General features: G+C 76.6%; 6 protein-coding genes (2 of these 6 cut by a window edge). All 6 read left to right on the top strand.

Features of this window, described 5'->3' with window-relative positions:
- Positions 1-678: part of a type I polyketide synthase coding region (locus ACSNN9_RS00780; protein ID WP_436670688.1), annotated on the top strand (this coding region is incomplete at its 5' end). The annotated region extends 21,913 nt beyond the left edge of the window; the window shows 678 of its 22,591 annotated nt.
- A gap of 348 nt (positions 679-1,026) precedes the next feature.
- Positions 1,027-11,073 carry a type I polyketide synthase gene (locus tag ACSNN9_RS00775; RefSeq protein ID WP_436670687.1) on the top strand — a complete coding sequence of 3,349 codons (10,047 nt, stop codon included), beginning with the start codon at positions 1,027-1,029 and terminating at the stop codon, positions 11,071-11,073.
- Between the two features lie 43 nt (positions 11,074-11,116).
- Positions 11,117-25,684: a type I polyketide synthase gene (locus ACSNN9_RS00770; RefSeq protein ID WP_436670686.1), complete on the top strand. Its 14,568-nt coding sequence runs from the start codon at positions 11,117-11,119 to the stop codon at positions 25,682-25,684.
- A gap of 41 nt (positions 25,685-25,725) precedes the next feature.
- Complete coding sequence (locus ACSNN9_RS00765; RefSeq protein WP_436670685.1) at positions 25,726-36,903, top strand: type I polyketide synthase; 11,178 nt, start codon at positions 25,726-25,728, stop codon at positions 36,901-36,903.
- 46 nt (positions 36,904-36,949) lie between these two features.
- The gene (locus ACSNN9_RS00760; protein WP_436670684.1) at positions 36,950-51,085 is read left to right on the top strand and encodes a type I polyketide synthase; all 14,136 of its coding nucleotides are present in this window, start codon (positions 36,950-36,952) and stop codon (positions 51,083-51,085) included.
- A 47-nt stretch (positions 51,086-51,132) separates the two neighbouring features.
- Positions 51,133-57,671: the 5' portion of an SDR family NAD(P)-dependent oxidoreductase gene (locus tag ACSNN9_RS00755; RefSeq protein ID WP_436670682.1), read on the top strand. It continues 4,417 nt past the right edge of the window; 6,539 of the gene's 10,956 nt are visible here — the first part of the coding sequence; it begins with the start codon at positions 51,133-51,135; the stop codon falls past the right edge of the window.

Raw genomic sequence — 57,671 nt, 5'->3', positions numbered from 1 at the left:
GCCGACGTGCGCTGGGACCGGTTCGTGCCGACGTTCGCGTCGATGCGGCCGTGCCCGCTGCTGACCGGGGTCCCCGAGGCGGGCGCGGCGATGCCCGCCGACGACGACCGCCAGCCGGCGGACGACGAGGCGGCGACCGCGCTGCGGGAGCGGCTGCGCCCGCTGAGCCCCGCCGAACGGGAGGGCGTCCTCGTCGAACTCGTGGGCGGCCTGGCGGCGACCGTGCTCGGCCACACCGGGGGCGCGGGGCTGGAGCCCGACCGCGCGTTCCGCGAGGTCGGCTTCGACTCGATGACGGCCGTGGAGCTGCGCAACCGGCTCCGCGCCGCCACCGGCGTCCAACTGCCCGCCGCCGTGGTGTTCGACTACCCCACGCCGGCGGCGCTCGCCCGGCACCTGCGCGACCGGCTCGTCGAGGACGGCGCCGCCGCGGCCGCCCCGCTGCTCGCCGAGCTGGACCGGCTCGACGGCGTCTTCGCGGCCGACGCGCCGGACCGGCTGACCCGGCAGAAGCTGCTGGTGCAGCTGCAGGCGTTCGTCGCCCGGTGGGGCGACGACCGGGGCCCCGTCGAGGAGGAACCGGCCACGCACACCCTCGACGACGCCACGGATGCCGAGATCTTCGATTTCATCCACCGCGAGCTGGGCGGCCCCGGCGGCAATTTGCCGGGCCTCTAGAAATGGTGTGGCGCGGCCGTTGTCGACGGTTGTGACACGATCGGCCGGGCGGGCCTGACCACCCGCCCGGCCGTACCCCGCGAGGGCGGTGCGCCGGACCGCTCGCAGGGCGGGTCGGCCCAGCCTGCGCGCCCGCCGCCTAGGGGCACCCGTAGGGGCAGGCTAGGGGTTGTGACCGCCGTCCGGCGACAATTACCTTTCGTCCGGCGCGTAAGACCTGGTGGGGGCTGAAACGCTTTTTGTCTGGCAATTCGTGGTCGGCTGAATGGGCTTAGATCTTCGCGGCTTGTGGCGTCTGTGGACGGTATTGGGCCGCCTGTTTCTTTCCGGCCCGAAGAGGTGGCGTCAATGGCGACTGAAGATACGCTCCGGGAGTACCTGAAATGGGTGACGGCGGACCTTCACCAGACCAGGAGGAAGCTCGGCGAGCTTGAGGCGGCCAACCGGGAGCCGATCGCCATCGTCGGCATGGCCTGCCGGTTCCCCGGCGGGGTGGGCTCGCCCGAGGAGCTGTGGGAGCTCGTCGCCTCCGGTCGGGACGCCGTCTCCGCGTTCCCCGCCGACCGCGGATGGGACCTGACGCGGCTGTTCCACCCGGACCCCGACCACCCCGGCACGTCGTACGTCGCCGAGGGCGGCTTCGTCGACTCGGCCACCGACTTCGACGCCGGGTTCTTCGGCATCTCGCCGCGCGAGGCACTCGCCATGGACCCCCAGCAGCGGCTGCTGCTGGAGACCTCCTGGGAGGCGTTCGAGCACGCCGGGATCGACCCCTCCGCGCTGCGTGGCCACCAGGTGGGGGTGTTCGCCAGCACCACCGGCCAGGACTACGTGGGCCTGCTCCAGCAGCCGCCGCCCGGCACCGAGGGCTACATCCTCACCGGCACCGCGGCCAGCGTCGTGTCCGGCCGGATCTCGTACGCGCTCGGCATCGAGGGCCCCGCCCTCACCGTCGACACCGCCTGCTCGTCGTCGCTGGTCGCGCTGCACCTGGCCTGCCAGGCGCTGCGGCAGGGGGAGTGCACCCTGGCGCTCGCCGGCGGGGCCACCGTCATGTCCACCCCGTCCGCCTTCATCGGCTTCAGCCGGCAGCGCGGCCTGGCCATGGACGGCCGGGTCAAGTCGTTCGCCGCCGCCGCCGACGGCACCGCCTGGGGCGAGGGGGCCGGCCTGCTGCTCGTCGAGCGGCTCTCCGACGCCCGCCGCAACGGCCACCCCGTCCTGGCCGTGGTGCGTGGCAGCGCGGTCAACCAGGACGGCGCGAGCAACGGCCTGACCGCCCCCAACGGCCCGTCCCAGCAGCGGGTCGTGCTCCAGGCGCTGGCCAGCGCCCGGCTCGCGCCGGAGCAGGTCGACGTCGTGGAGGCGCACGGCACCGGCACCACCCTCGGCGACCCGATCGAGGCGCAGGCGCTGCTGTCCACGTACGGGCAGGGGCGGCAGGCGGACCGGCCGCTCTGGCTCGGCTCGGTCAAGTCGAACATCGGGCACACCCAGGCCGCCGCCGGCGTGGCCGGGGTCATCAAGATGGTGATGGCGCTGCGGCACGAGACCGTGCCGGCGACGCTGCACGTCGACGAGCCCACCCCCAACGTGGACTGGACGGCCGGCGCGGTGGCGCTGGTGACCGAGCCGCAGCCGTGGCCCGCCGGGGAGCAGCCCCGCCGCGCGGGCATCTCGTCCTTCGGCATGAGCGGCACCAACGCCCACGTGATCATCGAGGAGGCGCCCGCCGCCGACCCGGCCCCGTCGGACGGCCCCGCCGCCGCGACCGACGCCGCCACCGTGCCGGACGCCGCCGACACCGCCCCGGTCACCGGGGCCGGCCTCGTGCCGGTGCTGGTCTCCGCCCGCGACGCCGACTCCCTGGCCGCGCAGGCCACCCGCTGGGCCGACTGGCTCGACGGCCGCCCCGAGCTGCGGCTGACCGACGTCGGCTGGTCGTCGGTGCGCACCCGGGCCAGCCTCGAGCACCGGGCCGTGCTGCTCGCCGCCGACCGCGCCGACCTGACCGACGGCCTGCGCGCGCTCGCCGCCGACGGCGACGCCCCGGGCCTGGTCACCGGCGCCGGCTCGCGCGGCGGCAAGCTCGCGTTCCTCTTCTCCGGCCAGGGCGCGCAGCGCAGCGGCATGGGCCGCGACCTGGCCGCCGCCTTCCCCGTCTTCGGCCGGGCACTGGCCGAGGTCTGCGCCGAGTTGGACCGGCACCTGCCCCGCCCGCTCACCCCGGTGCTCTTCGCGCCCGAGGGCGACGAGGCCGCCGGGCTGCTCAACCAGACCCTCTACACCCAGGCCGGCCTGTTCGCCGTCGAGGTCGCGCTGTTCCGGCTCCTGGAGAGCTGGGGGATCGTCCCGGACGTCCTGCTCGGCCACTCGATCGGCGAGCTCTCCGCCGCGCACGTGGCCGGCGTGCTGTCGCTGCCCGACGCCGCCACGCTCGTCGCGGCCCGGGGCCGGCTGATGCAGGCCCTGCCGGCCGGCGGCGCGATGCTGGCCGTCCAGCTCCCCGCCGACGCGGTGCGGGCCGCCCTGGCCGGCATCGAGGACCAGGTCGCCGTCGCCGCCGTCAACGGCCCCACCGCCGTGGTCGTCTCCGGCGTGGCCGACGCCGTCGAGGAACTCGAACGCCGCTGGGCGGACCAGGGCGTACGGATGCGGCCGCTGCGGGTCAGCCACGCCTTCCACAGCCCGCTGATGGAACCCATGCTCGCCGAGTTCGCCGCCGTGGTGCGCGGGCTGGAGCTGCACCCGCCGGCGGTGCCGATCGTGTCGAACCTGACCGGCGCGGTCGCCGACCCCGACGAGATCCGCACCGCCGACTACTGGGTGCGGCACGTGCGGGAGGCGGTCCGGTTCGCCGACGGCGTCGACCAGCTGCGCGCCCTGGGCGTGCGAACCTTCCTGGAGGTCGGCCCCAGCGGCGTGCTCACCGCGCTGGCCCGCGACATCCTCGCCGCGGACGACGACACCGCCGCCGTGGCGCTGCTGCGCCGGGACCGCCCCGAGCCCGCGTCCGTGCTCACCGCCCTCGCGGAGCTGCACGTCGGCGGGGTCGAGGTGGGCTGGGCGGAGCTGTTCGTCGGCGCGGGCGCCGCGCGGGTGCCCCTGCCCGGCTACGCCTTCCGCCGGCAGCGGTTCTGGCCCGAGCCGCCGCCCGCCGCCCCCGACGCCGCCGCGCACGACGGCGACGACGAGTTCTGGACCGCCCTGGAGCAGGCGGACGTCGACACCCTCCGCAGCGAGCTGGGCGTCGGTCCGGACGACGACGCGCAGGTCCAGGCGCTGCTGCCGGCACTGCCCGTGCTGACCTCCTGGCGCCGGTCCCGGCGGGAACGCTCCCTCGTGGACGGCTGGTCGTACCACGTGACCTGGCAGCCCGTGCCGGTCGAGGACACCGACGCCCCGGCGGGCCGCTGGCTGCTCGTGCTGCCGGCCGACGACGCCCCGGCGTGGGCCGACCGCCTGGCCGGGCTTTTCGGCGACGCCGAGCCGCTGGTGCTGCGGGTCGGCGCCGCGGACCTCGACCGCGCCGCGCTCGCCGCCCGGCTGCGGGAGGAGATCGACGGCCGGCCGGTCGACGGCGTCCTCGCCGTGGTCGCCGGCCAGGACCGGCTGCTGCCCGAGCACCCCGGCGTGACCCTCGCCGCGGCCGGCGTCCTCGCCCTGGTCCAGGCGATGACCGACCTGGACCTGGTGGCGCCGCTGTGGTGCGTCACCAGCGGCGCGGTGGCGGCGGCCCCGGGCGACCGGGTCGCGCACCCGCTGCAGACCGAGGTCTGGGGCCTCGGCCGGGCGGCGGCGGTCGAACAACCGCACCGCTGGGGCGGCCTGGTCGACCTGCCGGCCACCGTCGACGACGCCACCGCCCGGCGGCTCGCCGCCGTGCTGGCCGGCCACGGCGGCGAGGACCAGGTGGCCGTGCGGCCCGGCGGGACCTGGGCCCGCCGGCTGACACCGGCCCCGCCGGCGGCGGACGAGCCCCCCGCCGGCGACTGGTGGTCCGGCACCGTCCTGGTCACCGGCGGCACCGGCGCCCTCGGCGGCCACGTCACCCGCTGGCTGCTCGGCCGCGGAGTCGGGCGGGTGGTCCTGGCCAGCCGCCGGGGCACCGCCGCCCCGGCCGTGGCGGACCTGCTCGACCGGTACGGCGCCGACGGGCGGGTCGCCGTCGCCACCTGCGACGTCACCGACCGGCGGTCCGTGGCGGACCTGGTGGACTCGCTGCCCGACCTGACCGCGGTCGTGCATGCCGCCGGCACCGACCAGCTCACCCCGCTGACCGACACCACCCTCGACGAGTTCTCCCACGTCGTCGCGGGGAAGGTGCTCGGCGCCCTGCACCTCGACGCGTGCCTCGCCGACCGCGAGCTGGGCGCGTTCGTCATGTTCTCCTCCATCTCCGGCGTGTGGGGCAGCGCCGGGCAGTGCGCCTACGGCGCCGGCAACTCCCTGCTGGACGCCCTGGCCGTCAACCGGCGCGACCGGGGCCTGCCGGCCACCGCCGTCTCCTGGACGGCGTGGGGTGGCGCGCACGGCATGGCCGCCGAGAACGTGGCCACCGAGCAGCTCAACCGGATGGGCCTGCCGCCGGTCGACCCGGAGAAGGCGCTCGTCGCGCTGGACCGGGCGCTGCGCCGACCGACGCCCTGCGTGACCGTCGCCGACGTCGACTGGAGCCGGTTCCACCCCGCGTTCACCGTGGCCCGGCCCAGCCCCTTCCTGGGCGGCCTGCCGCAGGTGCGGGCGCTCGTCGCGCAGGAGGAGGCCGCCGCGCCGGTCGCGGGCGGGGTCGCCGCGCCGCTGCGGCACCTCGCGGCGCTGCCCGCGGCGGAGCAGGAGCGGGAGCTGCTGAAGCTGGTCAACGAGCAGACCGCGGCGGTGCTGGGCCACGCCACGCCCGACGAGCTGCGCGGACGCCCGTTCAAGGACCTCGGCTTCGACTCGCTGACCGCCGTCGACTTCCGGGGACGGCTGAACGCGGCCACCGGCCTGCGCCTGCCCACCACGCTGGTCTTCGACTACCCCACCCCCGCCGAGCTGGCCGCGCACCTGCGCGAGCTGGTGTCCGGCGCCGACCCGGTCGACGCTCCGCAGACCGTCGTCGTGGACGCCGACGAGCCCGTCGCGATCGTCGGCATGGCCTGCCGCTACCCCGGCGGCGTCGACGGGCCGGAGGCGTTCTGGCGGCTGGTCGCCGAGGGCGTGGACGCGATCTCGCCGTTCCCCACCGACCGGGGCTGGGAGATCCCCGAGCCGGCGGAGGGGACGCACCCCCCGGCGGGTGGATTCCTCTACGACGTGGCGGACTTCGATCCCGCCTTCTTCGAGATCTCGCCCCGCGAGGCCCTCGCCATGGACCCGCAGCAGCGGCTCACCCTCGAGGCGTCCTGGGAGGCGCTGGAACGGGCCGGGGTGGACCCGGCCGCGTTGCGCGGCACCCGCACCGGCGTCTTCGTGGGCGCCTCCACCTCCGGCTACGGCACCGGGCTGACCGAGGTCCCCGAGGGGGTCGAGGGCTACCTGATGACCGGCGCCGCGCACAGCGTCATCTCCGGCCGGGTCGCGTACGCGCTGGGGCTGGAGGGACCGGCCGTCACGGTCGACACGGCCTGCTCCTCGTCGCTGGTGGCGCTGCACCTCGCCGGGGCGGCGCTGCGCCGCGGCGAGTGCGACCTGGCGCTGGCCGGCGGCGTGGCGGTGATGGCCACCCCGACGGCGTTCCAGGAGTTCTCCCGCCAGGGCGGCCTGGCCTCCGACGGGCGGTGCAAGTCCTTCGCCGCCACGGCGGACGGCACCGGCTGGTCCGAGGGCGTCGGCATGCTGCTGGTGCAGCGGCTCTCGGACGCCCGGCGGCAGGGCCGTCGCGTCCTGGCCGTGGTGCGTGGCTCCGCCGTGAACTCCGACGGCGCGTCGAACGGCCTGACCGCCCCCAACGGCCCGTCCCAGCAGCGGGTGATCCGGCAGGCGCTCGCCAGCGCCGGACTGACGGCCACCGACGTGGACGTCGTCGAGGCGCACGGCACCGGCACCGTCCTCGGCGACCCGATCGAGGCGCAGGCCCTGCTGGCGACGTACGGGCAGGACCGGGGCGACGCCGGCCCGCTGCTGCTGGGCTCGGTGAAGTCGAACATCGGCCACGCGCAGGCCGCAGCCGGCGTGGCCGGTGTGATCAAGATGGTGCTGGCGATGCGGGAGGGCACCGTCCCGGCGTCGCTGCACGCGGACACGCCGTCGCCGCACATCGACTGGTCCTCCGGCGAGGTGGAGCTGGTGACCCGGTCCCGGCCGTGGCCGGCGGTAGCCCGGCCGCGCCGGGCGGCGGTCTCCTCGTTCGGGATCTCCGGCACCAACGCGCACGTGGTCGTCGAGCAGCCGACCGACGCCGACGTGAGCGACGCCGAGCAGGCCCCCGCCCCGGCCGCCGGGCTGGTCGCCGCCGACGTGGTGCTCTGGCCGCTCTCGGCCCGCTCGGCCTCCGCCCTGGCCACGCAGGCGTCCCGGCTGGCCCGGCACGTGCGGGAACACCCCGGCCTCGCCCCGGCGGCGGTCGGCTGGTCCCTCGCCGCGACCCGGTCGGCGTTCGACCGGCGCGCCGCGATCCTCGGCGCGACCCCCGGCGACCTGCTGGCCGGCCTGGACTCGCTGGCCGCCGGCACCCCGGCGGGCAACGTGGTGACCGGCACCGTCGCCCAGCACGGCGCGGGCCCGGTGTTCGTCTTCCCGGCCGCCACCCCGGCGGGCGCGGCGGCCGGACTCGTGGGCCGCTGCCCGGTCTTCGACGAGACCCTCGCCGAGTGCCGGCAGGCCCTGGCGCCCTGGCTCGACGTCGACCCGGCCGCCCTGCTGACCGGCGCGGACGCCTCGTGGACCGAGCGGCCGGAGCTGGCCCGGCCCGTCCGGTTCGCCGTCGGGGTGGCGCTCGCCGCCGTCTGGCGGCACGCCGGCCTCACCCCGGCCGCGGTCGTCGGCGACGGCGACGGCGAGGTCGTGGCCGCCTGCGTGGCGGGCCTGCTGTCCCTGCCCGACGCCGCCCGGACGGTGGCGCTGCGGGCCCGGGCCGCCGCCGGCGAGCTGGACGCCGACGGCCTCCGCGCCGCCCTGGCGGGGATCGCCCCGCAGCCCGGAACCGCCCGCCTGGTCTCCACCGTCACCGGGGACTGGGCCGACCGGGCCGTTCTCGACGCCGACCACTGGGCCGACCCGGCCGGCCTTGGCGCCGACCACCGGGCCGGGGGACCGGAGCAGCTCGACGCCGCCCTCCGCGCCGTCGTCGACGCCGGACACCTGACCTTCGTGGAGGTTGCGCCGGAGCCGGCGCTGACCGCCCGGGTCGCCGCCGTTCTCGACGCGGCCAACGCCACCGGCCACGTCCTGGACACCCTCGGCGGTACGGGCGACGCGGCCACCCGGCTGCTGACCGGCCTCGCCACCGCGCACGTCCTCGGCCTGGCGGTGGACCACCGCCGGCTGCTGCCCGAGGTCGAGCCGGTCGACCTGCCCACGTACGCCTTCGACCGGCACCGCTACTGGCTGGAGCGCACCGGCGCGCACCGCTCGGTCCTGCCCGCCGTGGGCCTCGACGTGGTCGACCACCCGCTGCTCAGCGCGGTGGCCGACCTGCCCGGCGACGAGGGGCTGCTGTTCACCGGCCGGATCACCCTCGCCACCCACCCGTGGCTGGCCGACCACGCCGTGCTGGGCACGGTGCTGCTGCCCGGGACGGCGCTGGTGGAGCTGGCGTCCTGGACCGGCCGGCAGGCCGGCGCGGCGACCGTCGCCGAGCTGAACCTGGAGGCGCCGCTGGCGATCCCCACCGAGGGGGGAGTCGACCTGCGGGTCCGCGTCGGTCCGCCGGACGAGACCGGGCACCGGCCGGTCGCCATCCACACCCGGCGTGACGACGACACCGGAGCCGACGGGTCCCGGACCTGGCAGCGGCACGCCTCCGGCCAGCTCACCGGGACCGCCGACCCGGAGCCCGCACCGGCGGCCGTGTGGCCGCCCGCCGACGCCGAGCCGGTCGCCCTCGACGGGCTCTACGCCCGGCTCGCCGCCCAGGGCTACCACTACGGCCCGGTGTTCCGCGCGCTGCGCGCCGCGTGGCGGTCGGGCCCGGACATCCTCGCCGAGGTCGCCCTCGACGCCGACGCGTCCACCGACACCACGGCCTTCTCGGTGCACCCGGCCCTGATGGACGCGGCGCTGCACGCCATCGGCGCCAGCGCCACGGCCGGCGCCACCGACGCCAGCGCGGACGGCGGTGCGCCGGCCGCCGACGGCGGCCCCGACATCCGCCCGGGCCTGCCGTTCACCTGGTCGGGCGTGACCATCCGGCCCACCCGCGCCCGCGAGCTGCGGATCCGGCTGCGCGCCACCGATGCCGGGTCCGTCGCCCTGACGATCACCGACACCGGCGCGACGCCGGTCGCCTCCGTCGACGGTCTGGTGCTGCGGCCCATCTCCGGCGAGCAGCTCAGCGCCGCCCGCCGGTCGGCCAGCCGGTCCCTGCACCGTCTCGACTGGGTGGCCCCCGCCACCGGCCGCGCCGACGGCACGTCCCGGCTGGTCGCCCTCGGCGACGACTGGCCCGGCGCCGACCGGCACCCGGACCTGTCGGCGCTGGTCGCCGACGTACGCGCGGGCGGTGCCGTGCCCGACGCGGTGGTGGTGACCTGCGTCGGACCGGTCGCCGACGAGCCGCACCCGGCCCGCCAGGCGCACCGGGTGGCCCACCGCATGCTCGCGCTGGCCCAGCAGTGGCTCGCCGAGGAGTCACTCGCCGCCGCCCGGCTGGTGGTGGTCACCCGCGGCGCGGTCCGGGTCGAGCCGGACGAGCGGATCGCCGACGTGCCGGCCGCCACCGCCTGGGGCCTGCTGCGCTCCGCCCAGTCGGAGAACCCCGACCGGATCGTGCTCCTCGACGTCGACGACGACGCTTCGGCCGCCGCGCTGCTGCCGGCGGCCCTGGCCACGGGCGAACCCCAGCTCGCCGTACGCGCCGGCCAGCTCCGGGTGCCCCGGCTGACCCGGCTCGGCCCGCCCCCGGCCGAGGCGCCCGACCCGGACCTGGCCGCCGGCACCGTCCTGGTGACCGGCGCGACCGGCCTGCTCGGGCGGCTCGTGGCGCGGCGGTTGGTGACCCGGCACGACGTACGGCACCTGCTGCTGGTCAGCCGCAGCGGGGCGGACGCCCCGGGCGTCGCCGCGCTGGTCGACGAGCTGGCGGGACTGGGCGCCACCGCCCGGGTGGTCGCCTGCGACGTCACCGACCGCGACGCGCTCGCCCTGCTGGTCGACCAGCTCCCCGCCGACCTGCCGCTGACCGGCGTGGTGCACGCGGCCGGGGTGCTCGACGACGGCGTCCTGCCCGCCCTCACCCCGGACCGCTTCGACACCGTGCTCCGCCCCAAGGTCGACGCGGCCTGGCACCTGCACGAGCTGACCGAGAAGCTGGACCTGGCCGCGTTCGTGCTCTTCTCCTCGGCGGCCGGCCTCTTCGGCGGCCCCGGGCAGGCCAACCACGCGGCGGCGAACTGCTTCCTCGACGCCCTCGCCCAGCACCGGCGCGACCGGGGACTCCCCGCGCTCTCGCTGGCCTGGGGCCCGTGGGTCAACGACACCGGCGACGGCCAGACCGGGCACGTCGACGAGGCCCGGATGAACCGGGGCGGCTTCGTCCCGCTCGGCGCCGACGAGGGCATGGACCTGTTCAGCGAGGCGCTGCGCTTCGCCGAGCCGGTGGTCGTACCGGTCAACCTGGATCTCGCGCTGATCGGCCGGCACGGCCCGGCGGCGGTGCCGCCGGTGCTGCGCTCGCTGGTCCGGCCGGCGTCGACCGGCGCGGTGCGGGCCGCCGAGCGCGACCCGGCCGAGGCGCTGCGGGAGACCCTCGCCGCCACGGCGGAGGCCGACCGCGACCAGGTGCTCTCCGACCTGGTCCGCACCCACGCCGCCGCGGTCCTGGGCTACGCGTCGATCCGCTCGATCGACGCCGAGCGCGGCTTCGTCGAGCTGGGCTTCGACTCGCTGACCGCCGTCGAGTTCCGCAACCGGCTCAACGCGGCCACCGGGCTGCGGCTGCCGTCCACGCTGATCTACGACCGGCCGACCACGGCCGCGCTGGTCGAGTACCTGCGTGGCGCGCTGCTGGCGGAGCGGAGCACGTCCGCGCTGACGGTGCTCGGCGAGCTGAACAAGCTGGAGCACGCCATGCGCGCGGTGGCCTCCGGTGACACCGACCGGGCCGCCGTCGGCGCCCGGCTGCGCGAACTGCTCTCCCTGTGGACCTACACCGAGTCCGGTGCGGACTCCGCCGCCGACGAGGGCGCCAGCCTCGAGTCGGCCTCCGCCGAAGAGATCTTCAGCCTGCTGGACGAAGAGTTCGGCTCGGCCTGATCCGGCATGTCGCACACCTCGAACCCCGATACGGAGTGGCCCGATGCCCACTGAGGCAGAGTTCCTCGACTACCTCCGGCGTGCGACTGCCGACCTGCGCGACGCGCGCCGGCGGGTGCGCGAGGTGGAGGCCAAGGACCGCGAGCCGATGGCCGTCATCGGGATGGCGTGCCGGTTCCCGGGCGGCGTGTCCAGCCCGGCGGAGCTGTGGGACCTCGTCGACCGGGGCGGCGACGGGGTGGGTGACTTCCCGACCGACCGGGGCTGGGACCTGGAGCGGCTCTTCCACGTCGACCCGGACAACCCGGGCACGTCGACCAGCAACCAGGGTGGCTTCCTCTACGACGCGCCGCAGTTCGACCCGGGCTTCTTCGGCATCAGCCCCCGTGAGGCCCTGGCGATGGACCCCCACCAGCGGCTGCTGCTGGAGACCTCCTGGGAGGCGTTCGAACACGCCGGCATCGACCCGCAGCGGCTGCGCGGCAGCCGGACCGGCGTCTTCGCCGGCGTGATGTACCACGACTACGCCTCCCGGGTGCTGGACCTGCCCGACGGCGTCGAGGGCTACATCGGCACCGGCAACTCCGGCAGCGTGGTGTCCGGGCGGGTGGCGTACACCTTCGGGCTCGAAGGACCGGCGGTCACGGTGGACACGGCGTGCTCGTCGTCGCTGGTCGCCGTGCACCTCGCGACGCAGGCGCTGCGCCAGCGCGACTGCGACTTCGCGCTCGCCGGCGGCGTGACGGTGATGTCCACCCCGGGCACCTTCGCCGACTTCTCCCGCCAGCGGGGCCTGGCCTCGGACGGCCGGTGCAAGTCGTTCGCCGCCGCCGCCGACGGCACCGGCTGGTCGGAGGGCGTCGGGGTGCTGCTGCTGCAGCGGCTCTCCGACGCCCGCCGCGACGGCCGGCGGATCCTCGCCGTGGTGCGGGGCAGCGCGGTCAACCAGGACGGCGCCAGCAGCGGGCTCACCGCGCCCAACGGCCCGTCGCAGGAGCGGGTGATCCGGCAGGCCCTCGCGAACGCCCGGCTCTCGCCGGCCGACGTCGACGTGGTCGAGGCGCACGGCACCGGCACCACCCTGGGCGACCCCATCGAGGCGCAGGCGCTGCTGGCCACGTACGGGCAGGACCGGGGCGACGGCGGGCCGCTCTGGCTGGGCTCGGTCAAGTCGAACCTGGGCCACACCCAGGCCGCCGCGGGCGCCGCCGGCCTGATCAAGATGATCGAGGCGATCCGGCACCGCACCATGCCCGCCACCCTGCACGTCGACGCGCCGTCCCCGCACATCGACTGGTCCGCCGGGCAGGTCTCGCTGCTGACCGAGGCCCGCCCGTGGTCGGCCACCGACCGGCCGCGCCGGGCCGCCGTGTCGTCGTTCGGCATCAGCGGTACGAACGCGCACGTCATCCTCGAGGAGGCGCCCGCCGACGACGCCCCGGCCACCGACGGGGCCGCGCCCGTCGCCGACGCGCCGCTGGCGCTCCCGCTCGCCCCGGTGTTCCTCTCCGCCCGTACGCCCGAGGCGCTCGCCGGGCAGGCCGGGCGCTGGGCCGACCACCTCGCCCGCGTCGACTCCCTGCGCCCGGTGGACGTCGCGTTCTCCTCGGTCAACCGCGCGGGGCTCGAACACCGCGCGGTGGTCCTGGCCGGCGACGCGGACGACCTGCTCGCGGGGCTGCGGGCCCTCGCCGCCGGCGAGCCGACCGGCACCGTCACCACCGGGGCGTCGGCCCCGCGCGGCAAGGTCGCCTTCCTCTTCTCGGGTCAGGGGGCGCAGCGCGCCGGCATGGGCCGCGAGCTGTACGCGGCCTTCCCGGTCTTCGCCGCCGCCCTCGACGAGGTGTGCGCGCAGCTCGACCCGCTGCTGCCGCGCGCGCTGCGCGAGGTGCTGTTCGCCGGGGCGGGTACGCCCGAGGCGGAGCTGTTGGACCAGACGGTCTTCACCCAGGCGGGGTTGTTCGCCGTCGAGGTGGCCCTGTTCCGGTTGGTGGAGTCGTTCGGGGTGGTGCCGGACCTGGTGGCCGGGCACTCCATCGGCGAGATCGCGGCGGCGCACGTGGCCGGGGTGTTGAGCCTGGCCGACGCGTGCGCGCTGGTCGCGGCGCGCGGCCGGCTCATGCAGGCGCTGCCCGCGGGCGGCGGCATGCTCGCCGTGGCGGCGGACGAGGCCGCCGTGGCCGGCTCCCTGGTGGGGCTGACCGACCGGCTGGACGTGGCCGCCGTGAACGGCCCCGCCGCCGTGGTGGTGGCGGGCGACGTCGAGGCGCTCGACGAGGTGCAGCGGGTGTGGTCCGAGCGGGGCGTGCAGACCCGCCGGCTGCGGGTCAGCCACGCCTTCCACAGCGCGCGGATGGACCCGATGCTCGCCGAGTTCGCGGCCGTCGCCGAGCGGCTGACGTACCGGCCGCCGACGATCCCGGTGGTGTCGAACCTGACCGGCCGCATCGCCGACGCCGACCAGCTCTGCGACCCGGGCTACTGGGTGCGGCACGTACGCGGCACGGTGCGCTTCGCCGACGCCGTCGACTGCCTGCGCGCCGAGGAGGTCGACACCTACCTGGAGGTGGGACCGAACGGCGTCCTGACCGCCATGGCGCAGAACTGTCTCGCCGAGCGGGCGGAGGACGAACCGGCGCCCCTGCTGGTCCCGGTGTCGCGCCACGACCGGCCCGAGCCGCAGGCCCTCCTCGAGGCCCTCGCGCTGCTGCACGTGCACGGCCTGACCGTCGGCTGGGCGGACCTGCTCGGCCGGGCCGGCGGCCGGCACGTGGACCTGCCGACGTACGCCTTCCAGCACCAGCGCTTCTGGCTGGAGCCGGCGGGCCGGTGGACGGACGTCTCCGGGGCCGGCCTCGGCGCGGCCGGGCACCCGCTGCTCGGCGCGGCCGTCTCCGTGGCCGGCGAGGACATGGTGGTGCTGACCGGCCGCCTCTCCACGTCGACGCACGCCTGGCTCGCCGACCACGCGGTCTCCGGCGTGGTGATCGTGCCCGGTGCCGCCCTGGTCGAGTTGGCGGTGCGGGCGGGCGACGAGGTGGGCGCGTCGCAGGTGCGGGAGTTGACCGTGGCCGCGCCGCTGGTGCTGCCGCAGGCGGGTGCGGTGCGGGTGCAGGTGCGCGTCGGCGCGGCCGACGAGGCGGGCACCCGGTCGGTGACCGTGCACTCGCAGCCGGAGGAGGCCGTCGACCCGGAGTGGGTCCGGCACGCGGAGGGCGTGCTGGAGCCGGCGTCGGCCGACGAGCCGGGCGTGGGGGAGTGGCCGCCGGTTGGCGCGTCCGAGGTGGACGTGGCCGGTTGGTATCCGGCGCTGGCGGAGCGCGGCCTGGCGTACGGGCCGGTGTTCCGGGGACTGCGCCGGGTGTGGGTCGGCGGCGACGAGGTGTTCGCCGAGGTGGCGTTGCCGGACGAGGTGGCGGGCGACGCGGCGGGGTTCGGGGTGCACCCGGCGCTGCTGGACGCCGCTCTGCACCCGATCGGGCTGCTGCCCGGCACGGAGGAGTCGGGCGGGCCGCGGGTGCCGTTCGCGTTCGAGGGTGTGCAGGTGCACGCCTCGGGCGCGCGGGTGCTGCGGGTGCGGCTGACGCGGGCGGGTTCGGCGGTGCGGCTGGTCGCGTGCGACGAGTCGGGCGCGGCCGTGGTGTCGGTCGACTCCCTCGCCCTGCGGGAGCTGACCGGGGTGTCGTCCCCGGACGCGTCGGCACGCTCGCTGTTCGAGGTCGCCTGGCAGTCCCAGGAGGTCACCCCGGCCGGCGACGCCGCCGGCTGGGCGCTGCTGGGCTCGCCGGTCGGCGTGGACCTGCCGGCGTACGCCGACGTCGAGGCGGTGACCGCGGCGTCGGACGTGACGCCGCGCCTGCTGCTGGTGCCGGCGGGCAGCGCGCAGCGACGCGACCACGAAGGCGCGACGGACGCCGGCCACGACAACGACCCCGACGCGGTACGCGCGGCGACCTCGCACGTGCTGGCAGTCGTCCAGTCCTGGCTGGCGGCGGACGCGCTGGCGGATTCGCGGCTCGTGGTGGTGACCCGGGGCGCGGTGTCGGTCGGTGCCGGCGACCGGGTGACGGACCTGGCGGGTGCGGCGGTGTGGGGTCTGCTGCGGTCGGCGCAGTCGGAGCACCCGGGTCGCATCGTGCTGGCGGACGTCGACGGTGCGGTGGACGCTGGGCTGCTGGGTGTGCTGGCCGCGGTGGCGGACGAGCCGGTGGCGTTCGGTGGTCAGGTGGCGGTGCGTTCGGGTGCGGTGGTCGTGCCGCGTCTGGTGCGGGCGGTCGTCCCGGCGTCGGTGGAGACGCCGGTGGTGGGTGACGGCGCGGTGCTGGTGACCGGTGGTACGGGTGCGTTGGGCGCTTTGGTGGCGGAGCATCTGGTGTCGGTGCACGGGGTGCGGTCGCTGGTGCTGGTGTCGCGGCGTGGCCCGGAGGCCGCGGGTGCGGGCGAGTTGTCGCAGCGGCTGTCGGCGGCAGGTGCGTCGGTGCGGGTGGTGGCCTGTGACGTGACGGACCGGGACCAGGTCGGTGCGTTGGTTGCCGAGATCGCAGCCGGGGGCCGGTTGGCGGGTGTGGTGCACACCGCCGGCGTTCTGGACGACGGGGTGGTCGAGGGGCTGACCGCCGAGCGGCTCGGTGCGGTGTTGGCGCCGAAGGTGTCGGCGGGTTGGTTCCTGCACGAGGCGACGGCGTCGCTGGACCTGGATCTGTTCGTGGTGTTCTCGTCGGTGGCGGGGGTGTTGGGTTCGCCGGGTCAGTCGGCGTACGCGGCGGGCAACGCGTTCCTGGACGGGTTGGCGGCGTACCGGCGGCAGCTCGGGTTGCCGGCCGTCAGCCTCGCCTGGGGCATGTGGGACACGGCGGGTATGGCGGCGTCGATCGAGGAGGCGGACCGGGCGCGTTCGGCGCGGGCGGGTCTGGCGCCGATGAGCGCCGAGACCGGGCTGCGGCTGTTCGACGCCGCCTTGGGCGCCGACCGGCCGGCCCTGGTGCCCGCCGTGATCGACCTGGCCGCCCTCCGGGCCGCGGCCGGCGCCGGCCTGGTGCCGCCGATGCTCCGCGCCCTGGTCGGCACGACCACGACCCGCCGCCAGGCGGGACAGGGCACCACCTGGGCGACCCGCATCGGCGGCCTCACCGCCGACGAGGCGCGCGCCCAGATCGACGTGCTGGTGCGCGGCCTCGTCGCGCAGGTGCTCGGGCACGGCGGCGCCGAGGCCGTGCCGGCCGACCGGGCGTTCCGGGAGCTGGGCTTCGACTCGCTGACCGCCGTGGACCTGCGTAACCGGGTCAACGCGGCCACCGGCCTGCGGCTGCCCTCGACACTGGTCTTCGACTACCCGACGCCGCAGGCGCTCGCCGCCCACGTGCACGCCGAACTGGCCGGCGCCGCCAGCGGCCCCGCCGCGCCGGGCGCGCGGACCACGACCCGGGCCGACGAGCCGCTCGCCATCGTCGGGATGGCCTGCCGCTACCCGGGCGGCGTAGAGACCCCCGATCAGCTGTGGGCGCTGCTGGCCGCCGGCGGCGAGGGGATCGGGGAGTTCCCCACCGACCGCGGCTGGGACCTGGAGAGCCTGTTCGACCCGGACCCCGACCACCCCGGCACGTCGTACACCCGCCACGGTGGCTTCCTGTACGGGGCGGCGGAGTTCGACCCCGCCTTCTTCGGCATCTCGCCGCGCGAGGCCCTCGCGATGGACCCGCAGCAGCGGCTGCTGCTGGAGGCGTCGTGGGAGTCGTTCGAGTCGGCGGGTCTCGACCCGCAGCGGCTGCGCGGCAGCCGGACCGGCGTCTTCGCCGGCGTCATGTACCACGACTACGCGACGCGGCTGATGGAACAGGCCGACGAGGTCGAGGGCTACGTCGGCACCGGCAACTCGGGCAGCGTGCTGTCGGGTCGGGTGGCGTACACGTTCGGGCTGGAGGGCCCGGCGGTGACCGTGGACACCGCATGCTCGTCGAGCCTCGTCGCGCTGCACCTTGCCGCGCAGGCGTTGCGCAGCGGCGAGTGTGACCTTGCCCTGGCCGGTGGTGTGACGGTGATGGCGACGCCGGGGACGTTCATCGAGTTCTCGCGGCAGCGTGGTCTGTCGCAGGACGGCCGCTGCAAGTCGTTCGCCGCGTCGGCCGACGGCACCGGCTGGTCCGAGGGCGTCGGCGTGCTGCTGGTGCAGCGCCTCTCCGACGCCCAGCGCGAGGGCCGGCGGATCCACGCCGTCCTGCGCGGCACGGCGGTCAACCAGGACGGTGCCTCGAACGGTTTGACGGCGCCGAACGGTCCGTCGCAGCAGCGGGTGATCCACCAGGCGCTGGCGAACGCGCGGCTGACTCCGGCCGACGTGGACGCGGTGGAGGCGCACGGCACGGGTACGACGTTGGGTGACCCGATCGAGGCGCAGGCGTTGCTGGCCACCTACGGGCAGGACCGGCCCGTCGACCGGCCGCTGCTGCTGGGGTCGGTGAAGTCGAACATCGGGCACACCCAGGCCGCAGCCGGTGTGGCCGGTGTGATCAAGATGGTGCTGGCGATGCGGCACGGCGTCGTCCCGCCGACCCTGCACGTGGACGAGCCGTCCCCGCACATCGACTGGTCGGCCGGGGCGGTGGCCCTCGCCACCGAGCCCACCCCGTGGCCGCAGGTGGACCGGCCGCGTCGGGCGGCGGTGTCGTCGTTCGGCATCTCCGGCACCAACGCGCACGTGATCATCGAGCAGCCGCCCGCCGAGGCGGTCGACGGACGCGCCGCCGGCCGTCCGCGCGGCGGCGTCGTACCCCTGCTGCTCTCCGCCGTGGACGCCCCGGCGCTGCGCGACCAGGCCGCCCGGCTGGGCGCGCACCTGGCGGCGCACCCGGAGCTCGAACCGGCCGACGTCGCGCACGCCCTGGTCACCACCCGGGCGGCGTTCGGACACCGCGCCGTCGTCCTCGGCCGGGACACCGTCGGCCTGACGCGGGCACTGGAGTCGTTCCACCTCGGCGAGGCCACCCCCGCCACGGTCACCGGCACCGCGCTGCGCGGCGGCGACCCCGTCCTCGTCTTCCCCGGCCACGGCGACCCGTGGCCCGCCACGGCCGTCGAGCTGCTGGACCGGTCGCCGGAGTTCGCCGCCGCGATCGCCGAGTGCGAGGCAGCCCTCGTACCCCACGTGGACTGGTCGCTCACCGCCGTGCTGCGCGGCGCGGACGGCGCCCCGTCCCCGACGGACGCCGGGGTGGCGCACCCCGTCCGGTGGGCCGTGGCGGTCTCGCTGGCCCGCTGGTGGCGTTCGCTCGGCGTCCGGCCCGCCGCCGTGGTCGGACACGCCCACGGCGAGGTCGCGGCCGCCTGCGTGGCCGGCGCGCTGTCGCTGGCGGACGCGGCGAGGACGATCGCCCTCGGCAGCCGGGCCGAGGCCGGCCCGGACGCGCTGGCCGGGACCACCCTCCGGGCGGCCGAGGTGCCGCTGCACTCCGCGGCGACCGGCGGGCAGGTCGACACCGACGGCCTCGACGCCGCCCACTGGTACCGGGGGCTGGCCGACGGCGGCGACGTCGACCCCGTCGTGCGCGCCCTGCTCGACGAGGGCCACCAGGTCTTCGTCGAGGCCGCCCCCGAGCCCGTGCTCGCCGCCGGGATGCGGGAGATCGCGCACGCCGCCGCCGGGGACGCCGTCGTGGTGGCCGCCGCCGACACCGGGGCCGGCGGTTGGCTCCGGATGCTGACCGTCCTCGCCGGGCTGCACGTGCACGGCGTACCCCTGGACTGGACGGCGCTCCTGGACGCCCGCAGCGGCCCGCCGGTGGAGCTGCCGACCTACGCCTTCCAGCGCCAGCGGTACTGGCCGCAGGCGCCGGTGCCGACCGGCCCCGCCCCCGCCGCTCAGGACGAGGCGGACCGGCACTTCTGGGAGGCCGTGGAGCGGGCCGACCCGCAGGCGGTGGCCGCCGCGATGCGGATCGACGAGACGGCGGCCCGGTCCCTCGACCCCGCGCTGCCGCTGCTCTCCTCGTGGCGCCGACGCCGCCGCGACGAGTCCACCGTGGACTCGTGGCGGTACCGGGTGACCTGGAAGCCGGTGACCGTCACGTCGGAGGCCACCCTGTCCGGCGCCTGGCTGCTGCTGGTGCCGGCGGCCGGCGCCGCGCACCCCCTCGTCGACGGCGTCGCCCGGGCCCTCACCGAGGGCGGGGCCGAGGTCGTCCGGGTCGACGCGACCGAGACGGACCGGCAGGCGCTGGCCGACCGGCTGGCGCGTACCGGCGTCACCGGCGGATCCGTCGCCGGCGTGCTCTCCCTGCTCGGCCTGGACGACGCCGCCCACCCGACCCACCCGGTGGTGCCGGCCGGCCTCGCCGGCACGTACGCCCTGGTCCAGGCCCTCGGCGACGCCGGTGTCACCGCCCCGCTGTGGTGCGCCACCGCCGGCGCGGTCTCCACCGGCCGGGCCGATCCGCTCGACCACCCCCGGCAGGCGATGCTCTGGGGGCTCGGCCGGGTGGTCGCCCTGGAGCACCCGGACCGCTGGGGCGGCCTGGTGGACCTGCCCACCGCGCTGGACCCACGGGACCGGGCCCGGCTCGTGGCGGTGCTGGCCGGCGTCGACGCGGAGGACCAGCTGGCGCTGCGCCCCTCCGGGGTGTTCGCCCGGCGACTGGTCCGGGCCCGCACCGAGCGGGCCATGGCCGGCGACTGGCGGCCGGCGAGCGGCGCCGTCCTGGTGACCGGCGGCCTCGGGTCGATCGGGGCCCAGGTGGCGCGCTGGCTGGCCCGGGAGGGCGCCGGTGAGCTGGTGCTGACCGGCCGCCAGGGCCCCGCCACGCCCGGCGCGGACGAGCTGGCGACCGAGCTGCGCGCCGCCGGCGCCACGGTCACCGTGGCCGCCTGCGACGTCGCCGACCCCGACGCCCTGCGGGCCCTCGTCGAGCGGCTGGCCGGGCAGGGCACCCGCATCTCGGCCGTGTTCCACACCGCCGGGGTCGCCCACGCCGGACCGGTCGCGGCCACCGACGTGGCCGAACTCGCCGACGCCCTGCGCGCGAAGGTGGCCGGCGCGGTCAACCTCGACGCGGTGTGCGGCGACGAGCTGTCGGCGTTCGTGCTCTTCTCCTCCGGCGCGGGCGTCTGGGGCGGTGGGCACCAGGGCGGCTACGCCGCGGCCAACGCCTTCCTCGACGCGTTCGCCGAGGACCGGCGACGGCGCGGCCGGCCGGCCACCGCCATCGCCTGGGGCGCCTGGGACGGCGGCGGCATGGTCGACGCCGAGGGCGCCGCCGACCAGATGTTCCGCTCGGGCGTGCGGGCCATGCGTCCCGACCTCGCGGTCTCCGTCCTGGCCGAGGCGCTCGACCACGGCGAGACCACGCTCACCGTGGCGGACATCGCCTGGGACCGGTTCCTGCAGACCTACACGTTGGCCCGCCCCCGGCCGCTGATCGCCGACGTCCCCGAGGTGGCCCGGCTGCTCGCCGCCGGGCAGCGGGACGCCGACGCGCCCGACGCGGCCTCGCCGCTGCGCGGCCGGCTGGCCGGCCTAGCCGGAGCGGAGCGACGCCGGGTCCTGCTCGACCTCGTACGGGTCCACGCGGCAGCGGTGCTGCGGCTGTCCTCGCCGCAGGCGCTGGCGGCGGACCGGTCGTTCCGGGAGATCGGCTTCGACTCGCTCAGCGCCGTCGAGATGCGCAACCGGCTCGCCGAGGCGGTGGGGCTGACCCTGCCGGCGACCCTGGTGTTCGACCGCCCGACGCCCGACGCCCTCGCCGACCACCTGGCCGCCCGGCTCACCGGTGACGACGCCCCGGCGACCGCGCCCGTGCGGGCCGCCACCGCGCTGGACGAGCCGATCGCCATCGTCTCGATGAGCTGCCGGTACCCCGGCGGCGTCGCCGGCCCCGAGGACCTCTGGCGACTGGTCGCCGAGGGGCGGGACGGGATCGCGGAGTTCCCGACCGACCGGGGCTGGGACCTGGCGGCGATCTACGACCCCGATCCCGACCGCCCCGGCACCTCGTACGTCCGGGAGGGCGGCTTCCTCACCGACGCCGCCGGCTTCGACGCCGCCCTGTTCGGCATCTCCCCGCGCGAGGCGATGGTGATGGACCCGCAGCAGCGGGTGCTGCTGGAGAGCGCCTGGGAGCTGTTCGAGCGCGCCGGCACCGCGCCGGCCGACATGCGCGAGACCAACACCGGCGTCTTCGTCGGCACGAACGGGCAGGACTACGCGACGCTCCTGATGGCGGCCCGGGTCGAGACCGAGGGCTACCAGGCCACCGGCAACGTCGCCGCCGTCATCAGCGGCCGGCTGGCCTACCACTTCGGGTTGCAGGGCCCCGCCGTCAGCGTCGACACCGCCTGCTCGTCGTCGCTGGTGGCGCTGCACCTGGCCTGCCAGTCCCTGCGCCAGGGCGAGTGCGACGTCGCGGTCGCCGGCGGCGTGACGGTGATGGCCACCCCCGGGCCGTTCCTGGAGTTCGCCCGGCAGCGGGGGCTCGCCCTCGACGGCCGGTGCAAGTCGTTCGCCGGGGCCGCCGACGGCACCGGCTGGGGCGAGGGCGTGGGCCTGCTGATGTTGCAGCGGCTCTCGGACGCCCAGCGCGACGGCCGGCGCATCCTGGCCGTCGTCCGCGGCTCGGCGATGAACCAGGACGGCGCCAGCAACGGCCTCACCGCGCCCAACGGGCCCGCCCAGGAGCGGGTGATCACCCAGGCGCTGGCCAACGCGCGGCTGACCGCCGCCGACGTGGACGCCGTCGACGGGCACGGCACCGGCACCCGGCTCGGCGACCCGATCGAGGCGCAGGCGCTGCTCGCCACGTACGGGCGGAACCGGCCCGCCGACCGGCCGCTCTGGCTCGGCTCGGTCAAGTCGAACATCGGCCACACCCAGGCCGCCGCCGGCGTCTCCGGCGTGATCAAGATGGTGCTGGCGCTCCAGCACGACCTGTTGCCGCCCACCCTGCACGTGGACGAGCCCTCGCCGCACGTGGACTGGTCGGCGGGCGCGGTCGCGCTGCTGACCGAGGCGCAGCCGTGGCCGGAGGTGGACCGGCCGCGCCGGGCCGGCGTGTCGTCGTTCGGGGTCAGCGGCACCAACGTGCACGTCATCCTCGAACAGGCACCCGCCGCCGCGCCGGCCGACACCGGCACGCCCCGGCCGGCCGGCGGGCCGCCGGTGCTGCCCTGGGTCGTCTCGGCCGACACCGCCGACAGCCTCCGGGCCCAGGCGGCGCGGCTGGCCGACTGGCTGCCGCACACCGGCACGCCCGCCGCCGACGTGGCCCGGGGCCTGGCCACCGGACGCTCCCCGCTGCGGCACCGCGCGGTGCTGCTCGCCGCGGACGCCGACGCCGCCCTCGCCGGGCTGCGGGCGCTCGCCGCCGGGCAGGACCACCCCGGACTCATCCGGGGCGTCGCCGAACCCGGGGGCGCGCTCGCGGCGCTCTTCTCCGGCCAGGGCGCCCAGCACGCCGGGATGGGCCGCCGGCTGTACGAGACGTTCCCGCTCTTCGCCGCGGCCGTCGACGAGGCGTGCCAGCACCTGGACGCGTACCTGCCGCGACCGCTGCGTCCGGTGCTGTTCGCCGAGCCCGGCACCGCCGAGGCCGACCTGCTCGACCAGACGGTCTTCACCCAGGCCGGGCTCTTCGCCGTCGAGGTGGCGCTGTTCCGGCTGCTGGAGCACTGGGGGATCCGGCCCGACTTCGTGGCCGGCCACTCGGTGGGGGAGATCAGCGCGGCCCACGTGGCCGGGGTGCTGTCCCTGGCCGACGCCTGCGCGCTCGTCGGCAACCGGGGCCGGCTGATGCAGGCCCTGCCCGCCGGCGGCGGGATGCTCGCCGTCGCCGCACCCGAGGTCGACGTGCTGCGGGCGCTGACCGACACGCGGGGCCGGGTCGCCGTCGCCGCCGTGAACGGGCCGACGGCCGTCGTCGTCGCCGGCGCGGAGGACGCGCTGACCGACCTGGCGGCCCACTTCGCCGGCCTCGGGGTGCGCACGAAGCGGCTGCGGGTCAGCCACGCCTTCCACAGCCCGCTGATGGAGCCGATGCTCGCCGACTTCGCGGCCGTGGCGGCGACCCTGGAGTACGCCCCGCCGACGGTGCCGCTGGTGTCGAACCTGACCGGCGCGGTCGTCGACGCCGAGCAGCTCTGCACCCCCGACTACTGGGTCCGGCACGTGCGCGAGGCGGTCCGCTTCGCCGACACCGTCACCCACCTGCACGCCAACGGGGTGACCCGGTTCCTGGAGATCGGGCCGGACACCGTGCTGACCGCCCTGACCGCCGACGCGCTGCCGGCGGACGCCCCGGTCACCGTGACCGGCGTGCAGCGGCCCGGCCAGGACGAGGTGGCCACCCTGCTGGGCGCGGTGGCGCGACTGCACTGCCAGGGCGTCGCCGTACGCTGGTCGCGGCTGCTGCCCGGCGCCGGCCCCGTGGACCTGCCCACGTACGCGTTCGCCCACCAGCGGTTCTGGCCGACCCTCGACGCCGCGGCGGGCACCCCCGCCGCCACCACCCACGACGACGTCGACTCGGCGTTCTGGCGGGCCGTGGCGTCGGGCGACGGCGACGCGCTCGCCGGCCAACTCGGCCTCGACGCGGACCGGCCGCTGCGGGAGCTGCTGCCGGACCTGGACCGGTGGCGACGCCAACAGCAGGAGGACACCCTCGCCGGCGGCTGGCGGTACCGGATCACCTGGCGTGCGCAGGCACTCGCGGCGGGCACCGTCGACGGCACCTGGGCCCTGGTCCACAGCGGCGCGGACCAGCCGGTCGTCGACCGGCTCGCCGAGCTCGTCACCGCCCGGGGCGGCACCGTGCGGCAGCTCGCCGTCGACCCGGCCACGACCGACCGGACGGCGCTCGCCGCGCAGCTCGCCGACGCCGCGCCGACCCGGATCGTGTCGCTGCTCGCTCTCGACGAGCGACCGCACCCCGAGCGGCCCGCCGTGCCCCTGGGGCTGACCGCGAACCTCGCCCTGGTGCAGGCGGTCACGGACGCCCTGCCGCCGGTGCCGCTGTGGCTGCTCACCCGGCAGGCCGTCGCCACCGCCGCCGACGACCCCGTCGCCCGCCCCGCCCAGGCCACCACGTGGGGCCTCGGCCTGGTGGCCGCGTTGGAGCACCCCCGGCACTGGGGCGGCCTGCTGGACCTGCCCGCGACCCTGACCCCGGCCGCCGCCGGGCACGTCCTGGCGGCGCTGACCGCCACCGGGCACGAGGACCAGCTCGCGGTGCGCGACTCCGGGACGTACCTGCGTCGGCTGGCCCGCACGCCCCGCGCCGAGACGCCGGCCGACTGGCGGTCGCCGGGCACCGTCCTGGTCACCGGCGGCACCGGCGCCGTCGGCCGGTACGCCGCCGGCTGGTTCGCCCGGCACGGCGCGCGGCGGCTGCTGCTGGTCAGCCGGCGCGGCGCGGCGGCCCCCGGGGCCGACGAGGCGGTGGCGGAACTGGCCGCGCTGGGCGCCCAGGCGCGGGTCCTGGCCTGCGACCTGGCCGACCGGGACGCGGTCGCGGAGCTCGTGCGCGGCCTGCGCGCCGACGGCGAGACCGTGCACGCGGTGGTGCACGCCGCCGGGGTGGGACGGCTCAACCCGGTCGCCGCCGTGACCGGGGAGGAACTCGCCGACGTCGTGTCCGGCAAGATCGCCGGCGCCCGGCACCTGGACGAGTTCCTCGACCCGGAAGCGCTCGACCTGGTCGTCCACTTCTCCTCCATCGCCGCCGTCTGGGGCGTCGGCGACCACGGCGCGTACGCGGCCGGGAACGCCTTCCTCGACGCCTGGGCGCAGTCCCGCCCGGCCGGGGGTCCCCGGCACCTCTCGGTGAACTGGGGACCGTGGGCCGGCGGCGGCATGGTGACCGACGCGCACGCGGCGGCGATGAGCCGGCGCGGGGTGTCCCTGCTGGGCCGGGAACCGGCGATGGCCGCCCTGCGCGCCGGCCTCGACGGAGACGACGCCGCCCTCACCGTCGCCGACATCGACTGGGACCGCTTCGCGCCGGTGTTCGCCTCCGCCCGGCCCCGGCCGCTGATCAGCGAGATCGCCGAGGTGGCCGCCCAGGCCGCGGCGGCACGGGCCGACGCCGAGGACGGCGACGAGGTCGCCGGCGAGCTGCGCAAGCGGCTCGGCGAGCTGTCGCAGGCCGAACAGGCGCGGCTGCTGGTGGACCTGATCCGCACCGCCGCGGGCGAGGTCATCGGGCACGACAGCCCGTACGCGGTGGAGGCCGGCCGGCCCTTCCGGGACCTCGGCTTCGACTCCCTGACGGCGGTGGAGCTGCGCGGCCGGCTGGCCCGGTCGACCGGCCTGAGCCTGCCCAGCTCGGTGGTGTTCGACTACCCGACGCCGCAGGCGTTGGCCGAACACCTCCGGGCCGAACTGCTCAGCGAGGCGTCGGTGGAGGCGCTGCCGACCCTCGCGGAGCTGGACCAGTTGGAGAGCGCCCTCGCGCTGCGCGACCCGGACGACATCGGCCGGGTGCGGATCACGATGCGGCTGCACAGCCTGCTCGAACGGCTCGGCACCGTCGAGGAACGCCGGGAGGAGACCGCCGAGGTGGCGGACCGGCTGCGGGTGGCCAGCAACCAGGAGCTGTTCGACCTCATCGACCAGGACCTCGGGCTCTCCTGAGCCGCCCGGGGACCTGTGGTGTCACGAGAAAGCGAGATGTCATGGCGGACGAAGAGCGGCTGCGCGAGTACCTGACGCGGGTCGTCGCCGAACTTCAGCAGACCCGCCAACGGCTGCGCGAGGTCACCGCCGAGGAGTCCGAGCCGGTGGCGATCGTGGCGATGAGCTGCCGCTACCCGGGCGGCATCACCTCGCCCGAACAGCTGTGGGAGTTCGTCTCGTCCGGCGGGGACGCCATCGGCGACTTCCCCACCGACCGGGGCTGGGACCTGGAGCGGCTCTACCACGCCGACCCGGACAACGCCGGCACCTCGTACACCACCTCCGGTGGGTTCCTGCACGACGCGGGGCAGTTCGACGCGGCGCTGTTCGGCATCTCGCCGCGCGAGGCGGTCGCCATGGACCCGCAGCAGCGGCTGCTGCTGGAGGTCACCTGGGAGCTGTTCGAGCGGGCCGGCATCGCCCCGCTGTCGCTGCGGGGCAGCCGCTCCGGCGTCTTCGTCGGCACCTCCGGCCAGGACTACGCCGCCGTGCTGCACCGGGCACCCGGCGTCGAGGGGTACGTGCTGACCGGCACCGCCGCCAGCGTCGTCTCCGGCCGGCTGGCGTACACGTTCGGGCTGGAGGGCCCCACGGTCACCGTGGACACCGCCTGCTCGTCGGCGTCGGTCGCCATCCACCTCGCCTGCCAGGCGCTGCGCCAGCGCGAGTGCGGCCTCGCCCTGGCCGGCGGGGCGACCGTGCTGGCCACCCCCGGCCCGTTCGTCGAGTTCTCCCGGCAGCGCGGCCTCGCCGCCGACGGCCGGTGCAAGTCGTTCGCCGCGTCCGCCGACGGCACCGGCTGGTCCGAGGGCGTCGGCATGCTGCTGCTGGAACGGCTCAGCGACGCCCGCCGCAACGGCCATCCCGTCGTCGGGATCATCCGCAGCTCCGCGGTCAACCAGGACGGGGCGTCCAACGGGCTCACCGCCCCCAACGGCCCGTCCCAACAGCGGGTCATCCGGCAGGCCCTGGCCGGTGCGAGGCTCACCCCCGACCTGGTCGACGTGGTGGAGGCGCACGGCACGGGCACCACCCTCGGCGACCCGATCGAGGCCCAGGCCCTGCTCGCCACGTACGGCCGGGAGCGCGGCGACGCCGCGCCGCTGCTGCTCGGCTCGATCAAGTCGAACATCGGCCACACCCAGGCCGCCGCCGGCATCGCGGGGGTGATCAAGATGGTGCAGGCGATGCGGCACGGGATCGTGCCGGCCACCCTGCACGTCGACGAGCCCACCCCGCACGTGGACTGGGCCGCTGGCGCGGTCACCCTGGTCACCGAGGCCACGCCGTGGCCGGCCGTGGACCGGCCCCGCCGGGCCGCCGTGTCCTCCTTCGGCATGAGCGGCACCAACACCCACCTCATCCTCGAACAGCCCGAGCCGGCCCGCGCCGAGGCCGCCCGGCCCGAACCGCCCGCGCCCGTACCGGTGCTGCTCACCGGCCGCACGCGCGCCGCGCTGCGCCGTCAGGCCGAGCGCTGGTCGCGGTACGTCGCCGACGACGCGGGCCTGCGTCCGGCCGACGTCGCCTGGACCTCGGTGGTCTCCCGCTCGCCCCTGGAACACCGGGCGGTCGTCCTCGCCGACGACTCCGACGGGCTGCTCGCCGCCCTGCACGCCCTCGCCGAGGATCGGCCCGCCCCCGGCCTGGTCACCGGCGCCGCCGCCGAACGCGGCGGGACCGCGTTCCTCTTCTCCGGCCAGGGCGCCCAGCGCGCCGGCGCGGGCCGGGAACTGTACGAGACGTACCCGGTCTTCGCCGAGGCGCTCGACGAGGTCTGCGCCCACCTCGACCACCGGCTGCCCCGGCCGCTGAAGCCGCTGCTGCACGCCGAGCCCGGCACCGCCGAGGCGGCGCTGCTCGACCAGACCGTCTTCACCCAGGCCGCGCTCTTCGCCGTCGAGGTGGCGCTGCACCGGCTGCTCGGCTCCTGGGGGCTGGCCCCCGACCTGGTCGCCGGGCACTCCGTCGGCGAGCTGACCGCCGCCCACGTGGCCGGCGTGCTGACCCTCGACGACGCGTGCGCCCTCGTCGCCGCCCGGGGCCGGCTCATGCAGGCCCTGCCCGACGGTGGCGCGATGCTCGCCGTCGCCGCCGACGAGGCCCGGGTCGCCGAGTCCATCGCCCACCTGACCGACCGGGTCGCCCTCGCGGCCGTCAACGGGCCCGGCGCCGTCGTCGTCTCCGGCGACGGCGCGGCCATCGACGACCTGGCCGAACTCTGGGCCGGCCGGGGGGTGAAGGTGCGGCGGCTGCGGGTCAGCCACGCCTTCCACAGCCCGCTGATGGAGCCGATGCTCGCCGAGTTCGCCGCCGTCGCCGCCGGCCTCGACCTGCGCGCCCCCACCCTGCCGGTGGTGTCCAACCTGACCGGCGAGCTGGCCGACCCGGCGCAGCTCACCGACCCCGGGTACTGGGTGCGCCACGTCCGGGAGGCGGTCCGCTTCGCCGACGGCGTACGCACCCTGCGCGCCCACGGCGTCGGCACCTTCGTGGAGGTCGGCCCCGACGCCGTCCTCACCGCCAGCATCCAGGAGACCCTCGCCGGGACCGAGGCCGCCGACGCCGCGCCCGCCGTGGTGGTGCCGGTGCTGCGCCGGGACCGCCCGGACCGCCGCGCCCTGCTCGCCGCCCTCGCCCAGCTCCACGTCGCCGGCACGCCGGTGCGCTGGGCGGACCTCTTCGCCGACCGGCCCGGCCGGCTCGTCGGCCTGCCCACGTACCCGTTCGAGCGGCAGCACTACTGGGTGCCGGCCGAGGCGCCCGCCGACGACACCACCGCCGGTGGAGCCGACGCGTTGGACCGGCGGTTCTGGTCGGCCGTCGAACGCGCCGACCTCGACGCGCTGCGGGACACCCTCGCCGTCACCGACTCCGCCGCCGCCGAGTCGCTGCGTACCCTGCTGCCCGTCCTCGCCGACTGGCGGCGGCAGCGGCAGGAGCACTCGGTGCTCGACGGCTGGCGGTACCGGGCCGACTGGCAGGTGACCGGCGAACCCGCTGCGGCCCGGCTGACCGGCACCTGGCTGCTGGCGCTGCCCGCCGGCGGCGCCGACGACCCGGCGGTGCAGACCGTCCGGGCAGCGTTGACCGCTGCCGGCGCGGACGTGCTGGCGCTGGGCGTCGAGCCGGACGCCGACCGGGCCGACCTCGCGGCGTCCCTCGCCGGCACCGACCCCGCCGGCGTGGTCTCCCTGCTCGCCGGGGAGCCGCCGGTCGCCGACGGCACCGTCCTGCCCGGCCTGGCCGCCACCCTCGCGCTCGTGCAGGCGCTCGGCGACGCCGGGCTGGACGCGCCGCTGTGGCTGGTCACCCGGGGCGCGGTCGCCGCCACCTCGTACGACCGGCTCACCGACCCGGCCCAGGCCGCGATCTGGGGCCTCGGCCGGGTGGTCGGCGTCGAGGCCCCGCACCGCTGGGGCGGCCTGGTCGACCTGCCGCCGGACCCCGACGACCGGAGCGCCACCCGGCTCGCCGCGATCCTCACCGGATCGACCGGCGAGGACCAGCTCGCGGTACGCGGCCCCGGCGTCTTCGTCCGCCGCCTGGTCCGCGCACCCCTCGGCGACCGCCCGCCGGCGCGCCGGTTCACGCCCACCGGCACCGCCCTGGTCACCGGCGGCACCGGCGGGTTGGGCGCCCGCGCCGCCCGCTGGCTCGCCGCCGCCGGAGCCGAGCACGTCGTGCTGGTCAGCCGGCGCGGACCGGACGCCCCGGGCGCCGCCGAGCTGGAGGCCGAGCTGACCGGCCTCGGGGCCCGGGTCACCGTCGCCGCCTGCGACATCGCCGACCGGGCCGCCCTCGCCGACCTGCTCGACCGGGTCGAGGCCGACGGCCCGCCGGTGCGCACCGTCGTGCACACCGCCGGCATCGCGCAGGCCACCCCGCTGGCGGAGGTCACCCCCGCCGAGCTGGCCGAGGTCACCGTCGGCAAGACCGCCGGCGCCGCCCACCTCGCCGACCTCCTCGCCGACCGGGACCTGGACGCCTTCGTCGTCTACTCGTCCATCGCCGCCACCTGGGGCAGCGGCGGGCAGGTCGGCTACGCGGCCGGCAACGCCTACCTGGACGCGCTGGTGCAGCGGCGGCGGGCCGACGGCCGGGCCGGCACCGCCATCGCCTGGGGGCCCTGGTCCGACGGCGGCATGCACGCGGCGGACGCCGAGCGGAACCTGCGCCGCCGGGGCCTGCCCGCCATGGACCCGAGCGTGGCCATGAACGCGTTGCGGCAGGCCCTCGACCACGACGACGTCACCGTGACGGTGGCCGACGTGGACTGGTCCCGGTTCACCCCCGCGTACGCCTCCGCCCGCCGCCGGCCGCTGCTGGAGGGCGTACCGGAGGCGCGGGCCGCCCTGGACGGCGGCGTCGCGGTCGACGACGGCGACGAGGGCCCGGCGGCGACCCTGCGCCGGCGCCTCGCCGGGCTGGCCCCGGCCCGGCGGGAGGAGGCCGTCGCCGACCTGGTCCGGGAACTCGCCGCCGACGTGCTCGGCCACGACGGCGGGGCCGCGGCCATCCCGGCGACCACCGCGTTCCGTGACCTCGGCTTCGACTCGCTGACCGCCGTGGAGCTGCGCAACCGGCTCGTCGCCGCCACCGGGCAGGCGCTGCCCACCACCCTGGTCTTCGACCACCCCACCCCGGTCGTGCTGGCCCGGCTCCTGCTCGCCGGCCTCTTCGGCGCCGACGCCGGGCCGGCCCCCGTCGCCGCCCCGGCCGCCGTCGACGACGACGAGCCGGTGGCGATCGTCGCCATGGCCTGCCGCTACCCCGGCGGCGTCGACGACCCTGAGCAACTGTGGCGGCTGGTCGCCGACGGCGTCGACGCCATCGGCGACTTCCCGACCGACCGGGGCTGGGACCTCGACCGGCTCTACGACCCCGACCCGGCCAACCCCGGCACCACCTACGCCGACAAGGGCGGCTTCCTGCACGGGGCGGCGGAGTTCGACCCGGGCTTCTTCGGGATCTCGCCCCGCGAGGCGGCGGCGATGGACCCGCAGCAGCGGTTGCTGCTGGAGGTCTCGTGGGAGGCGGTCGAGCGGGCAGGGGTTGAGCCTGGGGTCCTACGGGGTTCGCGAACAGGGGTGTTCGTGGGCACGAATGGTCAGGACTATGGGGCCCTGCTGATGGCTGCGGGGGAGCAGGCCGAAGGGTTCGGGGCCACGGGCAACGCCGCCAGTGTGGTGTCGGGTCGGGTGGCGTACGCGTTGGGGTTGGAGGGGCCGGCGGTGTCGGTGGACACGGCGTGTTCGTCGTCGCTCGTGGCGTTGCACCTGGCGGTGCAGTCGCTGCGGCGCGGCGAGTGCGACCTGGCCCTCGCCGGCGGCGTCACGGTCATGGCCACCCCCGGCACCTTCTTCGAGTTCTCCCGGCAGCGCGGCCTGGCCGCCGACGGCCGGTGCAAGGCGTTCGCGGCCGCTGCCGACGGCACGGGCTGGGGCGAGGGCGTCGGCGTGCTGCTGGTCGAGCGGCTTTCCGACGCGCGGCGCAACGGGCACCGGGTCCTCGCGGTCGTACGCGGCTCGGCGGTCAACCAGGACGGCGCGTCGAACGGCCTGACGGCGCCGAACGGTCCATCGCAGCAGCGGGTGATCCGGCAGGCCCTCGCGGGCGCCCGGCTCACCACCGCCGACGTGGACGTGGTCGAGGCGCACGGCACGGGCACCACGCTGGGCGACCCGATCGAGGCGCAGGCCCTGCTCGCCACGTACGGGCAGGACCGTGCGGGGCACGAGCCGCTGCTGCTCGGCTCGATCAAGTCGAACATCGGGCACACCCAGGCCGCCTCGGGCGTGGCGGGTGTGATCAAGATGGTGCTGGCGATGCGGGAGGGCGTGGTCCCGGCGACGTTGCACGTGGACGAGCCGTCCCCGCACATCGACTGGACCTCCGGCGCGGTGGAACTGGCGACGGAGTCGCGGCCGTGGCCGGCGGTGGAGCGGCCGCGTCGGGCGGCGGTGTCGTCGTTCGGCATGTCCGGCACGAACGCCCACGTGATCATCGAGCAGGCCGACGAGGCGGCGGCTGCGGCCGAGCCGGGCCCGGGGCTGGTGGCGTCGGACGTCGTGGTGTGGCCGGTGTCGGCGCGGTCGAAGGCGGCCCTGGCCGGTCAGGCGGCCCGGCTCGCGGAGTTCGTGCGCGGGCGCGGCGAGGTCGATCCGGCGGCGGTGGGCTGGTCCCTCGCCACCACCCGGTCGGTGTTCGACCAGCGGGCCGCCGTGGTCGGGCCGACCGTCGAGGACCTGCTGGCGGGGCTCGATGCCCTGACGTCCGGCTCGCCGGCCGGCAACGTCGTCGCCGGCACGGCCTCGCCGCACGGTGCGGGCCCGGTGTTCGTGTTCCCGGGGCAGGGTGCGCAGTCGGCGCGGATGGCCGCCGGCCTGGTGGGTCGGACGCCGGTGTTCGACGCGCGGCTGGCCGAGTGCCAGCGGGCCCTGGCCCCGTATCTGGACGTCGACGTGGTGTCGGTGTTGACGGGTGAGGACGAGTCGTGGTTGGCGCGGGTCGAGGTCGTGCAGCCGGTGCTGTGGGCCGTCGGCATGGCCCTGGCGGCGGTGTGGCAGCACGCGGGTGTCACCCCGGCTGCGGTAATCGGTCACTCGCAGGGCGAGATCGGCGCCGCGTGTGTGGCCGGCATCCTGTCCCTGGAGGACGCGGCGAAGGCCGTGGCGTTGCGCTCGCGTGCCCTGACGGTGCTGCGGGGCACCGGGACTATGGCGTCGGTGGACCTGTCCGCCGATGCCGTTGCCGAGCGTCTCGGGGAGTTCCCGGGCGTGGGTGTCGCGGCGGTGAACGGTCCGTCGACGGTGGTGGTGTCGGGTCCGCCGCAGCCGGTCGCGGACCTGGTGGAGGCGTGCCAGGCCGAGGGTGTGCGGGCGCGGTTGATCCCGGTGGACTACGCGTCGCACTCGGCGGCCGTGCAGGAGGTCGCCGAGCGGTTGCGCGCCGACCTGGCCGACGTGACCCCGCAGCCGGGACACACCCGGCTCGTCTCGACGTTGACCGGGGACTGGGTCGACCCGTCCTCGATGACGGCGGACTACTGGTACGAGAACCTGCGGCAGACCGTGCGGTTCGACGCCGCCGTGCGGGTGGCCGTCGAAGCGGGTCACACGACGTTTGTGGAGGTCAGCCCGCATCCGGTGTTGACGATGCCGGTGACGGCGATCCTCGACGACGCCGGCGCCAGCGGGTACACCCTCGGCAGCCTGCGCCGTGGTGACGACGACGCGGCGCGGCTGCTGACGAACCTCGCCACCGCCCACGCGATCGGCCTGCCCGTCGACCTGACGGCCGTGCTGGCCCCGACCGACACCGTCGCCCTGCCCACGTACGCCTTCGAGCGGGGACGCTTCTGGCTGGAGGCGCCCGCGCACCGGGTGCGCGACGTCGGCTCCGCCGGCCTCCAGGACACCGACCACCCGCTGCTCAGCGCGGCCGTACCGGTCGCCGACGACCGGACGGTGGTGCTGACCGGGCGGCTGTCGGTGCGTACCCACCCGTGGCTGGCCGACCACGCCGTCGGCGGGGCGGTGATCGTCCCGGGCACCGGCCTCGTCGACATGGTGGTCCGGGCCGGCGACGAGGTCGACGCGGGCCAGGTGGGCGACCTGACCCTGATCAACCCGCTGGTGCTCGCGCCGGCCGGCGCGGTGCAGGTGCAGGTGCGCGTGGGCCCGCCCGGCGACACCGGCGAGCGGACCGTCACCGTGCACTCCCGCCCCGAGGAGAACGCCGACGCCGAGTGGACCCGGCACGCCGAGGGCCTGCTGCTGCCGCACCTGCCCGCTTCGACGGTCGTACCGGGGCAGTGGCCGCCGGCCGACGCCGTCGAGGTCGACGCCGACCTGGACGCCTGGTACGCGGAGATGGCCGAGGGCGGTCTCGGCTACGGCCCCGCCTTCCGTGGCCTGCGCCGGGTGTGGCGCGGCGACGACGAGGTCTACGCCGAGGTGGCCCTTCCCGAGGAGGCGGCCACCGACGCGTCCCGGTTCGGGCTGCACCCGGCCCTGTTCGACGCGGCCCTCCAGGCCAGCGGGATCACCGCCCTGCTCGGCGACCCGGCGGAGACCTCCGGTGCGGGCTGGATGCCGTTCGCCTTCCGCTCGGTGGCCCTGCACGCCCACGGCGCCACCCGGCTGCGGGTACGGCTGCGGTCGCTCGGCCCGGACACGGTCGCCGTCACGCTCGCCGACACCGCCGGGCAGCCGGTCGCCACCGTCGGGTCGCTGACCTTCCGCCCGGTCGCCGCGGGCCGGGCCGACGAGGCCGCCGCCCTGCGCCGCACCTCGGTGTTCCACCTGGACTGGGCGCCGCTGCCGAGCACCGACGCGGTGGCGGGGGACGCCCGCTGGGCGCTGCTCGGCGACGACAGCCTCGGCCTCGCCGGGGCGCTCACCGCCGCCGGGCACCCGACGCGGGTCCACGCCGACCTGGCGGCGCTGGTCGCGGCGATCGAGGAGTCCGGGGACGTACCCGATGTGGTGCTGGACCTGCGCTCCGGCGCGGAGCCGGACCCGGATCGGGCCGGCGCGGCCGCGCACGACGCGGCCCGCGCCGCGCTCGCGCTGGTGCAGCAGTGGTTGGGCGAGCCCCGGCTGGAGCGGTCCCGGCTGGTCCTGCACACCCGGGGCGCGGTCGGCGCCGCTCCCGGCGAGGCCCCGCGCGACCTGGCCCGGGCGAGCCTGTGGGGGCTGGTGCGCTCCGCGCAGTCCGAGCACCCCGGCCGGTTCACGCTGCTCGACACCGACGACGCCGCCGCCTCCCTGGCGGCCGTCCCGGCGGCCGTCGCCTCCGGCGAGCCGCAGCTCGCGGTCCGCGACGGCGCGCCGCTGGTGCCCCGGCTGGCCCGGGCGCGCGACACCGGAGTGCTGGCGCCGCCGGCCGACGAGGTGCCGTGGCGCCTCGACGTCACCGAGCAGGGCACGCTGGAGAACCTGGCCCTGCTGCCCGCCCCCGAGGTGGCCGGGGACCTGCCGGCCGGCCACGTCCTGGTCGCGATGCGCGCCTCCGGGGTGAACTTCCGGGACGTGGTGCTGGCCCTCGGCATGGTGCCCGACCAGGAGGTGCTGGGCAACGAGGGCGCGGGCGTGGTGCTCGGCGTGGGAGCGGGGGTCACCGACCTCGCCCCCGGCGACCGGGTGATGGGCATCTTCTCCGGCTCGTTCTCCTCCGCCGCCGTCACCGACCGCAGGCTGCTCACCCGCATCCCCGACGGCTGGTCGTACACCGACGCCGCCGCCGTGCCCGTGGTCTTCCTGACCGCCTGGTACGGCCTGGTGGAACTGGCCCGGCTACGCGCCGGGGAGTCCGCGCTCATCCACGCGGCGGCCGGCGGCGTCGGTATGGCCGCCGTGCAGATCGCCCGCCACCTCGGCGCGGAGGTCTACGGCACGGCCAGCCCCGGCAAGTGGCCGGCGCTGCGCGCCACCGGCTTCGACGACGCGCACCTCGCCTCCTCCCGCAGCCTCGACTTCGTCGAGGAGTTCTCCCGCCGCACCGGCGGGCGGGGCGTCGACGTGGTGCTCAACGCGCTCAGCGGCGAGTTCGTGGACGCGTCGCTGGGGCTGCTCGCCGACGGCGGCCGGTTCGTCGAGATGGGCAAGACCGACAAGCGGGACCCGCGGCGCGTCGCCGCCGAGCACCCGGGTGTCAGCTACCAGGTCTTCGACCTCATCGAGGCCGGCCAGGACAGGATCGCGGCGATGCTGGGCGAGCTGATGGCGCTCTTCGCCAGCGGGGCGCTGCGGCCGCTGCCCCGGCGTACGTGGGACGTCCGGCGCGCCCCCGAGGCGTTCCGCTTCCTCAGCCAGGCCCGGCACGTCGGCAAGCTCGCCCTGAGCATCCCGCAGGTGCCCCGCCTCGACGGCACGGTCCTGGTCTCCGGGGCGACCGGCACCCTCGGCGCGCTGCTCTGCCGGCACCTGGTCACCGCGCACGACGCCCGGCAGCTGCTCCTGGTCAGCCGGCGCGGCCCGGACGCGGAGGGCGCCGACGAGCTGCTCGCCGACCTCAAGGCGCTCGGCGCGGACGTGTCGATCGTCGCCGCCGACCTGGCCGACCCGGACGCCGTGGCGGACGTGCTGTCCATGGTGGACCGGCGGCGTCCGCTGCGCGCGGTCGTGCACGCCGCCGGCGTCCTCGACGACGCCACCGTCGAGTCGCTCACCCCGGACCGCCTCGACGCGGTGCTGCGGCCCAAGGTCGACGTGGCCTGGAACCTGCACCGGGCCACCCTCGGGCACGAGCTGACGGCGTTCGTGCTCTTCTCCGCCGCCGCCGGCGTGTTCGGCGGCCCCGGCCAGGGCAACTACGCCGCCGGCAACGCCTTCCTCGACGCCCTCGCCGAACACCGGCGGGCCCTCGGCCTGCCGGCGGTATCGCTGGCCTGGGGCCGCTGGGCCCAGGCCAGCGGCATGACGGGGCACCTCGACTCGGCCGACATCCGCCGGCTCGACCGGGGCGGCATGGCCGCGCTGTCGAACGACGAGGGCCTCGCCCTGTTCGACGCGGCCTGGCGCTCGGAGCGGGCGACGCTGATGCCCGCCAAGATCATCACTGGGGTGGCCGCGCCGGGGACGCCGGTCCACCCGCTGCTGGCGAACCTGGTCCGCCCCGCCGGCCGCCGGGCCGCGGCCGGCGAGGCGCCCGACGGGCAGGCGTACGCCGAGACGCTGCGCGGCCTGCCCGACGACAAGCGGGTCCGCGTCCTGCGCGACCTGGTCCTGTCGCACGTGGCGGTCGTCCTCGGCCACGGCGACCCGGCCGGCATCGAGCCGACCCGCGCGTTCCGGGAACTCGGCTTCGACTCGCTCACCGCGGTCGAGCTGCGCAACCGGCTCGGCGCGGCCACCGGGCTGCGGCTGCCGGCGACGCTGGTCTTCGACAACCCGACGCCCGCGGCGCTCGCCGCCCACCTGGCCGGCCAGTTCGCCCCGGCGACCCCGGCGGGCGGGACGTCGACGGCGGGCCGGGAGCTCGACCGGCTGGAGGCGGCGCTCGTCGGGCTCGACCCGACCGACGACGAGTTCCGCCGCATCACCGACCGGCTGCACGGCCTGCTGGACCGGCTGACCGAGCGGCAGGCGGACGCGGACGGCGACGACGACCTGGAGTCGGCCACCGCCGAGAACATCTTCGACCTGATCGACCGCGAGCTGGAGACGTCGTGACCACCAGCCGCAACGACATCGGCATGCCGAGTGAGGTAGGTCCACGGTGAGCAACGAGGACGAGAAGTACGTCGAGTACCTGAAGCGTACGACCTCGGAGCTGCGGCGTACCCGGCGGCGGCTGCGCGAGCTGGAGACCCGGGACTCCGAGCCCATCGCCATCGTGGCGATGAGCTGCCGCTACCCGGGCGGGGTCGACAGCCCCGAGGCGCTGTGGCAACTCGTCCGCGACGGCGGCGACGGCATCGGGCCGTTCCCCGCCGACCGGGGCTGGGACCTGGACCGCCTCTTCCACCCCGACCCCGACCACCCGGGCACCAGCTACGTGACCGAGGGCGGCTTCGTCTACTCCGCCGCCGACTTCGACGCCGACCTGTTCGGCATCTCGCCCCGCGAGGCCGTCGCCATGGACCCGCAGCAGCGGCTGCTGCTGGAGACCTCCTGGGAGGCGTTCGAGCGGGCCGGGCTGCCGCTGCCGGCGGTCCGGGGCAGCCGCACCGGCGTCTTCGTCGGGGCGTCCTCGCACGGCTACGACGGCATGATGGCGCAGGCCGAGAACGGCGAGGGGCACCTGCTCACCGGCAACGCCACCAGCGTCATCTCCGGGCGCGTCGCGTACACCCTCGGGCTGGAGGGGCCGGCGGTCACCGTCGACACCGCCTGCTCGTCCTCGCTGGTCGCCATCCACCTGGCCGCGCAGGCCCTGCGCAACGGCGACTGCGAGCTGGCGCTGGCCGGCGGCGTGACGGTGATGCCCACCCCGGCGGTCTTCGTCGGCTTCAGCCGGCAGCGCGGCCTCGCCGCCGACGGCCGGTGCAAGGCGTTCGCCGCCGGCGCGGACGGCACCTCCTGGTCCGAGGGCGTCGGCATGCTGCTGCTCACCCGGCTCTCCGACGCGCAGCGGCACGGATACCCGGTGCTCGCCGTGGTGCGGGGCAGCGCGGTGAACCAGGACGGCGCGTCCAACGGGCTCAGCGCCCCGCACGGCCCGTCGCAGGTCCGCGTCATCCGCCAGGCCCTGGCCAACGCCCGGCTCACGCCCGAGCAGGTGGACGTGGTGGAGGCGCACGGCACGGGCACCCGGCTCGGCGACCCGATCGAGGCGCAGGCGCTGCTGGCCACGTACGGGCAGGACCGGGGCGACTCCGCGCCGCTGCTGCTCGGGTCGGTCAAGTCGAACATCGGCCACACCCAGGCCGCCGCCGGCGTGGCCGGCGTGATCAAGATGGTGATGGCGATGCGGCAGGGCGTCGTGCCGCCGACCCTGCACGTCGACGAGCCGTCCCCGCACATCGACTGGACCGCCGGGGCGGTCACCCTCGCCACCGCCGCCACCCCGTGGCCCGCCGTGGACCGGCCGCGCCGGGGCGCGGTGTCGTCGTTCGGGGTGTCCGGCACCAACGCGCACACCATCATCGAGCAGGCCCCGGCCGAGGTCGAGGCCGAGGCCGGGCCGACCGCGCCGACGGAGCGCCCGGTGGCCCCCGTGCTGCTCTCCGCCCGCTCCGACGCCGCCCTCGCCGCGCAGGCCGGCCGCTGGGCCGCCCGGTTCGCCGCCGACGACACCCTGCGCCCGCTCGACGTGGCGTTCTCGTCGGTCACCTCCCGCTCCACCCTGGACCGCCGCGCCGTGGTCGCGGCGACCGGCCGCGACGACCTGCTCGCCGGGCTGCGCGCCCTCGCCGCCGGGGAACCGGCCGGCACCGTCGTCGCCGGCGCCGGCTCGCCGCGCGGTCAGCTCGCGATCCTCTTCTCCGGCCAGGGCGCGCAGCGCGCCGGCATGGGCCGGGAGCTGTACGCGGAGTTCCCCGTCTTCGCCGCCGCCCTCGACGAGGTGTGCGGACACCTGGACCGGGCCCTGCCGCGCCCCCTGCGCGAGGTGCTCTTCGCCGCCGAGGGCACCCCCGAGGCCGAGCTGCTGGGCGAGACGGTGTTCACGCAGGCCGGGCTGTTCGCCGTCGAGGTGGCGCTGTTCCGGCTGGTGGAGTCGTTCGGGATCGTCCCCGACCTGGTGGCCGGCCACTCGATCGGCGAGGTCACGGCCGCGTACGTGGCCGGGGTGCTGTCCCTGGAGCACGCCGCCGCGTTGGTGGCGGCGCGGGGGCGGCTGATGCAGGCGCTGCCGGCCGGCGGCGGGATGCTCGCCGTCGCGGCCACCGAGGCCGACGTCCTCGCCACGCTGGACGGGCTCGCCAACCGGGCGGGGATCGCGGCCGTGAACGGGCCGTCGGCGGTCGTCGTCTCCGGCGCCGTCGAGGCCCTGGACGAGGTGGAGCGCGTCTGGCGGGAGCGCGGGGTGCGCACGCGCCGGCTGGCGGTCAGCCACGCGTTCCACAGCCCGCTGATGGAGCCGATGCTCGCGAGGTTCCGCGCGGTGCTCGGCAAGCTGACCTTCGCCGCGCCGTCGCTGCCGGTGGTGTCGAACGTGACCGGGGCGCTCGCCGACGCCGAGGAGATCCGTACGGTCGACTACTGGGTGCGGCACGTGCGGGAGGCCGTCCGGTACGCCGACGGGGTGGCCGCGTTGCGGGCCGCCGGGGTGGACACGTTCCTGGAGGTCGGGCCGCAGAGTGTGCTGACCGCGATGGCGGCCGACGTCCTGCCCGGCGACGACGCGGTGCTGGCCGTCGCCGTGCAGCGCAAGGACCGGCCGGAGGCGCAGGGGCTGTTGGCCGGGCTGGCCGAGCTGCACGTGCACGGGGTGGCGGTGGACTGGCGGCCGTGGTTCGCCGACACCGGCGCCCGGCGGGTGGACCTGCCCACGTACGCCTTCCAGCACCAGCGCTACTGGCCCGAGGTCGGCGGCACCGCCGGACCGACCGCGCCGGCCGACACCGCCGAGGGGGACTTCTGGGCGGCGGTGGAGCGCGGCGACCTGACCGGGGTCGCCGCCCACCTGGCCGTGCAGGACGACCCCGCGGCGGTCGAGGCCCTCGCCCCGGCCGTGCCGGTGCTGTCGTCGTGGCGGCGCGCCCGGCACCGCGACGCCGTGGTGGACGGCTGGGCGTACCGGGTCGACTGGGAGCCGGTCCGTCCCGCCGCCGCGCCGGCGCTGACCGGCCGCTGGCTGGTCGTCACCGCCGACGCCGACGACGCCGGGGTGGCCGCGACGCTGACCGGCGCGGGCGCCCACGTCGACGCCCTCGCCGTCGCCCCGGGCGTCGGCCGGGCGGAGCTGGCCGAACTGCTGCGCGACCACGGCGACCAGGGCTGGACCGGGGTGCTCTGCGTGCTGCCCGCACCCGATCGGGCGCTGCCGGACGCACCGGCCGTCTCCACCGGCGCCGCGCTGCTGCTCACCCTCACCCAGGCGCTCGCCGACGCCAATCTGCCCGGCCGGCTCTGGTGCCTGACCCGGGGCGCCGTCCGCGTCGGCACGGGCGAGACCCTCGCCGACCCGTGGCCCGCCCTGGCCTGGGGCCTGGGCCGGGTCGTCGCCCTCGAACAGCCGGACCGCTGGGGCGGCCTGGTCGACCTGCCCGCCCGCGTCGACCGGAGCGCCGGGGACGCGCTGCTCGCCGTCCTCGCCGACAGCGGCCACGACCAGGTGGCGATCCGCCCGCAGGGGATCCTCGGCCGGCGGCTGGTGCCGGCCGCGCCGCCCGCCGGGTCGGGTTGGCGGCCCGCCGGGACGGTGCTGGTCACCGGCGGTACGGGTGCGTTGGGTCGGCACGTGGCCCGTTGGTTGTTGGCCAACGGGGCGGCCGAGGTGGTGCTGGCCTCGCGGCGGGGTCCGGCGGCGCCGGGTGCGGCGGAGCTGGTGGCCGAGTCGGGTGCGGTGCGGGTGGTGGCGTGCGACGTCACCGACCGGGCGGCGGTCGACGCGCTCGTCGCGGGCCTGCCGGGGCTGACCGCCGTCGTGCACACCGCCGGGGTGGTCGACGACGGCGTGCTCGACGGGCTCGACCTGGCCCGGATGCAGACCGTCCTCGACGGCAAGGTCCGCGCCGCCCGGGTGCTGCACGAGGCCACCGCCGACCGCGACCTCGACGCGTTCGTGCTCTTCTCCTCCCTCGCCGGGGTCATCGGCAGCGCCGGACAGGGCAACTACGCGGCGGCCAACGCGTACCTCGACGCGTTCGCGGCCTGGCGACGCGACCAGGGGCTGCCGGCGACCGCCATCGCCTGGGGCGCCTGGGCCGAGGACGGCATGGCCGCGGCGCTGACCGCCCGGCTCGCCCGGGGCGGGGTCAACGCGCTCCCCGTCGCCGAGGCCGTCACCGCCCTCGGCCGGCTGGTCAACACCGCCGAGCCGGCGGTCACCGTCGCCGACGTCGACTGGGGACGCCTCGCCGCCTCCTGGGGCCGGCCGACGCCGCTGATCGCCGCCCTGCCGGGGGTGCCCGCCGTGCCCACGGGCCCCGCCCGGGCCGTGGTGGTCGGCCGGTCCCTGCCGCAGCTCGCGGACCTCGTGCGCACCCAGGCCGCCGTCGTGCTCGGCTACCCGGCCGGCCAGCCGCTGCCCGACCGCACCTTCCGCGACCTCGGCTTCGACTCGCTGACCGCCGTCGAGCTGCGCAACCGGCTGACCGCCGAGACCGGCATGACCCTGCCCGCCACGCTGGTCTTCGACCACCCCACGGTCGCCGAACTCGCCGCCCACCTGCACGGCCTCACCGCCGGGCACACCACCAGCGAGGTGGTCGCCGACGGCACGGGCCGCGACCGCGAGCCGATCGCCATCGTCGCGATGAGCTGCCGCTTCCCCGGCGGGGTCACCTCGCCGGAGCAGCTGTGGGACCTGGTGGCCACCGGCACCGACGCGATGAGCCTGATGCCCGGCGAGCGCGGCTGGAACCTCGCCGAGCTGTACCACCCCGACCCCGAGCACCTCGGCACCAGCTACGTCCGGGAGGGCGGCTTCGTCGCCGGGGCCGGCGAGTTCGACCCGGCCTTCTTCGGCATCAGCCCCCGCGAGGCCCTCGCCATGGACCCGCAGCAGCGGCTGCTGCTGGAGGCCACCTGGGAGGCGTTCGAGCGGGCCCGGATCGACCCGACCGCGCTGCGCGGCAGCCGCACCGGCGTGTACGTCGGCACCAACGGCCAGGACTACGGCTCGCTGCTGATGGCCGCCGGGGACGTCGACGAGAACTACCTCGCCACCGGCACCTCCGCCAGCGTCATCTCCGGTCGGCTGGCGTACACCTTCGGGCTGCACGGCCCGGCGGTCACCGTCGACACCGCCTGCTCGTCGTCGCTGGTCGCGATGCACCTCGCGGCGCAGGCCCTCCAGGCGGGGGAGTGCGACCTCGCCCTGGCGGGTGGCGCCACCGTGATGGCCACCCCCGGCATCTTCGTCGGCTTCTCCCGCCAGCGCGGCCTCGCCGCCGACGGCCGGTGCAAGCCGTTCGCCGGGGCCGCCGACGGCACCGGCTGGGGCGAGGGCGTCGGCCTGCTGGTGCTCCAGCGGCTCTCCGACGCGCGCCGCGACGGCAACCCGGTCCTCGCCGTGCTGCGCGGCAGCGCCGTCAACCAGGACGGCGCCTCCAACGGGCTCACCGCCCCCAACGGCCCCGCCCAGCAGCGGGTGATCCGGCAGGCCCTCGCCAACGCCGGACTCACCGCCGACCAGGTGGACGCCGTCGAGGCGCACGGCACCGGCACCACCCTCGGCGACCCCATCGAGGCGCAGGCGCTCATCGCCACCTACGGCCAGGACCGTCCCGCCGACCGGCCGTTGTGGCTGGGGTCGATCAAGTCGAACATCGGTCACACCCAGGCCGCCGCCGGTGTGGCCGGGGTGATGAAGATGGTCCTGGCGATGCGGCACGGGGTGCTGCCGCCCACCCTGCACGTGGACGAGCCCACCCCGCACGTCGACTGGAGCGCCGGCAGCGTCGAGCTGCTCACCGCCGCCCGACCGTGGGAGCCGGCCGACGGCGTACGCCGCGCCGCCGTGTCCTCGTTCGGCATCAGCGGCACCAACGTGCACACCATCCTCGAACAGGCCCCCGCCGACGAACCCGAGGCCGAGCCGGCGGCCGACGGGCCGACCGGGGAGCTGCCCTGGGTGCTCTCCGGGCGCACCGTCGACGCCCTCACCGCCCGCACCAGGGACCTGCTCGACCACCTCGACACCGTCGACGACGGCGAACTCGCCGACGTCAGCTGGTCGCTGGCCGCCACCCGCGCGTCCCACGACCACCGGGCCGTCGTCTTCGCCGCCGACCGCGACGACCTGACCGCGGCCCTCGACGCGCTCGCCGCCGGCCGCCCCACCGCGCAGACCGTCACCCGCGCCCCCGGCACCCCGGGCGAGGTCGCCTTCGTCTTCCCCGGCCAGGGCTCGCAGTGGGTCGGCATGGCCGCGGAACTCCTCGACACCGCCCCGGTCTTCGCGGAGAAGTTCGCCGCCTGCGCCGAGGCGCTGCGTCCGTACGTCGACTGGTCGCCGACCGACGTGGTGCGCGGCGCGCCGGACGCCCCGTCGCTGGAGCGGGTCGACGTCGTGCAGCCCACCCTGTTCGCGGTCAGCGTCTCGCTCGCCGCGCTCTGGGAGTCGTACGGGGTGCGCCCCTCCGCCGTCGTCGGCCACTCGCAGGGCGAGATCGCCGCCGCGTACGTCGCCGGCGGCCTCACCCTGGACGACGCGGCGGCCGTGGTCGCGCTGCGCAGCCGGATCATCGCCGGCATCGCCGGGGACGGCGGCATGGTCTCGGTCGCCACCACCGCCGACGAGGCCACCGCGACGATCGCCCGCTGGGCCGGCCGGGTCGCCCTGGCCGCCGTCAACGGGCCCACCTCGGTCGTGGTCTCCGGCGACAGCGCCGCCCTCGACGAGCTGGTCGCCCACTACGAGGCCCGCGAGGTGCGGGTGCGCCGCGTCCCGGTGGACTACGCCTCCCACTCCGCCCACGTCGAGCAGCTGCGCGAGCAGCTCCTGGAACTGCTCGCCGGGCTGCGGCCCCGCACCGGCGAGGTCCGGTTCCGCTCCACCGTGGAGGGGGACTGGCTCGACACCGCCGCCCTCGACGCCGACTACTGGTACCGCAACCTGCGGCAGACCGTCCGCTTCGACGACGCGGTGCGCAGCCTCGTCGCCGCCGGCTACCAGACCTTCGTCGAGGTCAGCGCCCATCCGGTGCTGACCATGGCCGTGCAGGAGAGCGTCGAGCTGGCCGCCGCCGAGCCGGATGCGGTCACCGTCACCGGCAGCCTCCGCCGCGGCGAGGGTGGCCTCGGCCGCTTCCTCCGCGCCCTCGCCGAGGTCTGGACCGGGGGCACGCCGGTGGACTGGCGTCCCGCGTTCACCGGCCTCGCCGGCCGCCGCCGCGACCTGCCCACGTACCCGTTCCAGCGGCAGCTCTACTGGCCGCAGCCGTCCGCCACCTCCGCCCCGGCCGCCGGCGTCGCCGGCCCCGTGGCGGACGACGAGGTCGACGCCCGGTTCTGGGCGGCCGTCGAGGCGGAGGACCTGGCCGCGCTCACCGCCGAACTCGCCGGCACGACCGAGTCGGAGCCCGTGCCGGACGCGGCGTTCGCCGACGTGCTGCCGGTCCTCGCCGCCTGGCGCCGCCGGCACCGCGATCAGGCCACCGTGGACTCCTGGCGGTACCGGGACAGCTGGACGCCCATCGCCGGCGACAGCGCCGGTGCGCCCGCCGTCACCGGCACCTGGTGGCTGGTCACCGGCCCCGACGACACCGGCGCGGCCGAGGCCGCCTTCTGCACCGAGGCGTTGGGGCGGCACGGCGGCACCGTCGTACCGCTGGTGCTGGACGCCGACCGCACGGACCGCGCGGCGCTTGCCGCCCGGCTGCGCGACCTGACCGACGGTGGCTCCCGCCCCGCCGGGATCGTGTCGCTGCTGCCGCTCGACGAGACGCCCGCCCCGGCGCACCCGTCGGTGCCGGTCGGCTTCGCCGGCACCGTGACCCTCGTGCAGGCGCTCGGCGACGCCGGCGTGCGCGCGCCGCTGTGGTGCCTCACCCGGGGGGCCGTCGCCACCGGCCCGGCCGACCCGCTGCCGCACCCGCTCCAACAGCTCACCTGGGGCTTCGGCCGGGTCGCCGCACTCGAGCACCCGGACCGCTGGGGCGGCCTCGTGGACCTCCCCGACGAGCTCGACGACGCGGCCGGTCGCCGGCTGGTCCGCGTCCTCGCCGGCACCGACGGGGAGGACCAGGTCGCGCTGCGGTGGGCCGGCGCGTTCGGCCGGCGGCTGCTGCACGCCCCGCTCGGCGACGCCCCCGCCCCGCGCGCCTGGCGGCCGTCCGGCACCGCCCTGGTCACCGGCGGCACCGGCGCGCTCGGCGGCCACATGGCCCGCTGGCTCGCCGCCAACGGCGCCGCGCACCTGGTCCTGGTCAGCCGGCGCGGCCGGCAGGCCGAGGGCATCGCCGACCTCGAGGCCGAGCTGGTCGGACTGGGCGCCCGGGTGACCGTCGCCGCCTGCGACGCGGCCGACCGGTCGGCGCTCGCCGCCGTCCTCGCCGACCTGCCGCCCGAGCACCCGCTGACCACCGTCGTGCACACCGCCGCCGTCCTCGACGACTCGGTGATCAACTCGTTGACCCTCGACCAGGTCGACTACGCGCTCAGCGCGAAGGTCACCGCGGCCCTGAACCTGCACGAGCTGACCCGCGAGCTGGACCTCGACGCGTTCATCCTGTTCTCCTCGATGGCCGGCACCGTCGGCAGCTCCGGCGTGGGCAACTACGCCCCCGGCAACGCGTTCCTCAACGCCCTCGCCGAGCACCGGCGGGCCCTCGGCCTGCCAGCCACCTCGATCGGCTGGGGCGCCTGGGGCGGCGGCGGCATGGCCGACGGCGAGTTCGGCCAGATGCTGCACCGCCACGGCGCGCCCGAGATGCCCCCGCGGCTCGCCGTCGCGGCCCTGCACCAGGCCGTCGAGCACGACGAGACGTTCCTGACCATCTCGAACATCGCCTGGGACCGGTTCTTCGTCGCCTTCACCGCCACCCGGCCCGGCCCGCTGATCTCGGAGATCCCCGAGGCGCAGCGGTTGCAGGCCACCAAGGGCCTGGCCGAGACGAAGCAGACCGACGAGGCGGGCCCGGCGGGCGCGTTCACCCGGATGAGCGCCGCCGAGCGCCAGCAGGCGCTGCTCGACCTGGTCCGCGACCAGGCGGCCACGGTCCTCAAGTACGCCGACGGCCAGGCCGTCGACCCGCACCACGCGTTCCGCGACCTCGGGTTCGACTCGGTGACGGCGGTGGAGCTGCGCAACCGGCTCGCCACCGCCACCTCGCTGCGGCTGCCGGTGACCCTGGTCTTCGACTACCCGTCGCCGACCGCGCTCGCCCGGCACCTGCACGAGGAGCTCGGCGGGGAGGCCGCCGTGGCCGTCGAGACCGCCCCGGTGACGCTCGGCGACGACGAGCCGGTGGCGATCGTCGCCATGTCCTGCCGCTTCCCCGGCGGGGCGAACGACCCCGAGCGGTTCTGGCAGATGCTGCACGCCGGCCGCGACGCCGTGTCCGACCTACCCGGCGATCGGGGTTGGGACGTCGAGCGGCTCTACGACCCCGACCCCTATTCCACCGGCACCTCCTACGTGCGCAGCGGCGCCTTCCTCTACGAGGCGGCGGAGTTTGATGCCGGTTTCTTCGGGATTTCGCCCCGCGAGGCGTTGGCCATGGATCCGCAGCAGCGGTTGTTGCTCGAGGTTTCGTGGGAGGCGGTCGAGCGGGCAGGGGTTGAGCCTGGGGTTCTTCGGGGTTCGCGAACAGGGGTGTTCGTGGGCACCAATGGTCAGGACTATGGGGCCCTGCTGATGGTGGCGGGGGACGAGGTGGAGGGCTTCGCGGGGACGGGCAACGCCGCGAGTGTGGTGTCGGGTCGGGTGGCGTACGCGTTGGGGTTGGAGGGGCCGGCGGTGTCGGTGGACACGGCGTGTTCGTCGTCGCTCGTGGCGTTGCACCTGGCGGTGCAGTCGCTGCGACGCGGCGAGTGCGACCTGGCCCTCGCCGGGGGCGTGACCGTGATGTCGACGCCCGGGCTGTTCGTGGAGTTCTCGCGGCAGCGGGGCCTGGCCGCCGACGGCCGGTGCAAGGCGTTCGCGGCCGGTGCGGACGGCACGGGCTGGGGCGAGGGCGTCGGCATGCTGCTGGTGGAGCGGCTGTCGGACGCGCGGCGCAACGGCCACGAGGTGTTGGCGATCGTGCGGGGGAGCGCGGTCAACCAGGACGGCGCGTCGAACGGGCTGACGGCGCCGAACGGTCCGTCGCAGCAGCGGGTGATCCGGCAGGCGCTGGCGTCGGCGCGGCTGTCCACCGCCGACGTGGACGTGGTCGAGGCGCACGGCACGGGCACCACGCTGGGCGACCCGATCGAGGCGCAGGCGCTGCTCGCCACGTACGGGCAGGGGCGCGACGAGCCGCTGTTGCTGGGCTCGGTGAAGTCGAACATCGGCCACACCCAGGCCGCCGCCGGCGTCGCCGGCGTGATCAAGATGGTGCTGGCGATGCGGGAGGGCGTGGTCCCGGCGACGTTGCACGTGGACGAGCCGTCCCCGCACATCGACTGGACCTCCGGCGCGGTGGAGCTGGCGGTCGAGTCGCGGCCGTGGCCGGCGGTGGAGCGGCCGCGTCGGGCGGCGGTGTCGTCGTTCGGCATCTCCGGCACCAACGCCCACGTCATCATCGAGCTGCCCGAGGACCTGCCCGCCGAGAGCGCGGCTCCCGACGCCGAGACCGGCCCGGGCCGGGGCCCGGGCCTGGTGGCCGCCGACGTCGTCGTCTGGTCGGTGTCGGCGCGCTCGAGGGCCGGCCTGGCCGGTCAGGCCGCCCGCCTGGCCCGGCACGTCCGCGAGCGCGGCGAGGTCGATCCGGCGGCGGTCGGCTGGTCCCTGGTGACGACCCGGTCGGTGTTCGACCAGCGGGCCGCCGTGGTCGGGTCGACCGTCGACGACCTGCTGGCCGGGCTGGACGCCCTGTCCGCCGGCGTGCCGGCGGGGAACCTCGTCACGGGCGCGGCCTCCGGGACCGGTGCGGGTGCGGTGTTCGTGTTCCCCGGTCAGGGTGCGCAGTCGGCGCGAATGGCCGCCGGCCTGGTGGGTCGTACGCCGGTGTTCGACGCGCGGCTGGCCGAGTGCCAGCGGGCCCTGGCCCCGTACCTGGACGTGGACCTCGTCTCGGTGTTGACCGGCGAGGACGAGTCGTGGCTGGAGCGGGTCGAGGTCGTGCAGCCGGTGCTGTGGGCCGTGGGCGTCGCGCTGGCGGCGGTGTGGCAGCACGCCGGCGTTGCCCCGGCTGCGGTGATCGGTCACTCGCAGGGCGAGATCGGCGCCGCGTGTGTGGCCGGCATCCTGTCCCTGGAGGACGCGGCGAGGGCCGTGGCGTTGCGCTCGCGGGCGCTGACCGTGCTGCGGGGCACCGGCACCATGGCGTCGGTGGACCTGTCGGCTGACGCGGTGGCCGCGCGGCTGTCCGCGTTCCCGGGCGTCGGTGTGGCGGCCGTCAACGGCCCGTCGACCGTCGTGGTGTCCGGGCCGCCGCAGCCGGTCGCCGACCTGGTCGAGGCGTGCCAGGCCGACGGGGTGCGCGCCCGGCTGATCCCGGTAAACTACGCGTCGCACTCGGCGGCGGTGCAGGAGGTCGCCGAGCGGTTGCGCGCCGACCTGGCCGACATCACCCCCCGCCAGGGGCACACCCGTCTCGTCTCGACGTTGACCGGGGACTGGGTCGACCCGTCCTCGATGACCGCGGGTTACTGGTACGAGAACCTGCGGCAGACGGTGCGGTTCGACGCGGCCGTGCGGGTGGCCGTCGCGGCGGGCCACACCACGTTCGTCGAGATCAGCCCCCACCCCGTGTTGACGATGCCGGTGACGGCGATCCTCGACGACACGGGCGCGAGCGGGCACACGCTGGGCAGCCTGCGTCGGGGCGACGACGACGCGACGCGGCTGCTGACGAACCTCGCCACCGCCCACACCATCGGCCTGACCGTCGACCTGACCACGGTCCTCGCCGAGACCGACGTCGTGGCGCTGCCCACGTACGCCTTCGACCGGAGCCGGTTCTGGCCGACCACGACGACCGGGCAGGACGGCACCGAGGAGACCCCGAGCGGCGTCGACTCCGCGTTCTGGGCGGCCGTCGAACGCGAGGACCTGGCCGCGCTCGCGGAACTCACCGAGCAGGACGCGGCGGAGTCCCTGGAACGGCTGGGCGCGGCCCTGCCGGTGCTCGCCTCCTGGCGGCGCCAGCAGCGCAACCGCTCCAGCCTGGACGACCTGCGGTACCGCAGCGTCTGGCAGCCGTACACCGGCACGCCCGTCAGCTTCCTTCCCGGCGCCTGGTGGGTGATCGCCGACGAGCGGCACCCGGAGGAGGGCGAGACCGCCGTCGCCGAGCTGGCCCGCCGGGGGGCCGACGTCCGGCTGGTGGCGTTGCCGGAGGACCTGACCGACCGGGCCGCCCTCGCCGCGCACCTGACCAGCGCCACCCGCACCGCCGACGGCGAGGCGGCCCCGGTGGACGGGGTGCTGTCGCTGCTCGCCCTCGCCGACGGTGCGGTCGACGACACCCAGCCGGTGCCGCCCTTCCTCGCCCGCTCGCTGGCGCTGATCCAGGCGCTCGGCGACCTCGACGTCGCCGCGCCGCTGTGGTGCGTCACCCGGGGCGCCGCCGGCACCACCCGGGGCGGAGCGCCCGGCCGACCGGAGCAGTCGCTGCTCTGGGGCCTCGGCCGGGTCGTCGCCCTGGAACACCCCGAGCGGTGGGGCGGCCTGGTCGACGTCCCGGCCACCCTGGACGACCACGGCTGGGACCTGCTCTGCGCCGCGCTCGCCGGCCTCGACGGCGAGGACCAGCTCGCGGTCGACGGCGCCACCATCCTGGTACGCCGGCTGGTGCGGGCGCCCGGCGGCGAGGCGGCCACCGACGAGGCCGGCTACCCGGGCACGACGCTGGTCACCGGCGGCACCGGCGCGCTCGGCGCGGAGGTGGCCCGCTGGCTGGCCGCCCGGGGAGCCGAGCACCTGATGCTGGTCAGCCGTCGCGGCGCGGACGCCCCCGGCGCCACCGAGCTGGCCCGGGAGCTGACCGAGGCGGGCACCCGGGTGACCCTCGCGGCCTGCGACGTGGCCGACCGGGCGGCGCTGGCGAAGCTGCTCGACGAGGTGCCGGCCGACGCGCCGCTGACCAGCGTCGTGCACGCGGCCGGCGTCCTCGAGGACGGGGTGCTCGACGGGCTCACCGCCGACCGCCTCGCCACCGTCCTGCGACCCAAGGTGCTCGGCGCCCTGCACCTGCACGAGCTGACCGTCGGGCGGGAACTGCGCGCGTTCGTGCTGTTCTCCGCGATGGCCGGCCAGCTCGGCGCCGCCGGTCAGGGCAGCTACGCCGCCGCCAACGCCTACCTCGACGCCCTCGCCGAGCAGCGGCACCGGCAGGGTCTGCCGGCCACCTCGGTCGCCTGGGGTCCCTGGGCGGCCGGCGGGATGGCCGCCACCGACCAGGCCGTGGAGGAGCGCCGCCGGCGTACCGGCGTGGCCCGCCTCGACACCGGGCCCGCGCTCACGGCGCTCGCGCAGTGCGTCGCGCGGGGCGAGCCGGCGACGATGGTGGCCGGCATCGACTGGGCCAGGTACGTGCCCGGGTTCGTCGCCGTCCGGCCCAGCCCGCTCATCGCGGGCGTGGCCGAGGCGCGGCGGGCGGTCGCCGCGCGCGCCGAGGACACCGGCGTCTCCGCGGAGTCCCTGGCCGCCCTGCTCGCCGGGCAGACCGACGCCGAACGCCGCAAGACCCTGCTGGAGCTGGTACGCGGGCAGGCCGCCGCGGTGCTCGGACACGCCTCCATGGACGCCGTCGAGCCGGACCGGGCGTTCCGGGAACTCGGCTTCGACTCGCTGACCGCCGTGGAGCTGCGCAACCGGCTCACCGCGGCGACCGGCGTGCGGCTGCCCGCCACGGTGGTCTTCGACTACCCGACCGCCGCCGGGCTGGCCGAGTACGTGCGGGCCGCGATCGTCGACGGCGGGGTGGTCGGGGTCGCACCGGTCTTCGGTGAGCTGGACAGGTTGGAAGCGGCGCTCTCCGGCTCGGCGCCGGACCGGAGCGCCCGAATTCGGATCACCGAGCGGCTGCGGACGCTGCTGGCCTCCCTCAACGAGGCCGACGCGCCGGCGGACGGCGACACCGTCGCCGAGAAGCTCCAGGACGCGACGCCGGACGAGGTCTTCGACTTCATCGACCGCGAGCTGGGGATGTCCTGACGTGATCGCTGCTGCGACGACGGGTCAACACAAGGAGTGCGCGGTCCATGGCTGACGAGGCGAAGCTTCTCGACTACCTCAAGCGGGTCACCGCTGACCTGCACCAGGTGCGTCAGCGCCTGCGCGAGGTGGAGGCCGGTGAACAGGAACCGGTCGCCATCGTCTCCATGAGCTGCCGCTTCCCCGGTGGGGTGCGGTCGCCCGAGGACCTGTGGGAGGTCGTCGCGTCCGGTCGGGACGTGGTCTCCGACTTCCCGACCGACCGCGGCTGGGACCTCGGGTCGCTCTACGACAGCGACCCGGAGCAGGCCGGCACGTCGTACACCCGCCAGGGCGGCTTCGTCCACGACCTGGCCGACTTCGACCCGGGCTTCTTCGCGATCTCCCCCCGCGAGGCGCTGGCGATGGACCCGCAGCAGCGCTGGCTGCTGGAGACCTCGTGGGAGGCCCTGGAGCGGGCCGGCATCGACCCGCACTCGCTGCGCGGCAGCCGCACCGGCGTCTTCGCCGGCAGCACCGGTCAGGACTACGGCACCGTGCTCATGGGCGCCGCGCAGGGCCTGGAAGGGCACCTGATGACCGGCAACGCCGGCAGCGTGGTCTCCGGCCGGATCGCCTACACCTTCGGGCTGGAGGGGCCGGCGGTCACCATCGACACCGCCTGCTCGTCCTCCCTGGTCGCCCTGCACCTCGCGGGGCAGGCGCTGCGGCAGCGGGAGTGCACCCTCGCCATCGTCGCCGGCGTCACCGCCATGTGCACCCCGGCCGCCTTCGTCGAGTTCTCCCGGCAGCGCGGCCTCGCCGCCGACGGCCGGTGCAAGGCGTTCGCCGCCGCCGCGGACGGGACCGGCTGGTCCGAGGGCGTCGGCGTCCTGCTGCTGGAGCGGCTCTCGGACGCGCAGCGCAACGGCCACCCGATCCTCGCCGTGGTGCGGGGCAGCGCGGTCAACCAGGACGGCGCGTCCAACGGCCTGAGCGCCCCGAACGGGCCGTCGCAGCAGCGGGTGATCCAGCAGGCCCTGGCCAACGCCGGCCTCGCCGCCGGCGGCGTGGACGTGGTGGAGGCGCACGGCACGGGCACCCGGCTCGGCGACCCGATCGAGGCGCAGGCGCTGCTGGCCACGTACGGGCAGGACCGGGGCGACTCCGCGCCGCTGCTGCTCGGGTCGGTCAAGTCGAACATCGGGCACGCCCAGGCCGCCGCCGGGGTCGCCGGTGTGATCAAGATGGTGATGGCGATGCGGCACGGCGTCGTGCCGCCCACCCTGCACGTGGACGAGCCGACCCCCGAGGTCGACTGGTCGGCCGGCGAGGTCTCGCTGGTGACCGAGGCGACGCCGTGGCCGGCGGTGGGCCGGCCGCGCCGCTCGGCGGTCTCCTCGTTCGGGGTCTCCGGCACCAACGCGCACACCATCCTGGAGCAGGCCCCGGAGCCCTCGCAGCCCCCGTCGGGCACCGCCGCGCCGGTGGTCGAGCGGCCGGTCGTGCCGGTGCCGGTGTCGGCCCGTGACGCGGCCGGTCTCGCCGCCCAGGCGGGCCGCTGGGCGGCCCGGCTGGCCGCCGACGAGACCCTGCGACCCCTGGACGTGGCGTTTTCGTCGGTGACCTCCCGCTCCACCCTGGACCACCGGGCCGTGGTCTCCGCGACCGGCCGCGACGACCTGCTCGCCGGGCTGCGCGCCCTCGCCGCCGGCGACCCGTCCGGCGCGGTCGTCACGGGCCAGGCCGGCGGCCGGGGTTCACTGGCGGTGCTCTTCTCCGGCCAGGGTGCACAGCGCGCCGGCATGGGCCGGGAGCTGTACGGGACGTTCCCGGTCTTCGCCGCCGCGCTGGACGAGGCGTGCGTGTACCTGGACGCGTTGCTGCCGCGCCCGTTGCGGGAGGTGCTGTTCGCCGAGGCGGGTACGGCCGAGGCGGCGTTGCTGGACCAGACGGTCTTCACCCAGGCCGGTCTGTTCGCGGTCGAGGTGGCGCTGTTCCGCCTGGTGGAGTCGTTCGGGATCACGCCCGAGTTCGTGGGCGGCCACTCGATCGGTGAGGTCACCGCCGCGCACGTGGCCGGGGTGCTGTCCCTGGCCGACGCGTGTGCGCTCGTCGCGGCGCGGGGCCGGCTGATGCAGGCGCTGCCCACCGGCGGCGGGATGCTCGCGGTGGCCGCCGACGAGGCGGCGGTGGTCGAGTCGATCGCCGGATCGACCGACCGGGTCGGGATCGCTGCCGTCAACGGGCCGACCTCGGTCGTGGTCTCCGGTGTCGTCGAGGCGCTCGACGAGGTGGAGCGCGTCTGGCGGGACCGGGGCGTGCGTACGCGCCGGTTGACCGTCAGCCACGCGTTCCACAGCCCGCTGATGGAGCCGATGCTCGCCGAGTTCCGCGCCGTCCTGACCGGGCTGACGTTCGCCGCGCCGACCCTGCCCGTCGTGTCGAACGTGACCGGGGCGCTCGCCGACGCCGAGGAGATCCGCACCGCCGAGTACTGGGTGCGGCACGTGCGGCAGGCCGTCCGGTACGCCGACGGGGTCGCGGCGTTGCGGGCCGCGGGCGTGGACACGTTCCTGGAGGTCGGGCCGCAGAGTGTGCTGACCGCGATGGCGGCGGACATCCTGCCCGGCGACGACGCGGTGCTGGCCGTCGCCGTGCAGCGCAAGGACCGGCCGGAGGCGCACGGGCTGTTGGCCGGGCTGGCCGAGCTGCACGTGCACGGGGTGGCGGTGGACTGGCGGCCGTGGTTCGCCGACACCGGCGCCCGGCGGGTGGACCTGCCCACGTACGCCTTCCAGCACCAGCGCTACTGGCCCGAGGCGGGGGCCGGGTGGACCGGCGACGTCACCGCGGTCGGCCTGCGGCCCGCGCAGCACCCCCTGCTCGGGGCCGCCGTCGGCGTCGCGCACGCCGAGGGCTTCCTGTTCACCGGCCGGCTGGCCCGGCGTACCCATCCGTGGATCTCCGACCACGTCGTCTTCGACACCGTGCTGCTGCCCGGCACGGGCTTCGTCGAACTCGCCCTCCAGGCGGGCGCGCACGTCGGCGCGGACCACGTCCGCGAACTCACCCTGGAATCGCCGCTGATCCTGCCGGAGACCGGGGGCGTGGACATCCAGCTCTGGATCGGCCCGGCGGACGAGACCGGCTGCCGGTCCGTGTCGCTGCACTCCGCCCAGGACGGCGAGCCGACCGAGGGCGCCGGCGAGCGGGCCTGGACCCGCAACGCCAGCGGCGTGCTGGCCAGCGGCCCCGCCGCGCCGAGCGGCCCCGCCGGCTGGTCCGACCTGACCACCTGGCCCCCGCCGGGCGCGACCGAGGTCGGCACCGACGACCTCTACCTCAACCTCGCCGCCCAGGGCTACGACTACGGCCCGTCGTTCATCGCGCTGCGCTCCGCCTGGCGGCGCGGCGACGACCTCTTCGCGGAGCTGGCGCTGCCCGAGGCCCCCGCCGCCGAGGCCGGCGGGTACGGCCTGCACCCGGCGCTGCTCGACGCGGCACTGCACACCCTCGGCCTGACCACCCCGGCCGGGGAGCCGTCCGGGGCGGACATGCCCCCCGGGTACGGTCGGCTGCCGTTCTCCTGGAACGACGTCGCCCTGCACGGCGCCGGGGCCGCGGCGGCCCGGGTCCGGGTCTCGCACACCGGCCCCGACAGCATCTCGCTGCTGCTCACCGACGTCACCGGCGCGCCCGTCATCTCCGTCGGCTCCCTCGTCCTGCGGCCGGTCTCCGCCGACCAGCTCCGCACCGCCTCCGGCGGCGGCACCGACTCGCTGTTCCGGGTCGAGTGGGCCCCGCTCGCGCTGACCGCCGGCCCGTCCACCGTCGACTGGGCGGTGGTCGGCGACGCGGCGGCGCTCACCGACGCGGTCGCGGCCACCGGTACGGCCGTGGCGGCGTACCCCGATTTGACCGCCCTGGCCACGGCGATGGACGAGGGGACGGACGCACCCGGCGTGCTGGTCGTGCCGTTCCTCGACCCGCCCTCGTCGGCGGACGTGCCCCGGGCCGTCGCCGAGGTGACCCACCGGGCGCTCGCCGTGCTCCAGCAGTTCCTCGCCGACGACCGCTACACGGCCTCCCGGCTGGTGGTGCTGACCTCGGGGGCGGTCGCCACCGAGTGGGACACCGACCTGACCGACCTGGCCGGCGCCGCCGTGATCGGCCTGCTCCGCTCCGCCCAGTCGGAGAACCCCGAGCGGTTCGTGCTGGTCGACGTCGACGACATCGCCGGCTGCGCCGCCGCGCTCGTCCCGGCCGTCGCGACCGACGAGCCGCAGGTCGTCATCCGCGCGGGCGTCGCCGCCGGCGCCCGGCTCACCCGGGTCCCCGCCCCGAGCGAGCCGCCGGCCGCCCCGTTCGACTCCGACGGCACCGTCCTGATCACCGGCGCCACCGGCACCCTCGGCCAGCTGATGAGCCGGCACCTGGTGGGCACGTACGGCGTGCGGCACCTGATCCTCACCAGCCGGCGCGGCCGCGCCGCCGGGGGCGTCGCGGAGCTCTGCGCCGAGCTGGAGGCGCTCGGCGTGAGCGTCACCGTCGCCGCCTGCGACGTCGCCGACCGCGACGCCGTGGCCGAACTGCTGGCCGGCATCCCGGCGGAGCACCCGCTCACGGCCGTCATCCACGCCGCCGGCGTCCGCGACGACGGTGTCATCTCCTCGCTCACCCCCGAGCGGATGGACGGCGTGCTGCGGCCCAAGGTCGACGCCGCCTGGCACCTGCACGAGCTGACCGCCGAGCTCGACCTGAAGGCGTTCGTCTCGTACTCCTCGCTCGCCGCCACCGCGGGCGGCCCGGGCCAGGGCAACTACGCCGCCGCCAACGCGTTCCTCGACGGGCTGGCCCAGCACCGCAAGGCGCGCGGCCTCGCCGCGCTCACCCTCGCCTGGGGCCTCTGGGCCGACCGCAGCGGCATGACCACCGAGCTGGACGACGTCCACCTCAACCGGATCTCCCGCTCCGGCGTCGCCGCCATGGAGGCCGAGGAGGGGCTCGCCCTCTTCGACGCCGCCTGCCGCACCACCGACGCCGCGCTGGTCCCGGCCCGGCTCGACCTCGCCGCGATGAAGGTGCAGTTCGCCGGCGGGAGCATCCCGCCGCTGTACCGGGCGCTGATCCGCACGCCCGCCCGCGCCGCCGCGGCCGCCACCGGCGCCTCGCTCGTGCAGCAGCTCGCCGGGCTCGGCGACACCGAGCGGGCCGCCGCGCTCGTCGAGATCGTCCGGGGGCAGGCCGCCGCCGTGCTCGGCTACCCCGACCCGGCGGCCATCGAGCCGCGCCGCGCGTTCAGCGAGTTCGGCTTCGACTCGCTCACCGCCGTCGAGATGCGCAACCGGCTCAACAACGCGTTCGGGATGCGGCTACCGGCCACCCTCGTCTTCGACTACCCGACCCCGCACGACCTGGCGGCCTTCCTGGGTACGGAGATCGCCGGCACCCCGGTTCCCGTGCGGCCCGCGACGCCCACCGTGTCGGTCGGCGACGACGAGCCCCTCGCGATCATCGGCATGGCCTGCCGGCTGCCCGGCGGGGTGTGGTCGCCCGACGACCTGTGGCGGCTGGTGGTCGACGGCGTCGACGCGATCAGCGACCTGCCGACCGACCGCGGCTGGGACCTCGACAGCCTCTACAGCCCCGACCCGGACGCCCCCGGCACCTTCTACGCGCGCGGCGGCGGCTTCCTCAGCGGCGTGGACAAGTTCGACCCCGGCTTCTTCGGCATCTCGCCCCGCGAGGCCCTGGCCATGGACCCGCAGCAGCGGCTGCTGCTGGAGACCACCTGGGAGTCCTTCGAGTCCGCCGGCATCGACCCCACCGACGTACGCGGCAGCAGCACCGGCGTCTTCGTCGGCACCAGCGGCCAGGACTACGGCTCGCTGCTCGCGTACTCGCCGGAGGCCGCCGAGGGTTACATGCTGACCGGGATGACCAGCAGCGTCATCTCCGGCCGGGTGGCGTACACGTTCGGGCTGGAGGGGCCGGCGGTGTCGCTGGACACAGCCTGCTCGTCGTCGCTGGTCGCGCTGCACTGGGCCGGCCAGGCGCTGCGGCGCGGCGAGTGCGACATGGCCCTCGCCGGGGGCGTCATGGTGATGGCGACCCCGACCGCGTTCGTCGAGTTCTCCCGGCAGCGCGGCCTGGCCGCCGACGGGCGGTGCAAGTCCTTCGCCGCGTCCGCCGACGGCACCGGCTGGTCCGAGGGCGTCGGCATGCTGCTCGTGCAGCGGCTCTCCGACGCCCGCCGGCAGGGCCGCACGGTCCTCGCCGTGGTGCGCGGCTCCGCGATCAACCAGGACGGCGCCTCCAACGGGCTGACCGCCCCGAACGGCCCGTCGCAGCAGCGGGTGATCCGGCAGGCGCTGGCGTCGGCGCGGCTCTCCACCGCCGACGTGGACGTGGTCGAGGCGCACGGCACGGGCACCACGCTGGGCGACCCGATCGAGGCGCAGGCGCTGCTCGCCACGTACGGGCGGGACCGGCCGGCCGACCGGCCGCTGCTGCTCGGCTCGATCAAGTCGAACATCGGCCACGCGCAGGCCGCCGCCGGCGTCGCCGGCGTCATCAAGATGGTGCAGGCCATCCGGCACGGAAT

It is taken from the genome of Micromonospora sp. URMC 107, assembly GCF_051386315.1.
Lineage (GTDB): Bacteria > Actinomycetota > Actinomycetes > Mycobacteriales > Micromonosporaceae > Micromonospora.
The sequence above is the reverse complement of the archived record's forward strand: the minus strand, read 5'-3'. Positions and strand labels throughout refer to the sequence as shown.

Coding starts and splice junctions, on each gene's coding strand:
- ACSNN9_RS00770 (WP_436670686.1), top strand. CDS start 11,117: ATGCCCACTGAGGCAGAGTTCCTCGACTACCTCCGGCGTGCGACTGCC.
- ACSNN9_RS00765 (WP_436670685.1), top strand. CDS start 25,726: ATGGCGGACGAAGAGCGGCTGCGCGAGTACCTGACGCGGGTCGTCGCC.
- ACSNN9_RS00775 (WP_436670687.1), top strand. CDS start 1,027: ATGGCGACTGAAGATACGCTCCGGGAGTACCTGAAATGGGTGACGGCG.